Annotated in this window: 55 protein-coding genes, 1 other RNA gene and 1 other annotated feature (1 of these 57 cut by a window edge); of the genes, 20 read left to right on the top strand and 36 right to left on the bottom strand. The window is 50.8% G+C overall.

What is annotated here, in order from left to right:
* Nucleotides 1-422: the 3' portion of a YbaL family putative K(+) efflux transporter gene (gene ybaL / locus A6U95_RS23800; RefSeq protein ID WP_065686293.1), read on the top strand. The gene continues 1,270 nt to the left of window position 1, outside the view; 422 of the gene's 1,692 nt are visible here — the last part of the coding sequence; its start codon lies off the left edge, out of view; its stop codon occupies nt 420-422.
* A 53-nt stretch (nt 423-475) separates the two neighbouring features.
* On the opposite strand, the gene A6U95_RS23795 is transcribed toward ybaL, so the two are convergent.
* From A6U95_RS23795 to A6U95_RS23745, 11 genes are all read right to left on the bottom strand, one after another.
* Nucleotides 476-1,780 carry an inosine/guanosine kinase gene (locus A6U95_RS23795; RefSeq protein WP_024528411.1) on the bottom strand — a complete coding sequence of 435 codons (1,305 nt, stop codon included), beginning with the start codon at nt 1,778-1,780 and terminating at the stop codon, nt 476-478.
* Nucleotides 1,781-1,891: 111 nt separating this feature from the next.
* Nucleotides 1,892-2,854 (bottom strand): ferrochelatase, encoded by a 963-nt coding sequence (hemH, locus tag A6U95_RS23790; RefSeq protein WP_065686292.1) that lies wholly within the window; start codon nt 2,852-2,854, stop codon nt 1,892-1,894.
* Nucleotides 2,855-2,981: 127 nt separating this feature from the next.
* The gene (locus A6U95_RS23785) at nt 2,982-4,130 is read right to left on the bottom strand and encodes a glycerate kinase (protein ID WP_065686291.1); all 1,149 of its coding nucleotides are present in this window, start codon (nt 4,128-4,130) and stop codon (nt 2,982-2,984) included.
* Between the two features lie 135 nt (nt 4,131-4,265).
* Nucleotides 4,266-5,399, bottom strand: a complete 1,134-nt coding sequence (locus A6U95_RS23780) for a sugar diacid recognition domain-containing protein (RefSeq protein WP_065686290.1) — start codon at nt 5,397-5,399, stop codon at nt 4,266-4,268.
* Nucleotides 5,400-5,511: 112 nt separating this feature from the next.
* Nucleotides 5,512-6,156, bottom strand: coding sequence for an adenylate kinase (adk, locus tag A6U95_RS23775; RefSeq protein WP_024528407.1), 645 nt, complete (start codon nt 6,154-6,156; stop codon nt 5,512-5,514).
* 247 nt (nt 6,157-6,403) lie between these two features.
* Entirely contained in the window at nt 6,404-8,269 is a 1,866-nt protein-coding gene (gene htpG, locus A6U95_RS23770; protein ID WP_065686289.1) for a molecular chaperone HtpG, read from the bottom strand.
* A 143-nt stretch (nt 8,270-8,412) separates the two neighbouring features.
* Nucleotides 8,413-9,018 (bottom strand): recombination mediator RecR, encoded by a 606-nt coding sequence (gene recR, locus A6U95_RS23765; RefSeq protein ID WP_024484410.1) that lies wholly within the window; start codon nt 9,016-9,018, stop codon nt 8,413-8,415.
* Nucleotides 9,018-9,347: a YbaB/EbfC family nucleoid-associated protein gene (locus A6U95_RS23760; protein WP_021180123.1), complete on the bottom strand. Its 330-nt coding sequence runs from the start codon at nt 9,345-9,347 to the stop codon at nt 9,018-9,020. The genes recR and A6U95_RS23760 overlap by 1 nt, the downstream gene beginning before the upstream one ends.
* Before the next feature lie 40 nt (nt 9,348-9,387).
* Nucleotides 9,388-11,340, bottom strand: coding sequence for a DNA polymerase III subunit gamma/tau (dnaX, locus tag A6U95_RS23755; protein ID WP_065686288.1), 1,953 nt, complete (start codon nt 11,338-11,340; stop codon nt 9,388-9,390).
* Nucleotides 9,991-10,055 (bottom strand) — a sequence feature (DnaX frameshifting element). It overlaps the preceding gene by 65 nt.
* Nucleotides 11,341-11,693: 353 nt before the next feature.
* The gene (apt, locus tag A6U95_RS23750) at nt 11,694-12,245 is read right to left on the bottom strand and encodes an adenine phosphoribosyltransferase (protein WP_021180126.1); all 552 of its coding nucleotides are present in this window, start codon (nt 12,243-12,245) and stop codon (nt 11,694-11,696) included.
* A gap of 147 nt (nt 12,246-12,392) precedes the next feature.
* Nucleotides 12,393-12,773 carry a DUF454 family protein gene (locus A6U95_RS23745; RefSeq protein WP_021805456.1) on the bottom strand — a complete coding sequence of 127 codons (381 nt, stop codon included), beginning with the start codon at nt 12,771-12,773 and terminating at the stop codon, nt 12,393-12,395.
* A 147-nt stretch (nt 12,774-12,920) separates the two neighbouring features.
* On the opposite strand from A6U95_RS23745, the gene A6U95_RS23740 reads away from it, so the two are divergent.
* Together A6U95_RS23740 and rsmS are read left to right on the top strand one after the other, a co-directional pair.
* Nucleotides 12,921-13,457, top strand: a complete 537-nt coding sequence (locus A6U95_RS23740) for a primosomal replication protein (protein ID WP_024484404.1) — start codon at nt 12,921-12,923, stop codon at nt 13,455-13,457.
* Nucleotides 13,458-13,589: 132 nt separating this feature from the next.
* The gene (gene rsmS, locus A6U95_RS23735) at nt 13,590-13,769 is read left to right on the top strand and encodes a pleiotropic regulatory protein RsmS (protein ID WP_021180129.1); all 180 of its coding nucleotides are present in this window, start codon (nt 13,590-13,592) and stop codon (nt 13,767-13,769) included.
* A 30-nt stretch (nt 13,770-13,799) separates the two neighbouring features.
* On the opposite strand, the gene mscK is transcribed toward rsmS, so the two are convergent.
* From mscK to acrR, 3 genes are all read right to left on the bottom strand, one after another.
* On the bottom strand, nt 13,800-17,192 hold the full coding sequence (mscK, locus tag A6U95_RS23730; RefSeq protein WP_065686287.1) for a mechanosensitive channel MscK: 3,393 nt from the start codon (nt 17,190-17,192) through the stop codon (nt 13,800-13,802).
* Between the two features lie 221 nt (nt 17,193-17,413).
* On the bottom strand, nt 17,414-17,767 hold the full coding sequence (locus tag A6U95_RS23725; protein ID WP_024484402.1) for a DsrE/DsrF/TusD sulfur relay family protein: 354 nt from the start codon (nt 17,765-17,767) through the stop codon (nt 17,414-17,416).
* A gap of 21 nt (nt 17,768-17,788) precedes the next feature.
* Nucleotides 17,789-18,436, bottom strand: coding sequence for a multidrug efflux transporter transcriptional repressor AcrR (gene acrR, locus A6U95_RS23720; RefSeq protein WP_065686286.1), 648 nt, complete (start codon nt 18,434-18,436; stop codon nt 17,789-17,791).
* A gap of 142 nt (nt 18,437-18,578) precedes the next feature.
* Between acrR and sdeX the strand changes: the two genes are divergently transcribed.
* From sdeX to ykgO, 4 genes are all read left to right on the top strand, one after another.
* A complete protein-coding gene (gene sdeX / locus A6U95_RS23715; protein WP_065686285.1) occupies nt 18,579-19,760 on the top strand; it encodes a multidrug efflux RND transporter periplasmic adaptor subunit SdeX in 1,182 nt (393 codons plus the stop codon).
* Between the two features lie 17 nt (nt 19,761-19,777).
* Nucleotides 19,778-22,924, top strand: a complete 3,147-nt coding sequence (gene acrB / locus A6U95_RS23710; protein ID WP_065686284.1) for a multidrug efflux RND transporter permease subunit AcrB — start codon at nt 19,778-19,780, stop codon at nt 22,922-22,924.
* 158 nt (nt 22,925-23,082) lie between these two features.
* On the top strand, nt 23,083-23,340 hold the full coding sequence (locus tag A6U95_RS23705) for a type B 50S ribosomal protein L31 (RefSeq protein WP_065686283.1): 258 nt from the start codon (nt 23,083-23,085) through the stop codon (nt 23,338-23,340).
* Between the two features lie 12 nt (nt 23,341-23,352).
* Nucleotides 23,353-23,493, top strand: a complete 141-nt coding sequence (gene ykgO / locus A6U95_RS30185; protein ID WP_021805462.1) for a type B 50S ribosomal protein L36 — start codon at nt 23,353-23,355, stop codon at nt 23,491-23,493.
* Nucleotides 23,494-23,600: 107 nt separating this feature from the next.
* On the opposite strand, the gene A6U95_RS23700 is transcribed toward ykgO, so the two are convergent.
* From A6U95_RS23700 to A6U95_RS23690, 3 genes are read right to left on the bottom strand one after another with little or no spacing between them, the layout of a single operon-like run.
* Nucleotides 23,601-24,479, bottom strand: a complete 879-nt coding sequence (locus A6U95_RS23700) for a zinc ABC transporter substrate-binding protein (RefSeq protein ID WP_065686282.1) — start codon at nt 24,477-24,479, stop codon at nt 23,601-23,603.
* A gap of 24 nt (nt 24,480-24,503) precedes the next feature.
* On the bottom strand, nt 24,504-25,361 hold the full coding sequence (locus A6U95_RS23695; protein ID WP_065686281.1) for a metal ABC transporter permease: 858 nt from the start codon (nt 25,359-25,361) through the stop codon (nt 24,504-24,506).
* A complete protein-coding gene (locus A6U95_RS23690; protein ID WP_065686475.1) occupies nt 25,361-26,053 on the bottom strand; it encodes an ABC transporter ATP-binding protein in 693 nt (230 codons plus the stop codon). The genes A6U95_RS23695 and A6U95_RS23690 overlap by 1 nt, the downstream gene beginning before the upstream one ends.
* Before the next feature lie 379 nt (nt 26,054-26,432).
* On the opposite strand from A6U95_RS23690, the gene A6U95_RS23685 reads away from it, so the two are divergent.
* The 3 genes from A6U95_RS23685 to A6U95_RS23675 all read left to right on the top strand — a co-directional run bounded on the left by A6U95_RS23685 (nt 26,433) and on the right by A6U95_RS23675 (nt 27,566).
* Complete coding sequence (locus tag A6U95_RS23685; RefSeq protein ID WP_065686474.1) at nt 26,433-26,786, top strand: hypothetical protein; 354 nt, start codon at nt 26,433-26,435, stop codon at nt 26,784-26,786.
* 157 nt (nt 26,787-26,943) lie between these two features.
* Nucleotides 26,944-27,312 (top strand): Hha toxicity modulator TomB, encoded by a 369-nt coding sequence (gene tomB, locus A6U95_RS23680; protein ID WP_021180141.1) that lies wholly within the window; start codon nt 26,944-26,946, stop codon nt 27,310-27,312.
* Between the two features lie 50 nt (nt 27,313-27,362).
* Nucleotides 27,363-27,566: an HHA domain-containing protein gene (locus A6U95_RS23675; protein WP_021180142.1), complete on the top strand. Its 204-nt coding sequence runs from the start codon at nt 27,363-27,365 to the stop codon at nt 27,564-27,566.
* A gap of 82 nt (nt 27,567-27,648) precedes the next feature.
* Here the strand turns inward: A6U95_RS23675 and A6U95_RS23670 are convergent, their stop codons facing one another.
* Entirely contained in the window at nt 27,649-28,575 is a 927-nt protein-coding gene (locus A6U95_RS23670) for a LysR family transcriptional regulator (protein ID WP_024484393.1), read from the bottom strand.
* 136 nt (nt 28,576-28,711) lie between these two features.
* Between A6U95_RS23670 and A6U95_RS23665 the strand changes: the two genes are divergently transcribed.
* Nucleotides 28,712-30,499, top strand: coding sequence for an adenine deaminase C-terminal domain-containing protein (locus tag A6U95_RS23665; protein ID WP_065686280.1), 1,788 nt, complete (start codon nt 28,712-28,714; stop codon nt 30,497-30,499).
* A 360-nt stretch (nt 30,500-30,859) separates the two neighbouring features.
* Here A6U95_RS23665 and A6U95_RS23660 read toward each other — a convergent pair whose 3' ends face one another.
* The 3 genes from A6U95_RS23660 to A6U95_RS23650 form a co-directional block, all read right to left on the bottom strand.
* Nucleotides 30,860-31,312 (bottom strand): hypothetical protein, encoded by a 453-nt coding sequence (locus A6U95_RS23660; protein ID WP_241810721.1) that lies wholly within the window; start codon nt 31,310-31,312, stop codon nt 30,860-30,862.
* Between the two features lie 200 nt (nt 31,313-31,512).
* The gene (locus tag A6U95_RS23655; RefSeq protein WP_000513895.1) at nt 31,513-31,740 is read right to left on the bottom strand and encodes a DUF2188 domain-containing protein; all 228 of its coding nucleotides are present in this window, start codon (nt 31,738-31,740) and stop codon (nt 31,513-31,515) included.
* 217 nt (nt 31,741-31,957) lie between these two features.
* Nucleotides 31,958-32,578: a recombinase family protein gene (locus tag A6U95_RS23650; protein ID WP_083196460.1), complete on the bottom strand. Its 621-nt coding sequence runs from the start codon at nt 32,576-32,578 to the stop codon at nt 31,958-31,960.
* A gap of 575 nt (nt 32,579-33,153) precedes the next feature.
* Between A6U95_RS23650 and A6U95_RS23645 the strand changes: the two genes are divergently transcribed.
* Genes A6U95_RS23645 through A6U95_RS23635 form a run of 3 tightly spaced genes read left to right on the top strand, consistent with a single transcriptional unit; the run spans nt 33,154 to nt 36,114 of the window.
* Entirely contained in the window at nt 33,154-34,101 is a 948-nt protein-coding gene (locus A6U95_RS23645) for an ABC-three component system protein (protein ID WP_065686279.1), read from the top strand.
* Nucleotides 34,091-34,330, top strand: a complete 240-nt coding sequence (locus A6U95_RS23640; RefSeq protein WP_083196455.1) for an ABC-three component system middle component 8 — start codon at nt 34,091-34,093, stop codon at nt 34,328-34,330. Before A6U95_RS23645 ends, A6U95_RS23640 begins: the two co-directional genes overlap by 11 nt.
* Nucleotides 34,327-36,114, top strand: coding sequence for a DUF2326 domain-containing protein (locus A6U95_RS23635; protein ID WP_065686278.1), 1,788 nt, complete (start codon nt 34,327-34,329; stop codon nt 36,112-36,114). The genes A6U95_RS23640 and A6U95_RS23635 overlap by 4 nt, the downstream gene beginning before the upstream one ends.
* A 215-nt stretch (nt 36,115-36,329) precedes the next feature.
* Here the strand turns inward: A6U95_RS23635 and A6U95_RS23630 are convergent, their stop codons facing one another.
* The 4 genes from A6U95_RS23630 to A6U95_RS30180 form a co-directional block, all read right to left on the bottom strand.
* Nucleotides 36,330-36,986, bottom strand: coding sequence for an EAL domain-containing protein (locus tag A6U95_RS23630; protein ID WP_065686277.1), 657 nt, complete (start codon nt 36,984-36,986; stop codon nt 36,330-36,332).
* Nucleotides 36,987-37,449: 463 nt separating this feature from the next.
* Complete coding sequence (locus tag A6U95_RS23625; RefSeq protein ID WP_065686276.1) at nt 37,450-37,806, bottom strand: hypothetical protein; 357 nt, start codon at nt 37,804-37,806, stop codon at nt 37,450-37,452.
* A gap of 18 nt (nt 37,807-37,824) precedes the next feature.
* A complete protein-coding gene (locus tag A6U95_RS23620; RefSeq protein ID WP_065686275.1) occupies nt 37,825-38,520 on the bottom strand; it encodes a hypothetical protein in 696 nt (231 codons plus the stop codon).
* A gap of 244 nt (nt 38,521-38,764) precedes the next feature.
* Nucleotides 38,765-39,013, bottom strand: a complete 249-nt coding sequence (locus A6U95_RS30180; RefSeq protein WP_074423403.1) for a helix-turn-helix domain-containing protein — start codon at nt 39,011-39,013, stop codon at nt 38,765-38,767.
* A 102-nt stretch (nt 39,014-39,115) separates the two neighbouring features.
* Between A6U95_RS30180 and A6U95_RS23615 the strand changes: the two genes are divergently transcribed.
* Nucleotides 39,116-39,730 carry a S24 family peptidase gene (locus tag A6U95_RS23615; RefSeq protein ID WP_065686274.1) on the top strand — a complete coding sequence of 205 codons (615 nt, stop codon included), beginning with the start codon at nt 39,116-39,118 and terminating at the stop codon, nt 39,728-39,730.
* A gap of 584 nt (nt 39,731-40,314) precedes the next feature.
* Here A6U95_RS23615 and A6U95_RS23610 read toward each other — a convergent pair.
* The 4 genes from A6U95_RS23610 to ffs all read right to left on the bottom strand — a co-directional run bounded on the left by A6U95_RS23610 (nt 40,315) and on the right by ffs (nt 44,144).
* Entirely contained in the window at nt 40,315-41,754 is a 1,440-nt protein-coding gene (locus tag A6U95_RS23610; RefSeq protein ID WP_065686273.1) for a type III restriction endonuclease subunit R, read from the bottom strand.
* Between the two features lie 76 nt (nt 41,755-41,830).
* On the bottom strand, nt 41,831-42,205 hold the full coding sequence (locus A6U95_RS23605) for a hypothetical protein (protein ID WP_065686272.1): 375 nt from the start codon (nt 42,203-42,205) through the stop codon (nt 41,831-41,833).
* A gap of 662 nt (nt 42,206-42,867) precedes the next feature.
* Entirely contained in the window at nt 42,868-43,938 is a 1,071-nt protein-coding gene (locus A6U95_RS23600) for a site-specific integrase (protein WP_065686271.1), read from the bottom strand.
* A gap of 109 nt (nt 43,939-44,047) precedes the next feature.
* An RNA gene (gene ffs / locus A6U95_RS23595) (signal recognition particle sRNA small type) lies at nt 44,048-44,144 on the bottom strand.
* 207 nt (nt 44,145-44,351) lie between these two features.
* On the opposite strand from ffs, the gene A6U95_RS23590 reads away from it, so the two are divergent.
* Nucleotides 44,352-44,666 carry an MGMT family protein gene (locus A6U95_RS23590; protein WP_065686270.1) on the top strand — a complete coding sequence of 105 codons (315 nt, stop codon included), beginning with the start codon at nt 44,352-44,354 and terminating at the stop codon, nt 44,664-44,666.
* A 53-nt stretch (nt 44,667-44,719) separates the two neighbouring features.
* Here the strand turns inward: A6U95_RS23590 and A6U95_RS23585 are convergent, their stop codons facing one another.
* Entirely contained in the window at nt 44,720-45,208 is a 489-nt protein-coding gene (locus A6U95_RS23585) for a YbaY family lipoprotein (protein ID WP_024484390.1), read from the bottom strand.
* Between the two features lie 234 nt (nt 45,209-45,442).
* On the opposite strand from A6U95_RS23585, the gene tesB reads away from it, so the two are divergent.
* Nucleotides 45,443-46,306: an acyl-CoA thioesterase II gene (gene tesB / locus A6U95_RS23580; protein ID WP_024484389.1), complete on the top strand. Its 864-nt coding sequence runs from the start codon at nt 45,443-45,445 to the stop codon at nt 46,304-46,306.
* 53 nt (nt 46,307-46,359) lie between these two features.
* Here tesB and amtB read toward each other — a convergent pair whose 3' ends face one another.
* The 5 genes from amtB to A6U95_RS23555 form a co-directional block, all read right to left on the bottom strand.
* Nucleotides 46,360-47,646 carry an ammonium transporter AmtB gene (gene amtB / locus A6U95_RS23575; RefSeq protein WP_065686269.1) on the bottom strand — a complete coding sequence of 429 codons (1,287 nt, stop codon included), beginning with the start codon at nt 47,644-47,646 and terminating at the stop codon, nt 46,360-46,362.
* Nucleotides 47,647-47,683: 37 nt separating this feature from the next.
* Nucleotides 47,684-48,022, bottom strand: a complete 339-nt coding sequence (gene glnK / locus A6U95_RS23570) for a P-II family nitrogen regulator (protein WP_004949337.1) — start codon at nt 48,020-48,022, stop codon at nt 47,684-47,686.
* Between the two features lie 273 nt (nt 48,023-48,295).
* On the bottom strand, nt 48,296-50,074 hold the full coding sequence (locus A6U95_RS23565) for a SmdB family multidrug efflux ABC transporter permease/ATP-binding protein (protein ID WP_065686268.1): 1,779 nt from the start codon (nt 50,072-50,074) through the stop codon (nt 48,296-48,298).
* Nucleotides 50,067-51,842 (bottom strand): SmdA family multidrug ABC transporter permease/ATP-binding protein, encoded by a 1,776-nt coding sequence (locus tag A6U95_RS23560; protein ID WP_065686267.1) that lies wholly within the window; start codon nt 51,840-51,842, stop codon nt 50,067-50,069. The genes A6U95_RS23565 and A6U95_RS23560 overlap by 8 nt, the downstream gene beginning before the upstream one ends.
* 80 nt (nt 51,843-51,922) lie before the next feature.
* Complete coding sequence (locus A6U95_RS23555) at nt 51,923-52,384, bottom strand: Lrp/AsnC family transcriptional regulator (protein WP_021180156.1); 462 nt, start codon at nt 52,382-52,384, stop codon at nt 51,923-51,925.
* A gap of 122 nt (nt 52,385-52,506) precedes the next feature.
* Here A6U95_RS23555 and A6U95_RS23550 point away from each other — a divergent pair, with 122 nt between their 5' ends.
* Entirely contained in the window at nt 52,507-53,556 is a 1,050-nt protein-coding gene (locus A6U95_RS23550) for a PLP-dependent cysteine synthase family protein (protein WP_024528386.1), read from the top strand.
* An 87-nt stretch (nt 53,557-53,643) separates the two neighbouring features.
* Here the strand turns inward: A6U95_RS23550 and cof are convergent, their stop codons facing one another.
* Nucleotides 53,644-54,465 carry an HMP-PP phosphatase gene (gene cof, locus A6U95_RS23545; RefSeq protein WP_065686266.1) on the bottom strand — a complete coding sequence of 274 codons (822 nt, stop codon included), beginning with the start codon at nt 54,463-54,465 and terminating at the stop codon, nt 53,644-53,646.
* A gap of 132 nt (nt 54,466-54,597) precedes the next feature.
* Here cof and A6U95_RS23540 point away from each other — a divergent pair, with 132 nt between their 5' ends.
* Nucleotides 54,598-56,304 carry an SgrR family transcriptional regulator gene (locus tag A6U95_RS23540; protein ID WP_065686265.1) on the top strand — a complete coding sequence of 569 codons (1,707 nt, stop codon included), beginning with the start codon at nt 54,598-54,600 and terminating at the stop codon, nt 56,302-56,304.
* 164 nt (nt 56,305-56,468) lie between these two features.
* On the top strand, nt 56,469-57,167 hold the full coding sequence (queC, locus tag A6U95_RS23535; RefSeq protein WP_065686264.1) for a 7-cyano-7-deazaguanine synthase QueC: 699 nt from the start codon (nt 56,469-56,471) through the stop codon (nt 57,165-57,167).
* Nucleotides 57,168-57,346: the final 179 nt, after the last annotated feature.

Below are 57,346 nucleotides of genomic sequence, written 5' to 3'. Positions count from 1 at the left end.
GTTATGGTCGGGTTGGTAGCCTGCTTGGGGCCAAGCTGAGCGAAGAGGGCGTCTCGATGGTGGTGATAGAAAACTCCCGCCCCCGAGTAGAAGCGCTGCGCGCTCAAGGGATCAAAGCGGTGTTAGGCAATGCAGCCAATCCTGAGATCATGGAACTGGCGCGGCTCGACTGCGCACGCTGGTTGCTGCTGACCATTCCCAACGGTTATGAAGCCGGTGAGATCGTGGCCTCGGCCCGCACCAAGCGCCCTACTCTGGAGATTATCGCCCGCGCTCATTACGACGACGAGGTTTCGTATATTTCCGACCGGGGTGCCGATCAGGTGGTGATGGGTGAACGTGAGATCGCCAACAGCATGTTGAATATCCTCAAGCTGGATACGCTGTCGGACGAAGAAAAGCTGGCCGCCTGCCCAATCTGAAGCCATTAAGCCGGTAAGAGCGCTAAAACCGCGCTCTTACCGGTTGTTGTTGGTTACCGTTCCCAGTAAGACTCTTCCAGACTGTCTTCCCGCTCCGGCAGCCCACGGGTCAAACGTGGCGAGTGCTGGTTAAGCACCTGATAGCTAACGCGGTTGGCATATTTGCAAACCTGCGCCAATGAAGAATAGGTCAGGTAGCTACGTACATGCTTGCTGGAGTTTGGCACGTTGTTACGGTGATAGCCGTTAGCGGCGATATCATGCAGCAGCGCAGACAACGCACCGTCGCCCGCACCGTTGGTATTCATGATCTTTTCCGGGCCGCCCATATACGGGGCGATATGCGAATAGACCTTGAGCGCGTTTTCGCAGCTTGCACGGCGCATCGCACGGCTGAATTCGAAGCGGTTAAACTCGGCGATATGGCCCGGCAACAGCGGATGCTGAGTTTCACGCTTGTTGGCCTCTTCGGTGTAGCCTGCCATGTACAGACCGTTTGGCCCAGCGGTACACAGCACCAAATCTACCCAGTCCAATGCCATCTCTGAGGCCATCAGCGGATCGCTCAACCCAGTGAGTTCCAGCGCCTCATCTTCATTCATCGCCAGAATGGAAACATGTTCCCTGAGAAAATCACGCCACCACACCGGGTTATCCGCAATGACATACTTGGTGCCCAGCGTCAGCACCACCGGTACATCATGCTTTTTGGCAAACGCGATCGCCTGCATGGTGGCTTCCGGCATTGGCTCACCGGGTTTGCAACGCACCAGGTAGGAGGTCAGTACCAACGCGGCAGCCCCTGCGATCACTTCTTCAGGAATGCTTTCCGGGCGTAGCTGGTTCATCTGCCCCGGGCTGATGGCAAAGGTGCGCTCGCCGCTCTCGCTAATCAGCGTAAAGCAGCGGCCAATGGCCCCATCCACCGCTTGCAGGTAGTTGAGATCGGTACGGCTGGAGGTGTTGCACAGATAGCGATAGGCATAGCTGCCAATTTTGACGTTGCTGCACATCACGCCGAGCAGCACGGAACGATCGTCCGCCAGTACCGAGTAGTTGTGCAGGGTGTTACCGATGGTGCCACCGGCAAATTGATGAGTGATCAGGTTGTTGTCGCTCAGTTCCTGATACAGCGCCTCGGCAACGTCGTCTTCAATGACCAGCGAATGGCCCAGGCTAAGGCCGTAGCGTTCAACAAACGCATCATCCACTTTAGCTTCGATATCTACCAGCGTCTGATCGATACCGACGACATAAGAGGTACTGACTTCATTTTCAGGCTGTGTCTGCTGCAATAACGGATCGCGAGCGTTGACCGGAAAATAATGTTTGGATTTACGTTTACCAGGAAATTTCATGTGATTGGCGGTGAGTTGCGGTGAACAGGCAGGAATGTTAGCACATTCCCGCCTGATTGCTGCGCTTTCACGTGAGCATTTTGCTAGCCGAGCGGTGAAAAGCCGGCTTGATTACAGCCGTTGACCCACCAGCTGTTGCATCATATCGATATGGGCGGCGTCATCATTAAGTGCCGGGATGTATTCAAACTTCTCGCCCCCCGCCTCAAGGAAGATTTCGCGGTTCTGCTCTTTGATCTCCTCCAGCGTTTCCAGGCAATCTGCAGAAAAACCGGGGCAGATCAGTTGGATATGCTTCACCCCTTGCGCTGGCAGGCTCTTCAGGGTTTCGTCGGTGTACGGCGTCAGCCAAGGCTCCCGGCCAAAACGCGATTGATAGGTCATCATCACCCGATCTGGGGACAGAGGTATGGCCGCCGCCAACGCGCGGTAGGTATCTTCGCAACGTTGCGGGTAATCATCACCCAGAGTGGCGTAGCGTTTGGGAATACCGTGGAACGACATCACCAGGCGATCGGGCTTACCGTGTTCAGCGAACGACCGCTCAACGCTTTGCTGCAAAGCCAGGATATACGCTGGGTGCTCGGCATAGTCACGGATAAAGCCAATCGATGGCAGGCGGCGATAGCCTTTCAGCACCCGCGCCACACCATCCCAGACTGCGGCGCTGGTCGAACACGAGTATTGCGGATACAACGGCAACACCACCAGATTGGTCACGCCCTGCGCCAATAGGCTGTCGATCGCCTGTGCCAGGCTGGGTGAACCGTAGCTCATGCCCAGTTCTACCGGGGTATTTGGCATACGCGCCGCCAGCTCCCGCTGTTGGCGGCGGCTATAGACCAGCAACGGTGAGCCTTCTTCCATCCAGACGGATTGATAAAGCTTTGCCACACGCGGTGAACGGATCGGCAGAATGATGCCGTTAAGAATTGGCCACCAGATCAGCGGGGCAGTATCGACCACCCGGTTGTCACTGAGAAATTCTTTCAGATAGCGTTTTACCGCCTGCGGAGTAGGTGCCTCTGGCGTACCCAGATTCACCAGCAATACCCCGTGTTTCTCTTGTTTCATTCCGATCCCCTTGTCCTTCCCGGCAAATACCCTGTTATTTCTCAGCGTATTAACAGCCACTCATGCGGCCTATTGTAACGGAAAAGCGCCGGACCGGAACCTATATCAATAACAGGTAGAACGGGGGTTATTTTTGCGCCAGTTGCCAGACGGCGGCTACGTTACGCGCCGTGACTTCCAGGTTATGGGCCGCGTCCGCCAGCGCCTCTGGCAGCGTCACGATGCGGTCGATCACCGAGAAAGCGGCGTCGATGCCGTGTTGATGCACCACCTGATAGTCTTTTGACAGGCTACCGGCAATGGCAATCACCGGTAATTGGTGGCGCTTGGCTACCCGCGCAACGCCGATCGGGGTTTTGCCGTGGATCGACTGGCTGTCGAGCCGCCCTTCACCCGTGATCACCAGGTCAGCATTACGTACCGCATCTTCCAGATGCAGCGTTTCGATCACGATTTCGATGCCTGGCCGCAGCTCAGCGGCCAGAAAACCGATCAATGCCGCCCCCATGCCCCCTGCCGCGCCCGAGCCGGGCACCTGCAATACCTTGCGCCCGGTGCTCTGCTCCAGGAGCGTGCCGTAATGATGCAGCGCCTTGTCCAGTTGCTGCACCTTCTCCGGCGTAGCCCCTTTCTGTGGGCCGAAGATTGCTGAAGCCCCGTGATCGCCACACAGCGGGTTATCCACATCACAGGCTACCGTAATCTTCACCTGCTGCAGGCGGGGATCCAATTGTCTGAGATCGATATGCGCCAGTTGCGCCAACGCCGCGCCACCGGGCCTTAATTCTTGATTATGATGGTCGAGTAGCTTAGCGCCCAGCGCCTGCATCATGCCCGCCCCGCCATCGTTGGTTGCGCTGCCGCCGATCCCCAAAATGATCGAGTCTACACCTTGTTGCAGTGCCGCCAGGATCAGCTCACCGGTGCCAAAGCTGGTGGTCACTAATGGATCGCGTTCGTCACCCGCCACCAGATGCAGCCCGGACGCGGCCGCCATTTCGATAACTGCGGTTTTCCCTTCCCCCAACAGACCATAAAATGCAGCAGTAGGTTTGCCCTGCGGCCCGCTCACCTGCACATTGATGATTTCCCCACCGGTGGCGGCCACCATCGCATCGACGGTGCCCTCGCCTCCGTCCGCCATGGGCAGCAACACATAGTGCGCCTGCGGATAGATTTGCCGGAAACCACGCTCGATCGCTTCTGCGACACCCTGAGCACTCAGGCTCTCTTTAAAGGAGTCGGGGGCAATTACCACTTTCTGTAGGGTGTTCATCGACAGTGCCTTAATCTTCAGAGGATGCCACTGCATCGGTTAGTGAATACCATACCCTGCCGACAACGGAAATTCTTTAGCGATAGACACAAACAAAAGGGTAAAAAATAACGTTATTTTGTGCATTCACACAATTCAATCCTGCATCAACATACCGATATACAGTTGCAAGACGTCCGCCAATTGATTGATCTTCAGGCCAGTCGTTTTTTCTACGCGCTGTAGGCGGTAACGCAGGGTGTTAACGTGAATATGCAGCTGTGCCGCAGTCTTGGTTTGGTCACAATTCTGATTGAAATAGTGGCGCAGCGTGTTTCTCAGCATCCCTTTCTCATCCTGGACGCTCAATTGCTGCCAGGGCCGGGATAGCTCCTGCGCTCGCCAATCCTCCCCCAAATCACACAACAGAGAGGGCAGCGGGTAGTCATCATAAAATAGCGTATGCTGGGGCAACTTAAGGCGGTGCGCCATGGTTTGCACTGCACGCGCGGTCTGAATGGAGCGGTAGACGCCCTCATCACCACTGTAAAAGCCCCCGACGATCAACCGCAGGCCAAAGCGTTGCTGGATCTCATGCTGGAGTTGCTGGGCCAGCTTGCGCTCCTGCTGCACGTCCCACACGCCCTGTCTCATACAGGCTGGGCGCAAGAGCACCAGTTCATTAAAGCTGGTCATGGTGATAAGCGCCTCACGCTGGGTGATCTCCAGCTCTGCCAGCAAGCCTCTCAGTGCCTGCGGCTGCGGCTCATACAGCTCAAGCAGCCAGACAATGCGTGGCTGTTGCAGATCCAGTTCTAAATAGGCCGCCATCGCCTCGCGCGAACCGGGTTCACTGTGCCCTTGCAGCAGTTGATTGGCCAGCTCTTCCCGGTAACGCTTCTCCCACTGATGTTGATCGAGCATCGCGGCCTGTTCCACCATCAGCTCCGCCGCCATTTTCACCAGTTCACCATAGGCTCGCACCTGAGCCGGATCGCCGGAAACCCCTATCGCGCCGACCAGTTGATTGCGGAAACTGAATGGCAGATTGATGCCGGGTTGCACCCCCTTCAGATGCTGTGCCGTGGCCTCATCAATCTCCACCACCCGGTTTTCGGTCAGAGCCAATACCGCCCCTTCGTGGCGCTGATACAGACGCGAGGCGTTGCCGGAAGCAATAATGACGCCGTTGCTGTCCATCACGTTGACCGAATGGTGAATGATGCTCATCGCGCGTTGCACGATCTGACGCGCGGTCGCTTCTTGCAAAAAATTTGTCTGCCTGGGCATGCGGCTTTTCCTGTCGGGCGAAACGGTAGCACTGATAACCTAGCATGAAGCGGCAAAAAAAAACGCCGGGCAGCAACAGCAAGCCCAGCGTTTTCTACAGCCTTGACACCGATTAGCCCAGAATGGTCGCCAGCTCAGCGCTCACTTCCGTCACCTTACGGGTGCCATCGATCTTGTGGTAGGACGTATTACCCGCCTCGGCTTCTTTATGGTAGTAAGACACCAGCGGTGCGGTCATCTGATGGTATTCCACCAGGCGCTTACGCACGGTCTCTTCCTGATCGTCTTTACGGGTGGTCAGCTCTTCGCCAGTGGCGTCATCTTTCCCTTCCACCTTCGGCGGATTGAATTTGATGTGGTACACGCGGCCAGATGGCGCATGCACGCGGCGGCCAACGATACGATCGACGATCAGTTCGTCCGGTACGTCGAACTCCAGCACGTAATCCACTTTAATGCCGGCTTCTTTCATCGCATCGGCCTGTGGAATGGTGCGTGGGAAACCGTCCAGCAGGAAACCGTTACGGCAGTCTTCCTGGGTAATACGCTCTTTGACCAGCGCAATAACCAGCTCATCGGTCACCAGCTTGCCGGCGTCCATGATTTCTTTCGCCTTTTTGCCCAGCTCAGAACCGGCCTTAACGGCTGCGCGCAACATATCGCCCGTGGAGATTTGCGGAATGCCGTATTTCTCCATGATGAATTGAGCCTGAGTGCCTTTACCAGCGCCTGGAGCGCCCAGCAGAATGATACGCATTGCGTAAATCCCCTTGCTATGTATTTCCCTTCATTCTTCGGGCCGCGGCCGGAAGTCTATCGGGTTTGAGTTTTTATTAAATTTCGAAAACACTCAACCTTACCATTTCTGAGGGGGGTGGCTCAAGGTAGCGAGAGGAAATCGGTTGCGGAAAGATCGGGCTGAAACGAGGCAAGCAGCGAGAAAATTTAACCGGAATAGAAGAGATTACGCCCCAAACTCTAAGGTCTGGGGCGTATTTTGCTGATTAAGCGGACAACAGCTTATTCATGCGGCGGATAAACTGGTTTGGATCTTCCAGCGTCCCACGCTCGGCCAGCAGGGCCTGATCCAACAGCAGATCGATCCATTCGGCAAATTGTTCGTTATCGCCCACATCGGATGCGCGTTTGACCAACGCATGCTCTGGGTTCAGCTCGAAGATATACTTCACTTCCGGCGCAGCTTGCCCCGCAGCGGCAAACAGTTTGGCCATCTGGGTGCTCATCTCGTCGGCATCGGTGGTGACGATGGCCGGGGTATCAGTCAGACGATGCGTCAGACGCACGTCCTTCACTCGCTCACCCAACAGCGTCTTGACCCGCTCGATAAACGGCTCCAGCTGCTTCTCGGCTTCTTTCTGCTCTTCGGTTTCATCCGCCAGTTTATCCAGCGCTTCATCCGCTTTGCTGACCGACTGGAACACCTTACCGTCAAACTCGGTCAGGTAGCTCATCATCCACTCATCGATACGGTCAGACAGCAGCAGGACTTCGATGCCTTTCTTGCGGAACAGCTCCAGGTGCGGGCTGCTCTTGGCGGCGGCATAACTGTCGGCAGTGATGTAGTAAATCTTGTCCTGGCCTTCGGTCATGCGGCTGACGTACTCTTCCAGCGAGACGGTTTGCGCCGAGCTGTCATTGTGCGTAGAAGCAAAGCGCAGCAGTTTGGCGATGGCCTCTTTGTTGCCGCCGTCCTCCGCTGGCCCTTCTTTCAGTACCATACCGAACTGCTGCCAGAACTTCTGGTAGGCTTCCGCATCGTCTTTCGCCAGCTTGTCCAGCATCTGCAACACACGTTTGGTCAGCGCGCCACGCAGGTTCTGGGTAACACGGCTGTCCTGCAGGATTTCACGCGAAACGTTCAGCGGCAGATCGTTGGAATCGATCAGGCCACGCACAAAGCGCAGGTAGTTCGGCATGAACTGCTCGGCGTCATCCATGATAAACACGCGCTGAACGTACAGCTTCAGGCCGTGTTTGTGATCGCGATTCCACATATCCCACGGCGCCTGGGCCGGGATGTACAGCAGGCTGGTGTACTCCTGCTTACCTTCCACCCGGTTGTGGCTCCAGCTCAGCGGATCGGTAAAGTCATGGGCAATATGCTTGTAGAACTCTTTGTACTCTTCTTCGGTCACGTCGGCTTTGCTGCGAGTCCACAACGCTTGCGCCTTGTTGATTTTCTCCCAGGTGACGGTGCCGTCTTCTTCATTCTTGGTTTCGATCTCTACCGGCAGCGCAATGTGATCGGAATATTTGCCAATCACCGAGCGCAGACGCCAGCCGTCGAGGTATTCGTCTTCGCCTTCACGCAGGTGCAGGGTAATTTCGCTGCCGCGATCGGCCTTGTCGATATCGGCGATGGTGTAATCACCTTCACCGGCAGACTCCCAGTACACCCCTTGATCTTCCGCAGCACCAGCCGCGCGGGTACGTACGGTGACTTTGTCCGCCACGATGAACGCTGAGTAGAAGCCCACGCCGAACTGACCGATCAGTTGGCTGTCTTTAGCCTGGTCTGAGCCGATAGACTCCAGGAAGGCCTTGGTACCAGATTTGGCAATCGTCCCCAGGTTTTCGATCACTTCTTCGCGGCTCATACCGATGCCGTTATCGGCAATCGTCAGGGTGCGCTTCTCTTTGTCGAAAGACAGACGCACGCGTAGTTCACCATCACCTTCATACAGCTCAGGCTTGGAAAGCGCGCGGAAACGCAGCTTGTCTGCCGCATCGGAGGCGTTGGAGATCAGCTCACGCAGGAAGATTTCTTTATTGGAGTACAGCGAATGGATCATCAAATGAAGCAGTTGTTTGACTTCAGACTGGAACCCACGGGTTTCTTGACCTTTCATACTCATTGATTACCTCAAAGACAGTAGTGACCAAATCATGCAATGAGGATCAGATGGGGTTAACTCTGTGGTTTTTCAAGCGGCTGGCGGGGAATTTTTTGTCAACTGAATTACGGGGCAGAGGGCTGCCCCGTACAGAATCATCAGAATTTGATCGCGTGGCGTCCGGCCAGGGAGTGCGACAGCGTGGTGCCGTCCACCATTTCCAGTTCACCACCTACCGGAACTCCGTGGGCAATGCGGCTGGCAAGTACGCCATATTGGCCACACATCTCGGCGATGTAGTTGGCCGTAGCGTCCCCTTCCACCGTCGGGTTGGTGGCCAGGATCACTTCGGTGATGGTTTCCTTCTCCAGCCGTTGCTCCAACCGATCCAGGCCGATATCGCCAGGGCCAATGCCGTCTAACGGTGACAGATGGCCCATCAGCACAAAGTAGCGCCCGGCAAACTGGCCGGTCTGCTCGATGGCGTGAATATCCGCCGGGCTCTCCACTACGCAAATCTGGCCGTTTTGCTGGCGGCGCACATTATTGCAGATGGTGCAGGTATCCTGCTCGGTGAAGGTACGGCAATCGGCACAGTGGCCGATCTCCGACATGGCACGGGTCAGCGCCTGTGCCAGCCGCATCCCGCCGCTGCGATCGCGCTGCAGCAGTTGGAACGCCATACGCTGCGCCGACTTCGGGCCAACGCCCGGCAGGCAGCGCAGTGCCTCCATCAATGATTCAAGGAGCGGGCTGGTTTGCATCAGAACGGCATCTTAAAGCCTGGCGGCAACTGCATCCCGCTGGAAACCGACGCCATCTTCTCTTTCTGGGTTTCTTCGATGCGACGTGCTGCGTCATTGAAAGCAGCAGCGATCAGATCTTCCAGCATCTCTTTGTCGTCTTCCATCAGGCTTGGGTCGATTTCAACCCGGCGGCAGTTATGCGCCCCGTTGATGGTCACTTTCACCAGGCCTGCGCCGGATTCACCAGTCACTTCCAATTTGGCAATTTCTTCCTGCATCTGCTGCATCTTTTCCTGCATTTGCTGGGCTTGCTTCATCAGGTTACCCATACCGCCTTTACCAAACATAGTCGTCTCTCATTGCATTGGCCGCGCACTGTGCGCCGCGTTAAATAGGGCGAATACTCTCTTCATCCAGATCTGCATCGAAGAACCGACGCAGGGTCTGGATATTGGTATCCGCAACGATGGACTGGCGAGCCTGTGCCAGTTTTTCTTCATAAATGGCTTGCCGCCACTCCAGCGGAGTCCGCTCCGCCGGATTATCGTCTTCCACCACGCTGAGTTCAACCGTGCGGCCATGTAACTCACTGAGTGCCTGTGCAAGCGTCTTCTGCGCCGAAGGCGAATTCAGATGACGCTGCGAAGACCGCAGGTGGAGACAAATACTGTCTGGTGCCAGTTGCTGCTTAAAGGCATTTAGCGCCAGTTGCTGCACCAGTTTCGGTATTTTTAGCTGGTCGATCTCTGCCGCCCAAGGATCGCGTTCGATGGACTCAACCACCAGTTTAGCCGACAGCTCAGGCGTTTTTTCATGTTCGAGCGCCGTACGCAACGCTTTTGGCGTGGCCAGCGGTTCCGGCACGACTTCTGGTTCGGTAAGCGCGCGCCAGCGATAAGCCTCCGGCTTGGCCGGTTTCTCCGTCACGATCTTTTCGGCCTGACGCTTCTGGCTGCGTTCGGTTACCGAGGCTAAACGCTCTAGTGCCGAGTTAGCCGGCCGCGCTATTCCTGGCGCCGCCGGCTCATTCTTTTTTGCGGTGGATGCCCCCTGTTGCCGCAGCAACTGGGTTCGCGCTTTAAGTAGCTGCGCGGTAGCATCCGGTAAATTTGTTGGTTGAGTATTCTGCGGCGGCGCAGCCTGCCCTAAGGGGGGCGGGGCATCTGGATAGGCAGAAGGTGGCGCAACAGCCATATTCCCCTGCGGCTGCGCCGGCGCGATCTGCACCATGGCCACCGGCTCTGGGATCACCGCTTTTGGGTGAAACGCCAGCGCGCGTAGCAGGGTCATCTCAACGCCCATACGGCGATCCGGGGCATAGGCCAGCTCTTTGCGGCCAACCAGCAAGGTTTGGTAGTAAAGCTGTACGTCCGTTGGCGGCAGGGTGCGCGCAAGCTCGCGTAACCGCTGCTCAATCGCAGCATAGTGGTTATCCAGCACTGCGGGCAGCAGTTGCACCATCGCAATGCGGTGCAGCAGCGCCAGTGTTTCCACCAGCAGGTTTTCCCAATCCACACCGCGTGACGCTGCCTGGGCGACCTGCGCCATCACTTTTTCGCCGTCGGCACTCACCAGGGCTTCCAGGATGGCCAGCGGCTGCTCATCATCCAACGTCCCTAGCATCTGGCTGACGGTGTCGGTCGTCACCTGCCCTTGCCCCATGGCAATCGCCTGGTCGGTCAGGCTGAGGGCATCACGCATACTGCCATCGGCGGCGCGCGCCAACAGTTGCAACGCGCGGGCATCGCTGGTGATGTGCTCTGCCAGCAAGACGGTTTCCAACTGCGTGCGGATCTGTTCCACGTCCATCGCTTTAAGATGGAATTGCAGGCAGCGGGAAAGAATAGTGACCGGCAGCTTCTGCGGATCGGTGGTTGCCAATAGGAACTTGACGTGCGCAGGCGGCTCTTCCAGCGTTTTCAGCAACGCATTGAAGCTGTGGCGCGAGAGCATGTGGACTTCATCGATCAGGTAGACCTTGAAACGGCCACGCGCCGGGGCGTATTGCACGTTATCGAGCAGATCGCGAGTATCTTCCACTTTGGTTCTGGAGGCGGCATCGATCTCGATCAGATCAACAAAGCGCCCCTGCTCGATCTCACGGCAGTTATCACATTGGCCGCAGGGCGTCGCGGTGATGCCTGTTTCGCAGTTCAAACCTTTGGCCAGCAGCCGTGCAATGGTGGTTTTACCCACGCCGCGCGTGCCGGAGAACAGATAGGCGTGATGGATCCGCCCCAGAGAGAGGCCATTAGCCAGCGCCGTCAGGACATGCTCTTGTCCGACAACCTCTGCAAACGTTTGGGGGCGCCACTTACGGGCAAGAACCTGATAGCTCATTAAGACTTCATCACTGATTTATGGAGTAATTTCAACCCAAGTAGTACATCACAACGTCAAGGACATTGCCATGTGGGCGGCCTGCTGGGTACCGAGGTTGAACCGATACCCTTTATCGTCCGATGGCCACGCACACTTTAGTGTAACAGTACGCCCGCCGTCATTCCTATAACTTTGCATCATGCCTGTCAGGTGCAAACTTGTTAGCCCGTCAAGATAGGGAGCGCTTTGGCATTTTTAGCAAGGAACTGATGGGGGCGAAACAGAAAATGTCAGAATACAGCGGAGAATACGGGGAAGTCGTGGTTATACGTCAACCCCGCAGCGAACCACGGGGTTGTCTATCGAAGGTATCAATGCCCAGCGAAGTCGAGCAGGCAGTAGCAATTAATACCCAGATTATTCAGGCGCGTTTCGCCCCCGAGGTCCGGCAGGTTGATGATAAATGCCGCGTCTGTCACTTCACCACCCAAACGGCGGATCAGCGTGGCGGTGGCTTCAATCGTGCCACCGGTGGCCAGCAGATCGTCAACGACCAGCACTTTGTCGCCAGCAACGATGGCATCAGTGTGAATTTCCAACTTGTCGGTGCCGTATTCCAGCTCATAGCTTTCGCTCAGCGTCGCACGCGGCAATTTGCCCGGTTTGCGTACCGGCACAAAGCCAACGCCCAGCGCCAACGCCACCGGTGCGCCGAACAGGAAACCACGCGCTTCAGTACCCACCACCTTGGTGACGCCCGTATCGCGGTAACGTTCGACCAGCAGTTCAATACTGGAAGCATACGCCAGCGGGTTTTCCAACAGGCTGGTCACATCACGGAACAGAATACCCGGCTTCGGGTAGTCGGGAATGGTTTTGATACTGTCTCTAATATACTGAAGCTGTTGCGCAGTCGCGGTCATAGTTATTGCCTGATAAAACTACCTGATAACTTCCACACAGGCCTTCAACTACCACGCTTTGAACAAAAAAACGTCGGGAGGAAACCTGCGCACGAAAACGCCCAAATCTATGCAAAAAGGCGGATAAATGCAACTGACGCCGCACGATCAGCGCTGTTTTTGTTGCGGCAGGTCAATAACTGGCAGCCGGAGCATAAAGGTCAGCAAAATAACCAGGATCGCCAGCAGTACACCTCGCACCCACCAAAGGTTCACCAACCAGAGGGAAGCGGCAAACGTCACGACAATGACCAGCACCGCTTTCCACTTGGCTCCAGGCGGTAACGCCTTATGCTGTTGCCAATGACGCAAATAAGAACCGAACCAGGAGCGATACAGCAACCAATGATGAAAACGCGGTGAAGAACGTGCAAAGCACCAGGCAGCCAGTAACAGAAATGGGGTCGTTGGCAGCAGTGGCAGCACCACGCCCAACGTTGCCAGCACTACGGCTAACCAACCCAGTATAATCAACAACCAACGAGTCATGCCTGTCCTTACCTATCATGATGGCCCGTTAACTGTAGCATCCTTGGCCATAATGCTGCCAGTTGGCGGCTTTATCCATCCGAAGCTTGTCTCATCTCTCTTTCACGGGCAAGCTTAGACACTTACTGCCTTATCGAAGGATCTCACGTGACTACGCACCGCTTATTACAGGCGCTTGAACAACAGATCGCCGCCCTGGCCAGCGAAATCCAACCGCGAGGTGATACCCCTATCTCGCAGGCGCGGTTTGACGTTGCCCTGTTCTCCAACCACGGCACGCGGTTACGAGATTATCTGGCCGAGATACAAAAGAACTTTGCCCAGCTACAAACGGCGGTAAAAGACAACCGTACCGCTCATGTCGCCTTTCTGGCGGAAAAGCTGGTTGCACAGCTCACCGCGTTACAGCGCGAAATGGCGACCCAGACAATACGGCGTAAAAATCAGCCGAAGGAAGTGGCTGTGGTCGATTTGTACCATAAGCTCGCCGAACATCAGGATTATGAACGCCGCTTGATCGCCATGATCCAGGACCGCGAAAGTCTGTTAGGGCAACAAACCACCTTCGCCGCGCAGAAGAAATTACAACAGGAACTGGCCGCATTTGAGGGCAGATTAGTGCGTTGTCGGCAAGCGCTGGCGCGCATAGAGCGCAGTATCGAGCGAAAAGAAAACGGTTTTTGAATATTTGTCACATTATTTTAATGATTATTCCCCTCCCCGCGCCAGGTTCACTATACTCAGCCCAAGCACAATCTCGTCTCTCCTGCGTTTAAAACACGGGAAGATCCCTTTACTAACACAAACGTTGGACTTATGTCGCTAGAGAATGCCTCCCCAGAATTACAACTGGCGGTAGACTTGATTTACCTGCTGGAATGCAACGAGATCGATCCGGCAACGGCGTTGGCCGCGCTGGACATTGTCAGAAAAGACTATCAGGAAAAGATGCAGCGTGCGGGCATTACCTCACCGTATTTGCCCGCGGGCCAATGATCATGGCCCGCTAGCGTTATCGTCAGGTTCCTACACCGCAGGTTGATCACCGATGCCTGGAACCTGAGTCCGCTTGACCTCCTGCACTTCGTTGCCCTGCTGGTTATGCAGGTACACTTCCAACTGGTTGAAGGCGATATTAATGTCGTTCTCACGGCATAGGCGGTCAATCGCCCGATTCAATTCATCCACGGTATAGCTGCGATCACGCAGCTCACGCACGTACAACCGCAGCTCATGATCCAGCGTGCTGGCGCCAAAGTTGAGGAAAAAGACCATCGGCTCAGGATCCGTCATCACGCGCGGGTTTTCATGCGCAGCTTGCAACAGCAACGCCTTGACCTTGTCCAGATCAGAGCCATAGGCCACCCCCACTTTAATCAGCACGCGGGTAATGGTGTCAGACAGTGACCAGTTAATCAGCCGTTCAGTGACAAACGCTTTGTTAGGAATGATCACTTCTTTACGGTCAAAGTCCGTAATGGTGGTAGCGCGAATACGGATCTTGCTGACCGTCCCGGAGTATGTGCCGATGGTGATGGTATCGCCGATCCGCACCGGGCGTTCAAACAGGATGATCAGGCCGGAAACGAAGTTGGCAAAGATTTCCTGCAAACCGAAGCCCAAACCTACCGACAGCGCCGCCACCAGCCACTGAAGTTTGTCCCAAGAGACGCCCAGCGATCCTAACGCAGTGATGGTCCCCACCGCCGTGATCAGATAGGTCAGAATGGTGGTGATGGCGTAAGAAGCCCCCTGCCGCAGCTGCAGGCGGGATAACACCAGCACTTCCAGCAAACCCGGCAGGTTACGCGTCATGACGTAAGCGACGATCACCGCCAGGACGGCCACCATCATATTGCCCAGCGTTACCGCCTGCGGTATCACACTGCCCGCCACGCTGCTGGAGTAATGCCATAGGGTAACGCTGTCGAGGTAGGAGATCACCGTTACCAGATCCGACCATATCGCATAAAACGCACTGGCGAAGATCAGAAACAGCACCATGGTGGTCAAACGCAGCGACTGCTGGTTGATTTGATCCAGCGCCAGTGGGGGTTCCTCTACCGGCTCGTTGCCTTCGGCCCCCTCTTTCTCTTTGGCCTGGTTTTGGCGGCGCGCCAGGGCACGGCGATAGGCCAACCGACGAGCAGCGACGCTCAGGCCACGGATCGCTGCCAGGTAAACGATATTCCACAGGAAGTACAGATACAGGCTATCGATCCAACGACCAGCCAAACGTAACGTGGTATAGAAATAACCGGCAAACATCAGCCCTAACAGGATCACCGGTGTGGCAGCCAGCGCGGTGACCATCAGCAACCGCACTTTATGGGAGTCTTTTTCTCGCCAATGGTCGCGGCAGATGGGAAACACCAGTACCGCTAATAGCGCCAACGTCAGGATCACCACCACCTGGCCAATAACATCTTCGACCAATCTCAGCGGAGCTTTTTCACCCAGTACTGACCAGAAGATCAGCGGTAACAGGGCCAGCCCCAATCTGAGGGTCTGGCGGCGATAGTGCGCACAACGATCGGCCGGGATAGTAAAATGCCGCTGCGAAATACCACCAGGGGCCAGCATGCGGAAAGTGAAGCCAAATACCAACCAGAACAGCGCCAGCTGTTGTGACAAGGCCCAGATAAAGTCGCTGATGCTGAAATCGGCCCGATAGAACCAGAACCCGGCACCGAGCAGCAGTAAAGAACCCGGTAACACCTTTAATAAGGTGAGCAGAATGGCTTTCGGCGTATGCAGCTGGCTATCGCGCTTTAGCTGGCCGACATCATTGGCAAGCTTTTGCAAATGCCTGTCAATCAGGCGGTAGCGCCAGCGAAGTAGGCCAATCACTACCAGCAATGGGATCAGGAACACCAGGGCATGCAGCCCGCCCAACAGCAACTGCCCGGGTTCGAATTTAAAATCCAGCCCGGCCAGCTGCTCTTTCACCGCGCCAGGCAACCCCTTGAGCCAAGCGAAATCGATCGGTTTGTTGCTGTTAACCCAGAAAATCTGCTGGGTCAGCGTGTCCTGTACCGAGCTATAGACGCTGGTCAGTTGCTGCTGATTAATCTGCAGGTTGATAGCCAACGACAGTTGGTTATTGAGCTGTTTATTCAGTTGATCGAGCAGCTCACGGCGCATATCGACAATTTCATTCAACGCATCAAGCACGTCACCGCTGGCCTTTTCCTTACTGTCCGCCACCAGTTTGTTGATGAAGTCATCACCTTTGAACAACTCATCGCGCTGCTGGTTGATCTCAAACTGCTCCAGCCGTAAGTCCGCAATATGGGTACTCATATCCGCTACCAGCGTACCCGGCGGCAGGTTTTGCTGCTGCTGATAAAGAATGCGCGACAGCACCAGACTCCCCTTCAGCACCTGGATCTGCTCTTTCAGGTTTTGTTCTGATTGCAGGCCGCGATCGAGCCAGTTTTTCACCTGAATATTTTGCTGGAACAGGGTATTACTCTCTTGCGTGGCGGTGATCAGCCGCTGGCTGATTTGCCGGTTGATGTTCAGCTCTTTGCTCACCAGTTTGTCGCTCTGGATATCGCTGGCATCCTCCGGGTTCTGCGCCTCTTTCGCCGTTTTTTCCGACAGCGTCAGCCGTTTGCTGTTTACCACATCCTGTAATACCTGCACCCGACGATCCAGGGCGTCGATGTTCATAGTGGTGTAATCGCGCTGTTTCTGGAGTAGATCTTGTAGCGTGGTATTGGCCTCTAGCCTTCTGCGCTGCAGGTCTATCTCGTCATTCAGCAACACCTGCTCCGTATTGAGCATGACCTGTTGGGTGTTGCGTAACACCTCTTGCCCAGGCGCACGATCGCTAAGGAGGTTACGGATTTCCTGCAGGCGCTGGGATGCAGTGTACATACTGCTTTGCACACGTTCGGGCTGGGTCTGTAGTGAGATGAGCTGGCTGTTGTAGGTCGAGAGGCTTTCCTGGGTGTCCTGCAGTTCGTCCAACGTTTGGTACAGGCGGCTTTCCAACTGACGCAGGGAAAGCGGCAACAATTCGGCTCGCGTTACCGCTTCATCAGCCGGGTTCTTCAGCGATTCCAGATCTCGCGTGACCTGCTGTAATTTGGCCGGTGCCTGCTGAACCTGCTGTTTAAGCTGATTGAGCTCTTGCTTGGTGCGATCGAGGCCGTCAAGCAACTCCATCGTGCGGGTTAAATCCTGCAGGGATTGTTTTTCGACCGGCGTCAGGTTTTTTTGCTTGTTCAGCGCCTCTATCTGGCTCTGAATGTCGCTGCGCGCAGGAAGATCGCTGCTCTGTGCCGCGAACGCGCCCAAAGGCAGAACCAGCGCCGCCAACAACAAAAACCATAGCGTAATAATGCGGAATTGGCCCGCAGCGTAAGACAGGGAAACAGTTTGGACTACGGGGAGAATACGCCTGCGACTCATGATTTAGCGTCGGTTTAACAATGAAGCGTCAAGGTTATCACGATCGCAGGTTGGCGATGAATAATAAAAGCGTTGCAGATGATGAACCGCAAATCCCCGTCGTCTTTTAAGCTACAGCGTTGTTACCTGTGAGCGTTAACCCCAGCCACTTACAATAGTAACGCCTAGCTGTAGCTCGAAATCCATAGGGCATATGTAGATATGTAGCGTACCGTTGTGAATTAGAAAGTCAGCACCTTCTCCGCCGCCAGCGTCCACTGGGCCAATTCCACCAGTGTGCCAATTTCTACGCCATCGGCCAGCTTCAGTTGGCTGACGCCACGGGCATCGGCACAGGTTTTACACAGTTTGACCGGCACCTGCTGCGCCGTCAGAATTTCCAGCATCTGCTGCAAATGATAGCCTTCACGCGGCTGCTGCCCGGCAATGCCCGCCACGACAGCATCGGACATCAAAAACAGTTTCAACTGCAGCTCGGGCTGCTGTTCTTTCAGGGTGATCGCCAGACGTAGCGCATTGAACAACGATTCCTGGCCATAAGCCGCACCGTTGGCAATCAGTAACAGAGATGACATTGGGATTCTCCTTATCGAGGTCTAGCGGGCTGGCGCGTTCACGCGTAAAGAAGGGCTAAGCTGCGCCATTTCGAGGAAGCTGTCGACCAAGATACTCGCCTCGGCTTTGAGATCAAAGCTTTCCGGCATAAACAGCCAGTTCTCCATCAGGCCGGTGATGTAAGCACGCAGGATGATTGCGGCCCGGCGAGTATGCAGATCGGCAGGGAGTTGCCCCTGCTCCATACTATTGCGTAAAACGCGTTCGATACGATCATAGCCTTCAAGATAAAGCACCTTGCGAGCGTCATGTAACGGCATCATTTCACCGATAAATTCGCATTTATGGAACACGATCTCCATCAATGCCCGGCGCCGACAGTCATCGACCGTAGCGGTCAGAATATAAATCAGAATTTCTCTTAAAATACGCAGTGGATTATCGGGATACTTTGCCTGATACTCTATCTCCAGGTCGCCTATTTTCGACTCTGATAGCTCCCAAACTTCATTAAACAGGTCTACCTTGTTCTTGAAGTGCCAGTAAATTGCACCACGTGTCACCCCTGCAGCGGTGGCGATATCTGTCAGTGAGGTTGCTGATACGCCACGTTCAGAGAATTCCCTCACCGCAGCGTCAAGGATCTGCTGTCGTGTTTCTTGCGCCTGCTGTTTGGTTTTTCGTGCCATGCTGTTGTTTTTTACAGGGAGTGTGATTTACATACATTCGCGAATGTATGTACCATAGCACGCAGATAAAATTAACGCAGCAATGGGTTTTAAAGCTTGTGATCCATTGATCAATTTGAAATCGGACACTTGAGGTTTTTCTATGAACAAAAACAGAGGGTTAACGCCTCTGGCGGCAGTTCTGATGCTTTCAGGCAGCTTAGTGCTTACAGGATGTAATGATAAAGAAACCCAGCAACAGGCCCAACACCAGGCTCCTGCCGTGGGTGTGGTGACGCTGAAGGCTGAACCTCTCAATATTACTACCGATCTTCCTGGTCGTACCGCAGCATACCGCATCGCCGAAGTTCGCCCTCAGGTTAGTGGCATCATCCTGAAACGCAACTTTACTGAAGGCAGCGACATCAAGGCGGGTGTTTCACTGTATCAAATCGATCCAGCGACCTATCAAGCCGCTTATGACAGTGCCAAAGGCGATCTGGCCAAAGCCCAGGCCGCGGCAGAAATCGCGCGTCTGACGGTCAATCGTTACAAGCCTTTACTGGGTACCAGCTACATCAGTAAGCAAGATTTCGATAACGCCAACTCCACTCTGCTGCAAGCTAACGCGTCCGTGATCGCTGCCAAGGCCGCAGTGGAAACCGCACGTATTAACCTGGCTTACACCAAAGTGACTTCCCCAATCTCTGGTCGTATCGGCCTTTCATCGGTAACCGAAGGAGCACTGGTGACTTCCGGTCAGGCCAATGCGCTGGCTACCGTGCAACAACTGGATCCGATGTATGTCGACGTGACCCAGTCAAGCAACGACTATCTGCGCCTGAAGCAGGAATTGGCTAATGGCACCCTGAAACAGGAAAACGGCAAGGCTAAAGTGAAGCTGCTGCTGGAAAACGGCCAGGAATATGCGCAAGAAGGTTCGTTGGAATTCTCCGACGTGACCGTTGATGAAACCACCGGTTCCATCACTATTCGTGCCATTTTCCCTAACCCGAACGATGCCTTGCTGCCAGGTATGTTCGTGCGCGCCCGTCTGGACGAAGGCGTGCGTACCGATGCCTTGCTGGTTCCGCAACAGGGCGTCACCCGTAACCCGCGTGGCGAAGCTACCGCGATGGTTGTAGGTGCGGACGATAAAGTGGAAGTGCGTACGCTGACCGCCGCGCAGGCAATTGGCGACAAGTGGTTGGTGACGGCTGGTTTGAAACCGGGCGATCGCGTCATTGTTTCTGGCCTGCAGAAAATCAGACCTGGCGTTCAGGTGAAAGCGCAAGAAGTTGATAGCAAGCCACAGACTGCGTCTGAACCCGAGAAGAAGTCATAAAAAGGAGCCGGTAATACATGGCTAAGTTCTTTATAGATCGCCCCATATTTGCATGGGTAATCGCCATCATCATTATGTTGGCGGGCATCTTGTCGATCATGAAGCTGCCTATCGCGCAATATCCGACCATTGCGCCACCAGCAGTCACGATCTCCGCCAACTACCCGGGCGCTGACGCCAAAACGGTGCAGGATACCGTGACGCAGGTTATCGAACAGAATATGAACGGTATCGATAACCTGCTGTACATGTCCTCCAACAGTGACTCGTCCGGTAACGTCCAGATTACGTTGACCTTCAACTCTGGTACTGACCCTGATATCGCTCAGGTACAGGTACAGAACAAGCTGCAGCTGGCAATGCCGCTGCTGCCACAAGAAGTACAGCAACAAGGCGTCAGCGTTGAGAAATCAAGCAGCAGCTTCCTGATGGTCGCGGGCTTTATTTCCGAAGACGGTAGCATGACGCAAGAGGATATCGCGGACTATGTAGGTTCCAACATCAAGGATCCTATCAGCCGTACCTCTGGTGTGGGTGACGTTCAACTGTTCGGTGCCCAGTACGCGATGCGTATCTGGCTTGATCCCAACAAACTGAACAACTACCAACTGACCCCGGGCGATGTTATCGCAGCGATCAAGGTTCAGAACAACCAGGTTGCTGCAGGCCAGCTCGGTGGGACTCCACCGGTGAAAGGCCAACAGCTGAACGCCTCGATCATCGCGCAAACCCGCCTGACCTCGCCGGAAGAATTCAGCAAGATCCAGCTGAAAGTCAACCCGGACGGCTCGCAGGTACGCCTGAGTGATGTGGCCAAGGTTGAACTGGGCGGTGAGAGCTACAACGTTATTGCCCGTTATAACGGTAAGCCTGCTGCCGGTATCGGTATCAAGCTGGCAACCGGTGCCAACGCCCTGAACACGGCGGCAGAAGTCAAGGCAGAGCTGGCCAAACTGGAACCGTTCTTCCCTGCAAGTCTGAAAGTTGTTTACCCTTATGACACCACGCCGTTCGTTAAGATTTCCATTAACGAAGTGGTAAAAACCCTGATTGAAGCGATCATCCTGGTGTTCCTGGTGATGTATCTGTTCCTGCAGAACTTCCGCGCTACGCTGATCCCAACGATCGCCGTGCCGGTAGTATTGCTGGGGACATTTGCCATCCTGGCAATGTTTGGCTTCTCGATAAACACCCTGACGATGTTCGGCATGGTGCTGGCGATAGGCCTGCTGGTGGATGACGCCATCGTGGTGGTAGAAAACGTTGAGCGTGTCATGGCTGAAGAAGGCCTGCCGCCAAAAGAAGCCACCAAGAAATCGATGGAACAGATCCAGGGCGCATTGGTGGGTATCGCCATGGTGCTGTCAGCGGTATTTATCCCGATGGCCTTCTTCGGTGGGTCAACCGGGGCAATCTATCGCCAGTTCTCGATTACCATCGTTTCCGCCATGGTGCTGTCGGTATTGGTGGCGTTGATCCTGACGCCTGCGCTGTGTGCCACCATGCTCAAACCGATCCCGAAAGGCGATCACGGCATCAAGACCGGCTTCTTCGGCTGGTTCAACCGCCTGTTTGAGAAGAGCACCCACCACTATACCGATAGCGTAGCGAACATTCTTCGTAGCACTGGGCGTTATCTGGTGATCTACCTGCTGATCGTGGTTGGTATGGCGGTGCTGTTCATGCGCTTGCCTTCCTCGTTCCTGCCGGACGAAGACCAGGGCATCCTGCTGACCATGGTACAAATGCCAGCGGGTGCCACTCAGGAACGCACCCAGAAAGTCCTGGACGAAGTTAACCGCTACTACCACGAGAAGGAAGGCGACAACATTAACTCGGTGTTCACCGTTAATGGTTTCGGCTTCAGCGGCCAGGGTCAGAACACCGGTTTGGCGTTTGTCAGCCTGAAAGACTGGTCTGAGCGTAAAGGTGAAGAGAACAAGGTGCCGGCAATTGCTGCCCGTGCAATGGGAGCTTTCTCGCAGATTAAAGACGGCTTGGTATTTGCCTTTAACCTGCCAGCGATTGTGGAACTGGGGACGGCGACCGGCTTCGACTTCCAGTTGATCGATCAGGCTAACCTGGGTCATGAAAAGCTGACAGCAGCACGTAACCAACTGTTAGGCATGGCGGCAGAACATCCTGATTTGCTGGTCGGCGTACGCCCGAACGGCTTGGAAGACACGCCTCAGTTCAAACTGATTGTCGATCAGGAGAAAGCACAGACGCTGGGCGTTTCCCTGAGCGATATTAATACCACTCTCGGCACGGCACTGGGCGGCTCGTATGTGAACGACTTTATCGACCGCGGTCGTGTGAAGAAAGTTTACGTGCAGGCTGACGCTCCGTTCCGTATGCTGCCTGATGATATTAATAACTGGTATGTGCGGGGTAGCACCGGGCAGATGGTTCCGTTCGCCGCCTTCGCCACGGCAAAATGGGAGTACGGTTCACCGCGTCTGGAACGTTACAACGGTCTGCCATCAATGGAAATCCTTGGCCAGGCTGCACCGGGTAAGAGTACCGGTGAAGCGATGGACATGATGGAAGAGTTGGCGGCGAAACTGCCAAACGGCGTCGGCTATGATTGGACCGGTATGTCCTATCAGGAACGTCTGTCCGGTAACCAGGCTCCGTCACTGTACGCCATCTCACTGATCGTGGTGTTCCTGTGTCTGGCTGCCCTGTATGAGAGTTGGTCGATTCCGTTCTCCGTTATGTTGGTTGTGCCACTGGGCGTCATCGGTGCCCTGTTGGCCGCGACCATGCGCGGGCTGGAAAATGACGTTTACTTCCAGGTAGGCCTGTTGACAACCATTGGGTTGTCGGCGAAGAACGCGATATTAATCGTGGAATTCGCCAAGGACCTGATGGATAAAGAAGGTAAAGGGCTGATCGAATCAACGTTGGAAGCGGTGCGTATGCGTCTGCGTCCAATCCTGATGACATCACTGGCCTTTATCCTCGGGGTTATGCCGCTGGTTATCAGCAGTGGCGCAGGCTCCGGCGCTCAGAACGCGGTAGGTACTGGCGTAATGGGCGGGATGGTGACAGCTACCGTCTTGGCTATCTTCTTTGTACCGGTGTTCTTCGTGGTGGTTCGCCGCCGCTTCAGCAAAAAGACTGATGATCTGGAACACACCCATCCGGTTAAGCATCACTGATGCTTTCCTGCTGACAATCAAGGCCGCGCAAGCGGCCTTTTTTATGTCTGTCAGTTAGCCAATAGTCCCAACGCTGATTAACGTTATTTTGGGGTTGATCCCGCTCCCAGAGAGGTGCATAATTATTGTTATAGTATAACATAACAATTGAGAGCATCATGAAAACAGGCATCCATCCAGACTACCGCACCGTGGTATTTCACGATCTCAGCGCCGATACCTTCTTCAAGGTGGGATCGACCATCAAAACCGATCGCACTATCGAGCTTGAGGGTAAAAGCTGGCCCTACGTCACCATAGATGTCTCTTCCGCTTCGCATCCGTACTACACCGGCAAGCAGAAAGAGTTCTCAAAAGAAGGCAGCACCGCGCGCTTCCAGCAGCGGTTTGGCCATTTGGTTAACAGCAGAAAATAATCGGGGTTGATGATGCAAGTATTGAGTTCACTGCGTTCGGCGAAGGGTCGCCATCCGGATTGCAAAGTTGTGCGCCGTCATGGCCGCGTCTTTGTGATTTGTAAGTCCAACCCGCGTTATAAAGCGGTACAGGGACGTAAGAAGAAGCGTTAAGCCAAAGTGTCATTGGTAGCCAAAGCCCCGTTGCTGCTCAACGGGGCTTTTTTATTGCCGAATGCCACTGCAAAGAGAAAACCCACCGTACGCGGTGGGGATAAAACTTACTTCATGCTGCCAACAATGGCCTCAACGTTGTGTTTAAACGCCTGCACATAGCTGGCTGCCGGGCCTTGCGGTTTGGATAGTGCTTCAGGATACAACTCCCCCCCCGCTTTCGCCCCCGTTGCTGCCGCGATCTGCTGCACCAAGCGCGGATCCGTTTGGTTCTCAATAAAATAGGCTTGGACTTTTTCCTGCCTGATCTGCTTGATCAACCCGGCGACATCGCTGGCGCTGGCTTCTGCCTCGGTAGAAAAACCGACCGGGGCAAGGAAGGTGACGCCGTATTCTTGGCCAAAATAACCGAAAGCATCATGGCTGGTCAGCACCTTGCGTTTTTGCTGTGGCACCGCTGCGAACTGTGCTTTGGTCCAATTATCGAGCTGCTGAAGCTGTTGAATATATTCACCACCACGTTGTCGGAAATAGGCGGCATCTTCAGGATCCGCAGCAATCAGCGCATTCATCACGTTGGTCGCATACTGCACGCCATTATTCATGCTATTCCAGGCGTGTGGATCGGTGACCTGTTTGCCCTCTTCTTCCATGCTGCGCGACTCGATCCCTTTGGATGCGGTGATCACCGGCCCCTGATAACCAGAAGCCTTCACCAACCGACCGATCCAACCTTCGAGCCCCAATCCGCTGACAAACACTACATCGGCCTGTGCCAGCTGCTTGCTGTCTTGCGGCGATGGCTCAAAACTGTGCGGATCGCCATCAGGGCCAACCAACGTGCTGACCTTCACATGTTCACCTCCCACCTGTTTGACGATATCGCCAAGAATAGAAAAGCTGGCCACGGCCTCAACGGTTTTCGCCTGCGCTAACGGGCTGGCGAGCAGAGCAGCTGCCACCAGCGTTATGGGTAAAGATTTCATATTTTCTCCTTGCAGATGCACTTCTCAATGACGCGCACGGCGCAACATCCCGCCACGCGTCCCAAACAAAATCGACATTAAAAACATCGCGCTGGCGCTGAGGACAATCGCCGGGCCTGCGGGCAATGAAGCGTAGTAGGACCACTCCAGACCAACCAGGCTGGCGAGCAGCCCAATTCCAATAGCCACGGCTAATGTCTGCGGCAAATCTCGTGCCCAGAACCGGGCGCAGGTCGCCGGTAGCATCATCAGCCCCACCGACATCAGGGTGCCAAGGATTTGAAAACCGGCCACCAGATTAATCACCACCAAGGCGAGAAAAAGCCCGTGGATCCACGCCAGTGAGCCTGGCGCACTGACGCGTAAAAAAGTGCTGTCAAAGGATTCAATCACCAGAGCCCGATACAGCACTGCCAGCATCATCAGCGAAATACTGGCGATAATGCCAACCATAACCAGCGCCTGCGCATCCACCGCCAGGATCGAGCCAAACAGTACGTGCAGCAGATCAACGCTCGAGCCGCGTAAAGAGACCAGCGTGACACCCAACGCCAGCGAACCCAGATAGAAACCCGCAAAGCTGGCGTCCTCTTTTAACGGGGTTTTACGGCTCACCAGCCCGGACAGCATGGCTACAGCCAACCCGGCAATAAATCCCCCTACGCCCATGGCTACCAGCGACATGCCTGAAATCAGATAGCCAATTGCTGCTCCAGGTAATACCGCATGGGAAAGCGCATCCCCCACTAGGCTCATACGGCGCAGCAATAAAAACACCCCTAGTGGTGCAGCGCTCAGCGATATTGCCAAGCAGGCAACCAATGCCCGGCGCATAAAACCGAAAGAGACAAAAGGATCGAGCAGCAGATGGAGTAGCGTCATTACGCGGCCCCCCTCTGATTAGCCGCCGTCGAATAATGCGCCAACACTAGTTCGGCGTTATCCCAATGGCAGCGTTCGGGGGTGAGCAACAGCGCTTCGGGGAAATGGTTGGCTACGGTAGACATATCGTGCAATACGGCAATCACCGTTCTTCCCTGCCGGTGTAACTGCGCAATGACCTGCAGCAAAAGTTGAGTGGTTGCCGCATCGATGCCGGTGAAGGGCTCATCCAGTAAAATCAGTGGCGCTTGCTGGACCAGTAAACGGGCAAGTAATACACGTTGTAACTGCCCACCGGATAGCTCCCCCACCGCCTCACGCGCCATTGAACTCATGCCTACGGTGTCTAACGCATCTGCAATTTGCCGCATAGAGCGTTTATTCACACCGCCAAACAGGCCGCTTTGCGGCCAGCAGCCCATAGCGACCAAATCCTGAACCAGAATAGGAAATTGACGATCCAACTCCGCCAGTTGTGGCAAATAGGCCATCGTCGTAGCCTTCCCTCCCGCAAAATGTAGCTTGCCGCCCAGCAGCGGATGCAAACCGGCCAACGACTTCAATAGCGTAGATTTACCGGCACCGTTAACGCCAATCACCGCCGTTAATGAACCGGCGGCAAAGCGGCCGCATAACGGTGGGAACAGAGGGGTGTGGTCATAACCCACGATGGCATTTTGCAGCGTTATCATGGCAGCACAACCGCCCACGCAATGGCTAGCCATAGTAAGGTCAGCAATACGCTAACGGCTCCGCAGCGCAAAACTGCGGCTGAGGAAAACAGGGTAACGGGAAGGAAAGACAGCATGGTTATCGCCAAAAAGAGTACATGAATGTAATAATATAACATCACACAAACTAGAGATCCTCAAGTCGTTCAAGTGCGAATAATGCAACGGAACGTAACATTTCCAGGCTATCGAGCCGATGCTGCTGGGTGAGTGGCAGAACTATCGAACGGTAAAAATCTCAAAGCTGGGTAAAAAAGCGTTATTGAGTGAAAAGTTTGCCCATCAAGGCTGGAAAAGGAGTAAGATAGAGGCATAGAATGTGATACAACCAGATATCCAAATGCTAGTGACGCTAAGCCGTTGTTCCGAAGTAGACACACTTTCTGTGAAACAATTAAGAAAAGTGGTCGGTAATCAATTATCTGACTTGGTACCAGCGCTCACTAGTGGGCTGAGCTTTTACTCCGAGAATGCACGCTATGTGGAAGGCTCATTAGAAATCATTGAGATTAACTGCATAAGTAATAGCGAGTATTCAATGAGTTACCGCTATCAGTGGTCGATTTTTAACGCATGCCTGGATATCCGTGGTGACGAATACATAAATGATTCTGTCACTTTTACCGTGGCGGAAAAGGGTTTGGTGTTTGAGATTATCGACAACTCACGGCCATCAACCGCTGACGAATTGTAAGTTTCGGTAATAGTAACAAGCTAGATGGCAAAAAATGATTTATATTTAATATGCTGAAAGTTTATTAAGCCTGAGCTAAGCTTTACAGCATATGATGTTAAGTCAATGTACTCACAGAGTGTTATCAACACCGAAATTAAGACTGACGGGGGATGATATGGATGAGTATTCGCCTAAAAGGCACGATATTGCTCAACTCAAATTCTTATGTGAAAATTTGTACGACGAAGGCATCGCTACCTTGGGTGACAGCCACCACGGCTGGGTTAACGATCCAACGTCCGCCGTCAATCTGCAGCTTAATGAGCTGATCGAACATATTGCTTCGTTTGTAATGAGTTTTAAAATTAAATACATGGACGAAGGTGATTTATCGGAACTGGTCGAAGAGTACCTCGACGATACCTACACCCTGTTTAGCAGCTACGGTATTAATGACTCCGATTTGCGTCGCTGGCAAAAAACCAAGGCGCGCACATTCAGATTGTTCTCAGGAGAGGGCGTCTGTACCACGATGAAAACTTAGGGGATAATTATCCTCAAATAATTTTATGGTTAATAAGACTAAAGGTTATCATGACAAAAATTGACTATCTGATGCGTTTGCGTAAATGCACCACGATTGAAACCCTTGAGCGCGTGATTGAGAAAAATAAGTACGAACTCTCTGACGATGAGCTAGAGCTGTTCTACTCTGCTGCCGATCATCGCCTGGCCGAACTGACCATGAACAAGCTGTACGATAAAATTCCGGTCGCCGTTTGGAAATTTGTAAGATAATCAAAAGTAGCCTTGCGTTGGGCCGATAATATTATCGGCTTCAATGGTCGCTCAGATTAAGCATTATCTTAAAAACTCAAGTTTACTTGCCTCTGAGCTGGAAATCGTGCAGTAGCAACTGGAAACAGTTTTCAATTAAAGGCGAGTGATTTTGTTTTGCGCTGCGCATAAGTGCCACAGTGCGGCTAAGTAATGGCTGTTGTAATTGAATAACGGTTAATTCTTCATCGTTTAAATGCGTCGTATAAAGCTGAGGCAAAATAGCCACCGCTAATTGTGACCGCACCAAACCATACAACGTTTCCAGAAAATCAACCTGATAACGCGCCGTTAAGTTCAGACGATGGCTTTCCGCCAGTGCCGACACCAATCGACTGCTATTCCCTTTCGAAAATACCGCAATATCTCTGTTAGCCAATTGCCGCCAGGGCAGATGATGTGGATCCGCCAAGGGATCGTCCCGGCGCATCACCGCCACAAACGGATCTTCCTGCAACGGATAAATCTCAAGCCGATCTGGCACCGAGCTGTCCAAAGCCCCAATGCCGAAATCTATCTGCCCATTTTCCAACTGAAGTAGCAGGGAATCATTGGTTTGATCGTGGAATTCTACGCGTAAACGCGGGAAATGTTGCGCCAGCAATCGCGGTACCGCAGGAAACAGCAGGTTGCTCACCGAAGGCACCAGACCGATACGTAACGTGCCATCCCCTCCGGCCAACATGACGCGCTGCATATCATCAAAGGTAGCGTGAGCCACATTCAGCAACCGTTGCGCATGCGGCAGGATCGCCGTGCCTAGTTCCGTCAGGGTCACCGCAGAGGCGGTTCGATTGACTAACTTCCCGCCAAGCACAGTTTCGACTTGCCGCAGGGCACTGCTTAACGCGGGCTGGCTGATGGCCAGACGGCTGGCGGTATCGGTGAAATGTCGTAGCTGCGCCAGGGTCACAAAGTACTGAATTTGCTTGAGGGAAAGCGCGGGTAACCGTCGCCATGGCTCGGACATAGCCTAACCTGCCAGGAAAAGAGGTAAACGTTTGCCACAGCATAAACGTTTCTTATCACACAATAAATTAAATCATCTGTGCAAAGCTTACGCCCCCGCCTACAGTAACTCCCTTACTCTTATTCCGGGGATTATCATGACCACCATTTCTGTCAGTAACGGTGAACGCCAACGTGCCGTACAGGCTGCGCTGGGTAATACGCCATTTGATCTCTTGCTGACCAATGCCAACCTGATCGACATGGTTACCGGGGAAATCCGCCTGGTTGATATTGGCATTGTCGGCCCACTGATCGCCAGCGTTCATCCTTGTGGCTCCTTGCCAACGGCACATCGGACACAAGACCTGGCGGGAGCCTACCTCAGCCCAGGTCTGATCGATACCCATGTGCACGTTGAGAGCTCCCATCTGCTGCCAGAACGCTATGCCGAGATCGTCGTCGCACAGGGCACCACCACCATTTTCTGGGATCCTCATGAACTAGCGAACGTGCTTGGCGTTGCGGGAGTGCGATACGCGGTAGATGCCAGCCGCAATCTGCCTCTACGGGTGATCTGCGCTGCACCTTCCAGCGTGCCTTCGACCCCTGGGCTGGAAATGTCCGGTGCCGACTTTGGCGGTAATGAGATGGATACCATGCTAGCCTGGCCCGAAGTAGGCGGCGTGGCGGAAGTGATGGATATGCACGGCGTGCTGCACGGCAGCGAACGGATGCAGGAGATCCTCAACGCCGGGCTTAACAGCGGAAAATTGATTGAAGGCCATGCGCGCGGTTTGAGCGGCCCGCAGCTGCAAGCCTATCTGGCTGCAGGCGTGACCTCCGATCATGAGCTGACCTCTGCTGCCGATGCTCTGGAGAAACTACGCTCTGGACTGACGCTGGAGATCCGGGGCTCTCATCCTTATCTATTGCCTGAAATTGTTGCGGCATTAAAATCTCTGCCGCACTTCTCCTCCCAAATCACCCTCTGCACTGATGATGTGCCACCCGATATGCTGCTGGAGAAAGGCGGCGTTATCGCCCTGCTCAATCTGCTGATTGAACATGGATTACCGGCCACCGATGCACTACGGATGGCTACGCTCAATGCCGCCATACGCTTGCAACGTAACGATCTGGGCCTGATTGCCGCAGGAAGGATCGCCGATCTGGTCGTCTTTGACTCCCTGGAACACCTTCAGGCACGGCGGGTTTACGTTGCTGGCCAGTGTCTGGCAGAGCAGGGCAAAATGCTGGCCCCAGTACAAGCCACACCAGGCGTATCCGCACCGCGTGACACACTCCATCTTTCACCATTGGTCGCAGATGACTTCATCATGCGGGTTGCGGCCATTCGTCACGGCCAGGCCACGTTGCGCCATATCAAAGGGGCACGTTTCACCCAATGGAATGAAACCACGGTAGAAGTCCGCGATGGCCAGGTACAGCTCCCGCCGGGGTTCAGTCTGATTTGGGTACAGCATCGCCACGCGCGGCACCCAGCCAAGCCTCAGTTGGCATTGCTGGAAGGTTGGGGCGAATTACGGGGGGCGATTGCCACCAGCTACTCTCATGATTCACATAACCTGGTGGTGCTAGGCCGCGATCCTCATGACATGGCGCTGGCCGCCAACGCGCTGATCGCCACCGGCGGCGGCATGGCTCTCAGCCAGAACGGTGAAATATTGGCGCAGGTAGCCATGCCGATCGCAGGAATGCTTTCCGATCTTCCCGCCGCACAGCTGGCGCAGCAGTTTAAAAACCTGCGCGATCTGAGTGCCAAGGTTGCAGACTGGGAACCACCCTACCGGGTGTTCAAGGCGATTGAGGGCACCTGCCTGGCATGCAATGCCGGACCGCACCTGACGGATTTGGGCCTGACCGACGGCACAACGCGCCAGATCGTCGATCCGCTGGTTGCCTGCTGGGAAACCCAGGCATAAACATCATATAGGTAAGGCATCGGCGGATTGTCGGTGCTTTTATTTGGGGAGGGGAGAGCTAGAAATTGGTGGAGGCCCTGCCATCAGCCATTAGTACTAAATTGTGTTGGTTAATCAATTGGTTATCATGTTAGTACTACAACAGTACTGTACCACTCTCGATAGTACCGTCCAGCACAAAATCTTGCAAGTTAACGTGTCGGGGGAAGTAGGATGAGAGCCATAAGATTTACATTGAGCACCAGCATGACGGTAGCCTATGTAAAGCAATGGGAGTCCACATTTATCTGATATGCGTTAAGTGAATGCTAAATCTTGAATTGGATGAAAGCGTACGAAAAGGATGGCTCAAAGACATCTTTAACAGGCTATGCCGCCATATGCTTTGCTTACTTCATGATGACTTTCCCCGCAAGCTCTTAAAATAATAAGTGCATTCCGCATTAGTGCCTCACTGCGTTCAGGTTCAAACCATTCACCGTTGAATTTACCGCCATGAAAGAGGTTGTTCCTTACACGACGTATCAGGATTAAAATTTTTTTTGCGATGATTTTTTCTTCAATGGGAGTCTGATCCCATGCAAGCACACCATCATTAACAACCTGTTTTTTGGGAGGGAAATTTAAAAAATATTCGATTGCAGCATTAAGCTCAGGATCTTCTGGTGACTCAAAGACATGAGTAACCGCCATAGCGTACATATCCCAGTTTGCTTTAGCATCTCTGGTATTGAATCGAAAACCAGTGGCTTTTAGACAGTACTCATAGCGTGCAAACTCTCGGAAAAACTCATAACACAGATTGTCTATCATCGAGATTTCCTAGTTGGTTAATATCCGCTCAAACATACAATAACCTAACGGTATAGATAGCAAGATAACATATTAAATAAATTTCACTTTAGTAATCGCGTCGAATGAAATATTAGTCAACACACGAAACTAAGCATTGTTGCACTCTCATAACTCTTGTTCGGTAAAAATTTAAAAGGGGCGATTAAGCCCCTTTTGGGCTACTTCTTGTCTTTTGGCGGACAAGGATCGTTGCCATGAGAATCTTTTTTCGCGATCTTGCCATCCTTGTTATGGATCACAAGCTCACTTTTTTGATTTGTAGCAATCCCTCTTGCAGCGTCCACCGCAGATTGCTTTGTTGAGTGAACGGAGGTCGCTTTACTGTTTCCTGCCCCCTTGACGGCCCAACCTCCATCATGAGGAACAACATGCTGATCTTTACCCATTATCGAACCCTCTATTTCCATGGAAGAATCAGCATATAGTGGAATTGCCGATTATTCAATACTACATATTGTGCTTAAGTTGATTTTCATCACAAAACATGGATAGATATCGAAAGGATTCTTTTACTACAAAACTGTAAGTACCCTTCCTTAACCCTATACCGCTATATCTGTTCATAATCTGGCAGTGCTGGCATACTCTGCCCTTTATTACCCACTATTCTTCTGTAAGAGACGAGTTTTTAGCCACCTTTGCGATAGTAGCTCTTGAACAACCGATCAAAGCCTGGATTTTGCTCCAGCTTTTACCGTCAGACAGCAGTTCTTGTACTTTATGATGCAAGCTCTCATCGACTGGACGACCACGATACTTTTTCTCTTTCTTGGCCTTTTCAATACCCTGCTTTTGTCGTCTGCGGCGATCATCATAGTCCTTGCGACTGATTGCCGCCAACATATCGAGCATCATAGAATTCATTGCTTCAAACATACGTGCGGTGAACTCATCCTGAACATGCAAAAGCTGATGGCTCGTAGGCAAATCTAACGATACAACTCTGATCCCTTTAGACTCAATGAGTCCTCGTAAGGTTTTCCAGTCCTCTGCGGTAAGTCTGCTTATACGATCTATTTGCTCACAGAGAAGAATATCGCCACGTTCCGCGATATCTAAGAGTAAAAATAATTGAGGACGCTGTAGGCTTGCACCTGATTCATTTTCTTTAAAGTACTTGGATATTTTTAGATCATGTGAATGAGCAAATGCCTCCAACTCTTTCAATGCCCGACCCGCATCTTGCTCTTTCGTCGATGCTCTTAGATATGCCCATACACGCATGATAGCCACCATCAGTCTGTTTTATATGGTTCATTATATATAGTCTGTTTTATGTTGTAAAATCCATTTAATGAACCAGTTTGAATGAAGATCTGTGCAGGTCTGCTTGAGGTATACATAAAAAGCACCATAGCTTAGAGGATGCTTATGACCTGACCCTAAGATTAAATATAACTGCCAGTTAGTAATTCGGATTGCTCAGTACCCAATTTTCCGATTCATCATTCTGCTTAAAATTCATATATTTGCTTGTAATTTGGCGATTAATGTGTCCGCTAAAGCTCTCAGATAGAAGCTTCGGCTTCCCGGAGAATACTGATAGTCTGCGGGTCGGAAAAACGCTTCTTCATAGGGATGTTCTTATGTGACTTATGAAGACATTACTAACATCGGGTTGTACTTATCAATGTGAAGCAGGACACCTGTCGACGATCCCTCTTAACTGTAAATTTCAAGTACACTCTCTGACCTAAAACAGCTTTTTATTTGTGCGAACCTCTTGTTGATTGAAGTTTTTCTTGATATAGATATCAGACAATAGGAGAATAAATTCATGATGATACGGACATTCAAAAATGAACTATAACTATTCAGACCTTTCTCCCACACAGTTTGAACACCTTGTCATTCTTCTATGCTATGAAATTTTTGGTATGGGAGCCGAAACATTTGCAGATGGTCCTGATGGTGGTCGTGATTCAAGATTTGAAGGTTTAGCTCAACTGTATCCATCTACAAATCGGCCTTGGGACGGGCTTACTGTTATCCAAGCAAAACATACGATTAGCTATAATAATAAGTTCAATGACCCTGATTTTTTTAACCCCACATCTGAATCGGCAACGATTACAGCCGAAGCAAAAAAGATCAAGAAGCTAATTGATAGTGATGGCATTAACAATTACATCATTTTCTCTAATCGTAAGCTGCCTGCAAATGCCAACGAAAAAATCAAAAATTATCTGTGTGACGAAACTGGACTAGCTAAAGAAAGCATTGGTTTGATGGGTATAGAGGCGATGGGGAATTACTTCAAGCGATTTCCACATATTGCTGATGCCGTTGATTTAAACCCATATGATGTTCCGTTGAACATTCAACCAGACGATCTAGCTGATATTATTATTTCTATCAAAGATGCACTGCCTGATATCAAGAAGAAAAATATTGAACCGAATCTTGAACGCACTGATTTTATAGAGAAAAACAAACTCAATAACCTCACGAATAGCTATGCACAGGCTATACTCAAAAAGATGGGGGATTTTTATGAAATCGAGGATTTTCTGTCAATGCCAGAAAATGAGGAGTACCAACAAAAGTACGCTGAAACAGCAGAAGAATTACACGCAAAAATTTGCATATATAAACATGACAATCATTTATTTGATCAGGTCATTGAAAATACAATAGATTTAATAATTAATAGAGACAATGACTGTAAAAGAAATAAAATACTTACGAGAACAATGATTTATTACATGTATTACAAATGTGATATTGGTGAAAACAATGTTGCTTAAGCCAAACAAAAATGCTGACCCAGATCTGACTATTATGGCTACATCAGCACTCTTACTCAAGGAACTAAAGAAGAACCAATTTGAGAAGATTACTGACCTGAGATTAGTGTTGATGGAACACAACAAAAATACGGTTGCCCTACTAGAACCATCCCTAGAATTTTTATTTATTCTTGGATTAGTTGAATATCATCCTAAAAATGACCTAATAGAGTACACTGGCTCATGAAAATCTCAAAAATTTACTCTAATATTCCTAAAGTTTTTGAGCCAATTAAATTCAATGACGGCTTTAATGTTATCATAGGAGAAATCCAACTCCATAATGATAAAGATAAAGATTCTCATAACTTAGGTAAAAGTAAGTTAGCTGACCTTATCGACTTCGGTTTTTTAAAAAAGCGAAATAAAGAAATGTTTTTGTTCAAACATTTTGATCGTTTTTCTGAATTTGTTTTCTATTTTGAATTCAAACTCAATGATGGAAAGTATATAACGATACGTCGCTCAGTTTCAGATAACTCTAAGATACACATAAAACGTCATGATTATGATAATCAAAATTTCACTACATTATCTGATGCTGAATGGGATTACAAAAAACTCACTTTCGACAAAGCAAAACTATTACTCGATAGCTTACTGAATCTTACGTCTATTTCCCCATGGGATTATCGCATGGCAATTAGCTATGCACTAAGACGCCAAGATGATTTTAATGATATTTTTCAATTAAAAAAATTCGGCCCAAAGCATATTTCCTGGAAGCCATACATTGGTCATTTACTTGGATTTGATGCTGAAAATCTTATAAAAAACTATGAGCTAAAAAATAGCATTGATAAAATCGCCGAAAAATTAGATGAGTTACAAAAAGAAATTGGTTTATATCAAGGTGATGAGGAAGAGATGCTTAAAGATGCTTTAGCTCTCAAACTTCAAGATGCACAAGTAATACAAGAACAACTCGATTCATTTAATTTCGATGAGTCAGATACAAAGACCGTAGAAGAGCTGTCAGAGAACATTGATAGTGAGATAGAAGAACTTAATCGTATTCGCTACTATCTAACCACCAATTTAAAAAAACTACGCAGAGCAGAATCAAAACAACCAACAACTTTTAACATAAGTAAAACCGAACAACTTTTCAAAGAAGCTGGAGTAATGTTCGGAGAGCAAATTAAGAAATCCTATGAGCAACTTTTAGAGTTTAATAGAAAAATAACAGTCGAGCGAACTGGCTTTGTTAAACAGCAAACTCTTGATTTAGAACATCAATTAATTGATATTTCTTCACGCCTGACGGAGCTAAATACGCAAAAATCACAACGTGTTTCATTCCTAACGAGCACGAATACATTCGAAAAGTACAAAGAGGTATCAACCCGCTTGGTAATTATTAACTCTGAAATTCATTCTATTCGTAGAAAGCTTGAAATCAGTGAGCAAATCAAAATTAAGAGGAGCGAGTCTAGGGCATTGAGCAATCAAAAGAACGAAGTTATTGAAAAGATAAGACTAAATCGTGAATCCGTAATGCATTCAGAAACCTCGATTTACAAGACTATCAAGGAGAACTTTGCTAATTTTGTTAAACTTGTTCTTGATAAAGATGGTCGTATATCGACAGAGCAAAATGGTGAGGGTAATCTTGTATTTCATGCTGGTTTTGTTAATGGAGACTTCAACTTTACTAGCGAATCTGATGGTTGTAGTTACAAAAAAATTCTTTGTATGGGATATGATTTAGCAGTTAACCTTGCTTATGCTAATAAAAATTTCATCCGTTTTATCTACCATGACGGTGGCTTAGAGACACTCGATAGTCGTAAAAAACTTGAGTTCTTAAAATATGTACGTTTAATACCAGGGCTATATGGAACCCAGTACATTCTTACTGTAATTGATTCAGATCTACCTGAAGGTTTTTCATTTAATAACGAGGAAATAGTTCTGAAACTACATGATAATGGTGATAATGGTTTACTGTTCAAAATGCCATCTTGGTGATTAATAGGGAGCATGCTCTCTATTAATTGTCATTGAAAATTATTTTCTGATCAAACTTGCACCGACAAATCGTATCAATATAGTCCATTCAAAAATATTCTTTTTGATAGCCGTATCCTTGTCAATATACTACCTGATACTCTTTCCACGGAGATATTTTTCTGAATGTCTAGATAAATTCGATAATAGATGTTAGAAATAGGATATCAAGCAACCTAAATAAAAAAACTCACATCTTGTAGCGGTACAGATTCGTATAACTCACCTTGCACTCCCCAAACACCCCATTCCTTTAAGTACTGCAATAATTTAGTATCAAATACGCATGATACGATAATCCTCGGACAATACTTCATTATATCCTTTAGTAGTACTGGAAAGCTGTTTCTGTAGAGTTGAGTACCGAAAAAAGTTTCATCAATCTTAACTACTTCAAACATGGTACTAACTCCAGTTTGTATATTCACATTTCCAACGCCAAGATAGTTAAGGAAAAGAGCATTGTTACTATTTGAAAGTGATTTCAGTACTGGATTACTTAACCTCTCATTGATCAGCAGCTTTAGATATGGCATTGATTGTGTAAGTATCTTAATGTAGGCGTCATGTTTCAAAATCAATGCAGTACTGGAATCGATACTAAGAGAACAAAATAGCTTATTCACTATGAAAAACGCTTCGCTATTGATAATAAAATGTATTACATCAACAAGATAAGCTCGTTTTTCGTGGATGGTCCAACCCAGAATTATTTCAGTAGGTGTCGGTCTGAGCAGGTTCTGACCATCTTTCTGGAATCTAGTCAATATTTCTACCCCTAACAACTTCTGATCTTTGCTCATTACAGGTTGAGCAAAGTATTGAGTAATCATCTCTGGCTATCCTGACTTTTAATGTACTGATATTTTATTATATCAGTACGTCAGCTACAAACTAACGCGACTAAAAAACACCCTATTTTTACTTTGCATAGGAATCCCGCCAACTTTCTAGTTCGGAGCTGACTGATCTGGGCAGTGAACTTATGGCAACCTTAAGAGGGCTTTGTTGAATAATAGGGAATCATGCTGTTTTTACATACCTGTTTTGGTCAAAGATGCTTGCCACTATTGCGAGTATTTCCCAACTCTGACTTTAACCTACTGATTTTACGTTGGGGAAGACCGCCATTTTTGTAGGCCCGCAGCATAATATCTATTTATTCAACAACGCCCCTTAAGAGTAGTAACTTAGCGTAGGTAGCAATAATAGAATAACAAGCTGCTATCCTCGCGGGATTTTAATCAAATTTTATGGAAAAGGCCGCTTTCGCGACCTTATTGCAAGTACAAACACTCATTGAGAACGATCAAGTACCATATACGCTGGCTGGCACATGCTACCGCGTTCCTGTAGCCAGTAGTAATCCATATCAGCTGCTCGGACGTTAAGCCCTGAGTCCACACGATTTACCTGCAAGCGTAGACCGACCGTTTCTTTGTAGGATAAGCCTGATTTCACAATGTATTTGTACTGAACGCCGCTTTCCTCTTCAAATTGCTTGAGGAAGGGGGCCATACGCTGTTGGATCTCTTTTAGGCAAACAACTTCATTATCATTAGTGAACGGCTTTTGAACTTTGCCATCAGGCACGGTTGCCGCTAATGTACTGAATGATAGCGTGATTAGTGAAGCAACTAAGTATTTTTTCATTTTGATAAATTCCCTGTACTAGTTACTAACGGGTCGCTGTCTTGTTAAATGATTTTTCATAGATTGTGCAGTATTGTATTCACATACTTCGAACCTATCTTTCAGTACTTTCTGGGTAGCCATATTTTCCTTATTGAATCGCTCTCTATAGTCAATTTCTGCTTGGAGTATGGAACCGTTGCCAATATCTCTTTTAAAGTCATTTAAAGATTGCCAACTTCTTGTTTCATTTGAATAAACTGAGTGGGCTCTCTGCATACCATTTTTAAAATCCATAAAACAAGAGGTGGTTTTTAAAATAGATTCGTATTCATTCATTCCTACTCCATACTTGATATAAGTGAGTTCTGCGACAGTCCTTTCGACAGAATCCTTCGTATATAAGGATATCTCTTTGAGTATTTTTCGTGTCAGTGCAGGGTTTTCTTTTAAATCTTTATCGATTAATGTATGTACTTGTTCCATGTTTTGAGAAGTTATCCACTTAATCATTGGAACTTTAGGTACATCTACAGTATTCGAGTTTTTATCTCTGGGGAAGAAATTAGCAACACCTATACCCATTGTGATAATGAATAGAAAGACACTCGATATCGATGCGGTAAAAAAAGTTCGAACACTACCATACCCTTTGTTACGGCTACTACTAGCGATCTTCTTATAGCAAAATACTGAAATAAAAATACAGATAACAATGATAACTAAACCAATCATGTAGATACCTTTTAAGTCATATCATTTCTGAATTAATACACGTAATTGAATATTCATCAACTAACTTTTATCACGTTACCTTTACCGTCAACGGTTATTTTTATGTTCTTTGAACAATTCCGGCATTGACCAACTCCAGTACCACTTTTAGATACTCCTGTCTGAACGGTTGTAGTACTGCCGCAATGTGGGCATGTAATCGTAAAATAGTTCGCCACTATATATCCTCTTTTATCGTCAAAATTTAATAACGTTCAGGCCAGATTGTGCTCACGGGTACACCGATAAAATCAGAAATGATCTTTTCACCTTTCGGCCAATGCCGATCCAATGTGTTGTACAACGTTCTTTCGTGTAACCCGCTATCCCTTGAAAGTTGTGCCAGTGTTCTCCCTCGTTTCTTGATAGCAGCCAAGATATCCGCTCTATGCCAGTTCTCAGTACTGGCATTTTGCTCCTTTATCTGAGATTCTAACTCGTTGTGAATACTCATAATGACCACTCGTTACTAACATTAAGAACATGATTGATCATTAAAAGGAATTCGTCAAATAAAAATGAGGAACAAAGTTCCTTTTAATGTGGTGGGTTGTACATGGCTGGCAAAAAAGAAAGCGTTGAACAGTTCAGCGAAAGGCTAAAATCGATAGTACCTTCTGGTTCAGGGCGAGATTTCGCCAAAAAAGCAGGCATTGGGTACAGTACTGTCCACAACTATCTACAAGCCGTATCAAGCCCTACGCTTGAGAATCTTGTACTTCTTGCTAAAGCTGGTGACGTCTCAGTTGAATGGTTAGCTACTGGCAAGGAACTAACAAAAGCAATAAGTACAGACCAAACCGAAAAACTGTTGAAAATACCTTTTATTGATAGCGATAATTTCCTTTTACTGGATTCAAGTACTTTCCCCGATTTGTTGGATAAAAGGGCAAACCTCTCAGCCCTTCGCGTTAAGACTGACGTAATGGAGCCAACATTCATGGTTGGTAGCGTCTTGCTTTTAAACCATAGGCAGAAACAGCTAAAAGACGGAAAAGTGGTAGTACTCCACAAAGAAGGCAACTACCTGTACAAGCGAGTTCAGGTAATCCCTGAAGGATATAATTTGAGCAGCGATAACACCAAATACAGTGCCATGATCGTCAATCAGGATTCACTATCTTCCTTTGACGTCCTAGGGGAAGTACTGGTAGTACTGAATCATCTGTAATTTAACGCTCTCGTGCATTTCTGAGGCGTTTTCTGACTGGTTCGATGCCTGAGTGCTGTTTTGAGCTACTTCCCCTTCAGGGGCTTCCTGTGCGTCTTGTCGGAAACACCATCATGGAGCGGAATTGATCGGGTCGGGTTCGCTCTGGAGAGTACTGATAGTGCTTTTACAGTAACTGAAACAGCAGATACCCCGCTAAGTATACAAAGGCACTATTGGTATAATAAGTAATTAAATAACAATCAGTTATGTAATTACTGACAGAACAAAAAACGCGATTGGTTCGCTCCGCCAGTGACCGAAGGGAACGCAGCAGTAGAACCGAATCCAGCGAACAGTACTCGCTTGCGGGTACTGTTTAATCGTTTATATAATTATAACAATGGGATAGCTATCAAGTACTCACTGCGTGAGCACTCTCACTAACTGCCCGAATCAGTTCGCTTACTTCGCCGCTCCTGACTTCAGACAGTTAACTCGCTTTCGCTCTTTGCCATGTCGGGAATTTATCACCTAAAGATACTTTAAGGTGTTATTTTTCCGACACATACTCCTATGATAGTGTTTCTGACAAGTCCATGTGGTTACTTTTTCTTCTTTTGCACTGCTTTTACGTACTTCTCGTGCATGGCTGCCCTTTCCTCAGTACTGAGATCTGCGTTAGTAGTACTGGCAAGAAACGCCCTGAACGCATCAAAATCAAGCTCCGGGTTGGACTTAGCCCAGCGTCTGAAACGTGCCGCTTTGGTATCATCAAGTGTGAAACGCTTTTCCTTGTTCATTGAGCCTTGCGGCCTGCCTCTCTGCCCTTGTTCATCATCATCAATACCGAGGTCTATGTACTCAATGTTATCCGTAAGTGATCTGGCCTGCCATTCATCAAAAACATAAACGGTCTGCATTTCAGTACTGTCAAAATTCCTCGAAATCCCTCGTAGTACGAATTGGTGTAAACTTTCGTACTCCCTGGCTATATGTATCGCCTCACCATCAATTTCAAAGAACAATTCACACTGTTTTGCCTCTGTTTCGGAGGGACGCATACAAGCCAGCCAGACGCATGTATCAAGATGTCTGTACTGGTTAAATCCTCGGGCATCAGGGCTTATCTCTATGCCGTTTTTGAGGTGCTGAGAATCACTTTTGTTTTTCGTCCAGTAAAAATCCTGCTCCTCAAGTTCTTTATCAAGAAAGGTGTATATTTTTTGTACTTTTTCAGGGTTGTTATTTTTCCACGTTCTTGATAATTTGAGATTCTTAGAGAAGTAATAAACTTTTAATCTGTCTTTAAGTTCTGTTTTTCGTGTCTGTAATCCTTCAAGCTCAGTACTTTCAAATAACTTCTGATTTCCTTTGTAGATCAACGAATTTTCGAAATTTGCACCAAGAAAAATAATTGGCAACTCTTTGTACTTACTGAGATCTTTCCATGCGGTGATATTAAGCTGTACTTTTTCAGGATCAGTAAAGTACTCATTGTTCATTATAAAAATATCATTCTCATTCAACACAGAGAGTTGATTTAAAATATTTCTTACCACATCACCTTGTACCTCTGGACTTCTCTCTGCGGCAATGTAAATATTTTGTTCATCTAATGATTGTACTTTGTGAATTAATGAGTTTCGAATTACATTTTTTATATTGGTATCACCCTCATTTATATTCTGGAAAGAGTGAAAATTAGTTACATCGTCAATATAGACATTCCAGCCAGATAACAGGTTGATTGGAATTTTGAAAAAAGTTTTATCTGTTATAAGTAAAGTAGATTTATATGGTGTAGTCAGAAAGTCGACAACTGAATTAATAACACTTTCATCTTTTGAAACTGAATCAGTGATGATATATTTGCAATTTTTAATTTGAGTCGCTGTTTGTTTGATTAGCTCTTGTGTGTTCTGGACTAATATATACTTTTCAGTACTGTTATTGATTATGTTGCATATAGCTGTTGTTTTCCCTGAACCGCAAGGAGCAGAAACATACTTTAGGCTGGTATAAATAGGTGCAAGATTAGTCATTAATTACTCCGTCCATAATGATTAATTTAGAAAGGTCATTTCATTCCTGTGAACCGACCTTTTGTCATTTTTGTTATTAATATTTAGGTGTTGCGAGTACTTCGAGGTTGTGCAAATCTACAATAGACAGAACCTGCTTCATTGCTTCGTATGCTAAGGGAAGCTTCATTACCAATGTTGAGTACATAATGAACTTCACTTCGTTATCTTCTATATCCACTTCTGTTATGTTGCCATGATCAATATTTAGGCCACGATAACAAACCTCGTCGTCCTTCAGATAGATGGTGTGAATCCTCTCATCACCCTGATATCGGTCAAAAACCTGAATGCAGGCTTTAGCTTCGGTTTTCTTACGTTGTATGGTAACATTGAATCCTGCTAAATCAGTTAATAACCACTTGATTTTACTAATAATTTCTTCTGATGTCTTGCTATTTTTCTTTGACATTTCATTACTCCTCTAAATTAAAAGTCATCTCATGGTTAACCTCCTATGGCTGCTATTTTTGTTCGAATGACTATATGTTAACGGGCAAAATTGACTCAATCAAGGAATACTTGAAATTTTTCTTGACAATCTCATAACCATTCGGATTTGAAAATCATATATTATTTTGGCACTATCTCTGTACTTTCTAACTGATACATTCTTCGATTAATTCGTGAGTATCTTTGTACTTCTTGACTGATACATTCATTAATGTATTTCAAATGTACTTTTGTACATTCCAAGTGGTGCATAAATTTATGCAACCGTACGATCCAATGGAATATTGGACTGTAAAAGATAAAAAGTAATAATAAATCGATACAAACACGTTAACTTGCAAGATTTTGTGCTGGACGGTACTATCGAGAGTGGTACAGTACTGTTGTAGTACTAACATGATAACCAATTGATTAACCAACACAATTTAGTACTAATGGCTGATGGCAGGGCCTCCACCAATTTGTATCTAAGTACTTAATAAGTAATGATTAAAGTACTGAAATCCCGCCTCCATAGCCTTAGTGGTACAAAAACTGTGTATCACCAGTAGGCTTCGTGATGTCTCTTATGCTCTCCCGTCAATAAGCAGACTCTTAGCAAAGAAGCTGCTTAGTACGAAATCAAATATGTTCCAATAGATCATATAGTCGCGACACAGTCACTGATTTTCCATACCTTCTGTATGTTATTGAATTATCTGCATGTCCTAAGAATGCAGCAGCATAATGCTCCACTACACCAGCATTTTTCAACTTAGTTGCAATGTGATGCCTCAGTGAATGAAACTCAGGAACCCCTAATTTTTTACGATAACCGCTAAACCAACGGGTGAAGTAATGGCTATATGACCCTTTGTAGTAGGTTAACAGGGGAAATAATCTTCCCTTTTGCTTTTGTACATATTCTAAAAAGCCGATATCTATCAATCTGTTATGTATGGGTACGGTTCGTTTACTGTTCTCTGTTTTAACCACCTGTCCTTCATAACGATCATCTATTCTGATGCACCACCTCCCATCATTTTTGAATATATCGTTATGATATAGTTGGCAAATTTCGTTTGCCCTCATCCCTGTAAAACGACCAAGTAAAACAATCCACCTCTTCCATTCAGGCAAAGTAGTGATCCCATTCTCAAGATGTTTAATCTGAAAATCTGTATATGCCTCTCGCTTTTGGGATACTGGCTCACGATCCTTCTGGAGCAATCCTTCAAAAGGATTTTGAAAATCATAGTCAGTACGATGTTTCAACCATCGGAAAAATCCGCTGATTTTCTTAACATATTTGTTCTTCGTAGGAATAGCGACATCTAGCCCGCTAATGAATTCAGCAGCCCTACTACGCTTAAGAACTTGATCAGTAAAGTTAAAGTACTTGCCAATACAGCGTTTGATAGAAGCGGCTTCCCTCTCGCAAACTTCAAGGCTTTTAAACTCAACATACTGTACAGCCTGTAATTTTAGCTCTTGGAATGACAATTCTGATTGAGGGGTTTGGCTCATACCGAGTGTAGGAGTGACAGTTTCAGTAATCAGCCAAGGTCGATCTGCAAAGCGTAAAGATCGCTTTGTCGCTTCAGTCTTTGAACGAGTACCTAACGAACGGCGAAACTCACGGCGTTTACCACAGGGTAAAACGTTAACTTTACGGTAGTACCAGATCCCATGACGGGAGAGCATAAGAGACATCACGAAGCCTACTGGTGATACACAGTTTTTGTACCACTAAGGCTATGGAGGCGGGATTTCAGTACTTTAATCATTACTTATTAAGTACTTAGATACAAATTGGTGGAGGCCCTGCCAGCTACATCCCGGCACACACGTCACTCGCTACGGCTGCTTCCTTCCGGATCTGACCGAGTTCACCAGTTAGTGTTGCGGGAGAACCAACAGGGCCCCCATTGACGGCTTCTTGAATTGCGAAGCGGTGGGCATTATCGGTGATGGCCAAGCAAATAGCAAGCCAACCGGGAGCAACCGCTGTTTTCTTACCCATCTCCCCTATCGCACACTCGTTTAGATTGGTTACCGAGTAGCAATGTTGCTAAATTGTCAGGAACAAATATTCGCCGCCCAACCCATCACGCAGGAAGAGAGTCATGCAACCAGAAGACGCTACCTTCAGCCAACGCGTATTCCATATCGTGGCCGCCATTCCTCCTGGCAAGGTCACTACCTACGGTGAAGTTGCGCGGCTGGCAGGCTCACCCCGTGCGGCACGCCAGGTTGGCGGCGTATTACGGCGTTTACCAGAGGGCAGCGCCCTGCCCTGGCACCGGGTCATTAACCGCCACGGGCAGATCTCACAGCAGGGTGAAGATTTTCAGCGCCAACGGCAGGCGTTACTGGCAGAAGGGATTATTTTTGGCCCGCAAAGCACGGTTGATTTTGAACGGTATGGCTGGCACTGGTAAAAAAACAGCCCTTGGCCAAAGGCACAAAGGCTGTCAGAAGCAGGCATTGCTGCTTACGGAGCTGGGGTCGGTGCGACCTGAACCGGAACGTTTTGTACCGGTACCAACAGCAGATCGGCCTGAGTCCCGTTACGGTTGATCACTTCCTGAATGGTGTCGGTGATAAACATCAACTGGCCATTCACCGTAATCGCCGCGCTCAGGATGATACGCGCATTAGGCTGAATGTCCGCTGGATTGTACGGTAGCGTAAAGCGGAACGGGCTCTGCAGACCTTCGGTACGCATCGCCTGCTGTGAAATCACTCGTGAAGGGGCATCAGCAAGTGATGCATCGGACAGGGTCACTGTCAGTACCGCATCCGGTGGCAGCGCGATACGCTGGCGAATATTAACTGAGCCCTGCACCACCGGGCCTTGGATCTGCGTTTGCGAGGCCGCAGCGTTAGCCGTCTGCGTTGGCACATCCGCATTCTTGTGGGCACAGCCTGCCAGTGTGATCGTCAATGCGGCTGCTCCCCCTACCATTTGCCAGAGTTTCATGGGTCGGTCTCCTTTATTATTAGTCACATGTTGGTGGCTTAAACCACTACACTGATTAAACCTAGCACAAAATACTAACAACTGCCTATCGGACTAGGCCTAAATAGCCCTAAGGCCTCATGACGCAGCCCCTGGCTGCGGCAGCTTCCCCCGCAGAAATAACGCAATATATTGACGTCCTGCCATCATATTCAGCACACTGCGCAACATGATGACTAAAAGGATCGCCACTTTATGAGCCAGGCACTGCACAACCTCCTCGAACTGCTGGATTTGGAAAAAATTGAAGAAGGTTTATTTCGTGGCCAAAGCGAAGATCTGGGGCTACGCCAGGTCTTTGGCGGTCAGGTGGTCGGCCAGGCGCTGTATGCCGCCAAGCAAACCGTTCCTGCGGAGCGTATCGTTCACTCCTTCCACAGCTATTTCCTGCGCCCTGGGGATAGCAGTAAACCGATCGTTTATGACGTAGAAACCCTGCGCGACGGCAATAGCTTCAGCGCGCGCCGCGTTAGCGCCATTCAAAATGGCAAACCCATTTTCTACATGACGGCCTCTTTCCAAAGCCCCGAGCAAGGTTTTGAACATCAAAACACCATGCCGGATGTCCCGCCGCCGGAAGGATTGATGTCGGAGTCAGAAATAGCACAAAAGCTGTCGCATATGCTGCCGGAAAAAGTGCGCGACAAGTTCATTGGCCCAAAGCCAATCGAAATGCGCCCGGTGAAATTCCACAACCCGTTGAAGGGCAGCGTGGAAGAGCCTTATCGCCATGTCTGGTTCCGCGCCAATGGCACCATGCCTGACGACCTGCGGATCCATCAGTATCTGCTTGGCTACGCCTCTGACTTCCACTTCCTGCTGACGGCACTACAGCCACATGGCGTCGGTTTCCTCGAGCCGGGCATGCAGGTTGCTACCATTGACCACTCAATGTGGTTCCACCGTCCGTTCCGAATGGACGACTGGCTGCTGTATGCGGTAGAAAGCACCTCAGCCTCCGGTGCCCGTGGCTTTGTGCGCGGCCAGTTCTACACCCGCGACGGTGTGCTGGTAGCCACGACGGTGCAAGAAGGCGTGATCCGCAAGCGCGATGTTTAAATGAAAAAGGGGCGATGTATCCATCGCCCCCTCGGTGTTTAATTCAACGTATTTTACTGGTTGTAAGCATTCTCGCCGTGGCTGTTCACATCCAGGCCTTCGCGTTCCTGCTCTTCCGGTACGCGCAGCCCCACCACGGCCCCGGCTACCTTAAAGGCGATAAACGCGGCCACGCTTGACCACACCAGCGTCACAATAACGCTCAGCAACTGGACCCACACCTGATGCCCCATGGTGACGCCAGCGGCGTAGCCCGTTCCGCCCAGTGATGAGGCGGTGAAGACGCCGGTCAACAGACAGCCAACGATACCGCACACCCCGTGCACACCAAACACATCGCAGGTGTCGTCCACTTTCAGCCATTTCTTCAGCGTTACCACGCCCCACAAGCCAGCGACACCGCCTATCAGGCCAATAATCAGCGCACCACCTACCCCCACGGTACCCGCTGCTGGCGTAATCGCAACCAGACCCGCGATACAGCCCGAGCAGGCTCCCAGCAGAGATGGTTTACCGCGTAGGACCCACTCGGCGAAGGTCCAGGAGAGGATTGCACCGGCAGTGGCTATTACCGTGTTGAGGAACGCCAGCGCCGCAATACCGTTGGCCGCACTGGCCGAACCGGCGTTGAAGCCAAACCAGCCGATATACAGGATCGAGGCTCCGGTAAATACCATCGGCAGGTTGTGTGGCTTAAAGGCCTCTTTGCCATAACCAGCACGTTTACCCAACAGATAGGCCCCTACCAGACCAGCACTGGCGGCGTTGATATGCACCACAGTACCGCCCGCAAAGTCCAACGCGCCGTCGGCTGCCAGGAAGCCCCCACCCCAAACCATATGCGCAATCGGCAAGTAGGAAATCGTGAACCAGATGGCGGCAAAAATAACCACCGCAGAGAAGCGGATGCGTTCGGCAAAGCCGCCCACCACCAACGCCACGGTAATACAGGCGAAGGAGCACTGGAACGCCACGTGGATCATCTGGCTAAAGGTGCCGGTCAGGCTATCGATCCCGATCCCTTTAAGCATCACGGTCTGGAAGCCACCAAAGAAGGCGTTACCTTCGCTGAACGCCAGGCTGTAGCCGTAAATGACCCACAGCACGCACACCAGGGCAAAGGTGACGGTCACCTGAGTCAACATGGAAAGGACGTTCTTCGAGCGCAGCAGGCCGCCGTAAAACAGCGCCACGCCCGGTAAGGTCATAAACAGCACCAGCGCGGTGCAAATCATCATAAAGGCGTTGTCCGCCTTGTCTGCCACCGCCGGAGCGGCCAGAGCCAAAGAAGGAACCAGGGTTACCAAACTCAGGCCCAACGTGGATAACAGTCTTTTCATTATCAATCCATCCCCATTCAGTTGACTGAGCCTGCGATCACAGAGCCGCTTCGTCGGTTTCGCCGGTACGAATTCGAATCACACGTTGCAATTCGGCAACGAAAATTTTGCCGTCACCGATCTTGCCGGTGTAGGCCGCCTTGCTAATCACATCAACCACTTCATCCAGCTGGTCATCGGCAATAGCGATATCAATTTTGACCTTAGGTAAGAAATTGACGCTGTACTCTGCCCCGCGATAGAGCTCGGCATGACCCTTCTGGCGGCCAAAGCCTTTGACTTCCGTTACGGTCAGTCCCTGAATACCTACAGAGGATAAGGCTTCACGCACGTCCTCTAACTTGAATGGTTTGATCACCACGGTAACCAGCTTCATATTGCCTCTCCACGATTAAGCCCAAAAACTTACCCCCGGTACGAGTCATATAAAGCAAAGGCTGTGCCACAAATTATTTTGTATTTAAATTCAATTAATTATATAGAAGCACCCGCATTCAGAGGTCAGCTCTGGACGAAAGCAGAGATCGCCACCTGGAGATTTCGCACCTTTTTGGTGCATTACGCGTTGGGAAAGTGCAGTAGGGGGGAGTTGAAGAGTGCTTTTGCCTGTTGGTGGTGCGGGCTCCTGGAGCGGAGCCCTTGCTTAAAGTTATGCAGGCTGAGTTTCGTCGCGAGCTGTGGCAGCCAACTCTTCGCCCACCAGTTGTAACTGATACATCTGGTAGTAGCGGCCCTGCTGTGCCAACAACTGCTGATGGTTCCCCTGCTCCACGGCATGACCGCGATGCAGTACCAGAATAGAGTCGGCATCCACAATGGTTGAAAGGCGATGGGCGATCACCACCAGCGTCGTCTGCTCGCGGATCAACCGTAAGGCACGCTGGATCGCCTGCTCGGTGCCAGAGTCGATGTTTGCGGTCGCTTCATCCAGGATCAGGATCTGCGGTGCCTGGACCAGCACGCGCGCCAAGGCCAACAACTGCTTCTGTCCTACGGACAGGTTATTCCCCTGCTCCCCCAGGCGCGTATGGATGCCCTGTGGGAAGCTACGTACCAGTTCCCCCAGTTGCACCGTTTCCAGCGCCTGCCAGACCGCCTCTTCACCGATAGAGCGACCAAGCGTGACGTTCGCCAGCACCGATTCCGCCATTACCACCGGATCTTGCTGCACCATAGCAATACCTTGGCGCAGGGTACGATGTGAAAGGCTGGACAACGGACGACCATCCAGACGAATTTCCCCTTCGCTCAGCGGGTAATAGCCCATCAACAGGTTAGCCAGGGTGCTCTTTCCGCTGCCGGTATGACCCACCAGGGCAACAAAACCCCGTGACGGCACCTGCAAAGAGATATGTTGCAGCACTTTTTTGTCGCTGCGGTAGGCAAAGCTCAGGTCGCTGATATCGATACGGCCACTCGCCAGCGGGCGATCGTCACTGCCATAGCTCTGCTGGCTGCGATCCATCAGTTCGAAAATACGCTCACCGGCCACCACGGCCTGCTGCAATATCGATTGCTGGGCGGTCAGCTCAATCAACGGTTCGTTCAAACGGCCAAGATAGTTGATGAAGGCATACAGCACCCCCACGCCAATCGCGCCTTCGCCGCTGAAGCCAAACAGCATCAACAGGCCGCATAGCACCAGAGCAGAGAACAGGCTAAGCAGCGGCCGCAACAGGAACCCATCCAGCCGCAGGGTCTGCATCCGGGCGGTATAATGCGAGCGGCTGGCCGCGCTCATGCGCTCACCAAAGCGGATCTGCTGGCGGAACTGCTGGATCACCCCCATGCCGCTGATCACTTCGTTGAAGCCGTCGTTGATATCCGCCAGGTAGCTACGCATCCGCCGCACGATCGGCGTGCTGTAGTATTGATAGATCCCCATCACCACCAGCACCGCCGGGAAGATGCAGATCGCCACCAGCGCCATGCGCCAGTCCAGGCTGAACATTGCCACCAGCATTGCCCCGATCAGCGCCGCACTTTTCAGTACCGTGGACACTACCATCACATACAGATCTTTGATCACTTCGGTATCGTTGGTTACCCGCGAGATCAATTGCCCGACAGGCTGGGTATCAAAGGCGCTCAGCGGTTGGCGCAGGGCTGCGTCCATCACGTCGGTGCGCAACCGTTGTACCACCCCAACCGCCACCCGATTAAACAGGATGGCCTGGAAATAGTGTAACGCCGCAGCGAGCAGCTCCAGCAGGATATAAGCCACCGCCAGGGAGCTGACGATCACCAGCGGCAGTTGCCCTTTGGCAACATAGTTATCAATAAAGTAGCCAATCAGGATCGGTCCGGCGACTTCCGCCGCCGCAGCTACCCATAACATCAATACCGCCAACCCCAGGGGTTTACGATAAGGCGAGCCATAGGCCAGCAAACGTTTCAGCGTTGGCCATATAGTTTGGATTTTACTCATCGGCCAAAACCTCCTCGGTGCTATCAGGAGCCTCATCCAACGCCGCTTCCAATTGCTGATAACGATACATGTCGCGATACCAGCCAGGCTCGCTAGCCAATTGCCCATGCTGCCCGCGCTGTACCACCGTGCCGTGTTGCATCACCAGGATTTCGCTGGCTTCCGTCAGGGCCGAAAGGCGGTGCGCACTGATGATCACCGTGCGGTTTTGCCCCCAACTGCGCAGGTTATGCAGGATCTGGTGTTCGGTGCGCCCATCCACCGCCGAGAGAGCATCGTCGAGGATCAGAATTTCCGCCTCCAGCAGTAGCGCCCGCGCGATGGAAATACGCTGCTTCTGGCCACCAGAAAGCATCACGCCGCGTTCACCCACCTCGGTCTCGTAACCTTGAGGCAAACGCAAAATATCTTCATGCACGCTGGCCAGGCGCGCTGCCTGTTCAATCTGTTCCTGAGTGGCCGCCGGGTTGCCCAAGGCAATATTATTGGCCACGCTATCGGAGAACAGGAACGGCGTCTGGCTAACGACCGACAAGCGTGAACGCCACTCGTCGAGCTTGATCTGGGTAAGTGGCAAGCCGTGATAGCTGATATGGCCGTCATCAATATCGAATTGGCGCTGGATCAACGAAAGCAACGTCGATTTACCCGAGCCGGTAGGCCCACACAACCCCAACATTTGCCCCGGCTGCAGCTGCAACGCCACGTCATGCAGCGCTGGTTTGTTGGTTTTCGGATAATGGAAGGCGTTGATTTCGACACTCAGGTTGCCGCGCCCGGCGGGCAAATCGAGTTCACCATCTTTCACGGCCGGAGCCTCTTCCAGCAGGCTGCGGATACGGCTATAGGCGGCACTGCCGCGCTCAACGATGTTGAACATCCAGGCCAGTGCCAACATCGGCCAAATCATCAGGCCAAGGTACATGACGAAGCTGGTCAGTTGACCCAGCGTGAGGGAACCGTTAACCACCATCCAGCTACCACCACCGATCGCCAGCAGGTTGGCCGCACCGATAGCGATGTAAATCGTTGGATCAAAGCGCGCATCAACTCGCGCCACGTGCATATTCTTCGCGCCGGTTTGCGCTGCCACTTCGGCAAACTGGTTAGACTGATGATCCTCCAGGCCAAAAGCCTTGATCATACGGATGCTGGTCATGCTCTCCTGTGCCTGATCGTTAAGGCTGGAGAACGCGGCCTGCGCCGACTTGAAACGCTGATGCAGCTGATCGCCATAGTATTTGATGACGATCGCCATGATCGGCATCGGGATCAGGGAAAGCAGGGTCAATTGCCAGCTGATCTGGGTGCTCATCACGATCAACACCGCCAGCCCCATGACCAGAGAGTCCACCAGCGTCAGCACGCCTTCACCGGCGGCAAACACCACACGGTCCACGTCATTGGTCGCTCTGGCCATCAAATCGCCGGTACGGTGGCGCAGATAGAAGGCCGGGTTCTGACGGCTGAGTTGGCGATAGAAGTTTTCCCGCAGTTCGACGGCCAACTGGTAGGAAGCCCCAAACAGCAGCACTCGCCACACGTAGCGCAGCAGATAAACCACAATGGCGGTACCAATCATCAACCCCAGCCAGGCCATCAGTACCTTGTTGGACATCTGATCCTTGGTGACGCCATCAACAATGATACCAACCAGCTTAGGCGGCAGTAGTTGCAATATGGCAATGGCAATCAGTAGCACCACGGCCCCGAGGTAGCGGCGCCACTCGCGGCGGAAATACCAGCCGATTTGAGCAAAGAGTCTCACGCAGTTTTATTCCAGACAGTATCCGACAAATTACCGGCTGCAGCCCTGCAACCTTAACATTCAACAGTAGAGTGACGATTTCACTCTGGCACGGGTAGCGCCGTGGTGTATTTGATTTTTTCCATCGCGAAGCTGGAAGTAACATCAATCAGCCCCGGCACGCCGGTCACCAGGCGCTTATAGAAATTGTCATAGCTTTTCATGTCCGCCACCTCGACCTGCATCAGGTAATCATACTCCCCCGCCATACGGTAAAACGCCAACACTTCCGGCATCTGCGCGGTGAGATCGACAAATTTCTGATACCACTCGCTGCTGTGTTGCTGGGTTTTTATCAGCACAAACGCCGTCAGGCCAAGCCCAAGCTTTTCATTATCCAGCAGCGCGACGCGCGCGCGAATGTAACCTTCATCTTCCAGCCTTTTTAGCCGTTTCCAGCAGGGCGTTGAGGTCAGATTCACCGCTTCGGCCAGCACTTGCAGCGATTGCGTACAGTCCTGTTGCAGCATGCACAGCAGTTTTCGGTCAGTTTTATCCAACATAAGGTGATTTCATAGAAAATATTTCTCCTATTAGGCGATTAAACAGGAAAAATGGCAATCCTTTTTTCTCGCTGAACCGCTATGCTACTGCATAAATTAAGACCCTATTTTGAGGCCAGATCATGACAAACGCTTGGGTAAAATATGCTATTGGTGAAATAGAAGCGGATTTCCAACGCTCCGCCGATACGCACTTGATCCGCTTGAACCTGCCGGAATTTCCCGGCATCTATCTTTACCTGAAAGATGAAAGCACCCACCCCACCGGCAGTCTTAAACACCGCCTGGCGCGTTCGCTGTTCCTTTACGGGCTCTGTAACGGTTGGATCAACCAGAACACGCCGATTATTGAAGCCTCTTCGGGCAGCACGGCGGTATCGGAAGCCTATTTTGCCCGCCTGCTCGGCCTGCCGTTTATCGCGGTGATGCCTTCCTGCACCGCTAAACGTAAGGTGGAGCAAATCGCCTTTTACGGTGGCCGCAGCCATTTTGTCGATCATGCGGCCCAGATTTATGCGGTGTCAGAGGAGTTGGCCAAAGAGCTGAACGGCCATTATATGGATCAGTTCACCTTTGCCGAACGCGCCACCGACTGGCGTGGTAACAACAACATCGCCGACAGCATTTTCCGCCAGATGGAGCGCGAACCGCACCCGGTTCCGAAACACATCGTGATGAGTGCTGGCACTGGCGGCACTTCAGCAACGCTGGGGCGCTATATTCGCTATCAAGGTCATGACACTCAACTCACCGTGGTCGATCCAGAAAACTCGGTGTTCTACGACTGCTTCCATCATGGCGATCGCACCATCATCGGCAGCTGTGGCAGCCGCATCGAAGGGATTGGCCGCCCACGCGCCGAACCGTCGTTTATCCCTTCGGTGATCGACAACATGCTGCGCGTGCCAGATGCCGCCAGTATTGCCACCATTTATTGGCTGGAAAATATTCTTGGTCGCAAGGTTGGCGCTTCAACCGGCACCAACGTATGGGGAGCACTGCAACTGGCCAAGCAGATGCGGGATAAAGGCGAGCAAGGTGCCATCGTCACCCTGCTATGCGACAGCGGCGAGCGCTATCTGGATACCTATTACAACAGCGACTGGGTCAGCAACCATATCGGCGATTTGACACCATATAGCGCTCAGTTGGCTAACTTGTCAGGTAAATAACTTATTAGGTTGCCAACTCATTAAAGCGAAGTTCAGGGGATAAAAAAAGCCGGGTAGTCATACCCGGCCGGCTGTAATGCTAATACCTCAGAATTCGGGGGAATAGGTGAGGTGTGGTGAACGCAGCCAATGTTGTAAATAGTGAGCCACCGCCTGCTGTTCGCAGTGGCCAATAACCTGTAGTTGGGGCAGTAACGATTTCAACTGTGGCAGGGCATTGCCCATCACCACGCCGTGCCCTACTCCCGCGAGCATTTCCTTATCATTCATCGCATCGCCAAAGGCCATACAATCAGCCAACGTCAGCCCCAGATGGCGGCTCAGCCTATCCAATGCTGCCCCCTTGTTGCAGCCCGTTGGCAGCACTTCGAGGCAATCATAGGCCGAGAAGCACAGATCGGCACGGGTGCCAAAATGCTCACTCAACTGTGCCTGCAGTTTGACCAGTTCTTCATGGGGGGCACAGAAACAGACCTTGCTGTTGCCAAACGCGGGCAGACGGCGCAAGTCGGTGAGTTGGAAATGAAAGCCACTGAGATGATGTGCAGCCAGCATTTCCGGCACCGCGGTTTCGGTCAACCAACCTTCATCACGAAACACGTGCATGCTGGCAGAGGTACGCCAGTGGGTGTGCAACACCTCTTCGGCAATCTCCGCCGGTAAGTCGGTAGCATGCAGTTGCTGCCCTTGCTGGTCATAGACGCGAGTGCCGTTACCGGTGATCAGATAACCTTGTAAACCCAGTTGCGCCATGATCGGCTGGGCATCGAGGTAATGCCGCCCGGTGGCAAAGGTCACCACCATCTCCCTGTCGATAAGCTGCCTTAACGCACTTAGCGTTTCCGGCCCGACACGGTGATCGGGAGTCAGCAGGGTGCCGTCCATATCGAAAGCGGCCAGGCGATACATAGGAACCTCGTAAATGTGAGCACAATGGCAATCACCGCAGTATGGGGTGGTATTTGCGGAAGTAATAGTGAACAATTTGCCTAAACACTTCCTGATTTATCTTTCATCGCTTGCAACATTTAGGATACCGCTATGCGCCTGGTTCATCGCCTCGGTCAGTATCAACGTTTGTACCACCAGCTCGGCAGCGCGCCGGTGGCAATCACGATCGGTGAATTAGCTGCGATCTTCTATTGCAGCGAGCGGCATGCACGCACTCTGGTGCAGCAGTTGCAGCAACAAGGTTGGTTAAGTTGGCAATCACAGGCCGGGAGGGGGAAACGCGCGCAGTTGCAGTGCCTGAAAACCCCCGATGAACTGCGGACTGCGCATCTCCAACGTTTACTGCAACTGGGCGATCATCAGGGAGCCTTGGAAATGGCGCAGTTGGCGCCACAGCATCTGCAAGAATTGCTGAGCCCACACCTCGGTGGCCAATGGCAGGAAGGCAGCCCTACGCTGCGTATCCCTTATTATCGCACGTTGGAAAAGCTAGATCCGTTGACGCTAAGCGGCCGTGCGGAACAGCATCTGGTCGCGACCGTTTATGCCGGTTTGACGCGCTTCAATACCGGTTGCCCCGAGCCGCAGCCCGATCTGGCCCATCACTGGCAGATTAGCGAAGACGGCCTGCGCTGGCAGTTCTTTCTGCGCAGCCAGCTGCGATGGCATAACGGCGAGGCCTTGACGGGCCAACAGCTATTGCAAACCCTCAACGCCCTGCAACACCATCCGCGCAGTCAGCCATTATTGAGCAGCGTGGCAGCAATCAGCCTACCGCATGCGCTCTGCGTCCAGTTCGATCTGCAAATGCCCGATTATTGGCTGGCGCACCGGCTGGCAGAACTGCCCTGCCTGATGACGCATCCAGAGTTACCGACCCTCGGCGCAGGTCCCTTTAAGCTGGCACTAAACGAGCCGCATATGGTGCGGCTGGAACAGCATCCTTACTACCATCTGCAACATCCTTATCTGGAAAGCATCGAATATTGGATCACGCCCGAGTTACCAACCCGCAGTACCGATACCAGCTGCCAGCACCCGGTACGTATCACCATCGGCCAGCAGGAAGAACTGGCACAGGCGCGGCCGGTACAACGCAGTATGAGCCAAGGGTGGTGCTATCTGGCGATTAACCAGCGCCGTGGCCTATTGAGTGAGGCCCAAGGGCAAAAGCTGCTGATGCTGATCCAGCGTTCCGGCCTGCTGGCCAGTTTACCCATCCAGCAGGGCGTGATCATGCCAAGCCATGAAATGCTGCCGGGCTGGGCGATCCCTGAGCATGACGTACTGCAGGACGTTGAACTGCCACCTCAGTTGACGCTGTTGTACCATCCACCGATCGAACTAGAGAGCGTAACTCAGGCTTTGCAACAATTGCTGGCGGAACATGGCTGCCAATTAGAGATCCGCTATTATTCCGGCAAACGTTGGCAAAGTACCGAGCAGATAGCCCAAGCCGATCTGTTGCTGGCCGATAACCTGATTGGTGAAGCTCCTGAAGCGACGTTGGAAAGCTGGCTACGTCGCGATTTGCTGTGGCAAGGAATTTTGCGAGAAGAGGATTGGCAGCACCAACAGCGGACCCTGCAACAGATCCAGCAATGCCCTGCACCGCAGCAGCGCTTCAGCCAGCTAAAAGCGTATTATCAACAGTTGATGGGGGCCGCGATCCTCACCCCCCTATTCAACTATCAGTATCAGGTCAGTGCCCCTCCCCGCATACATGGTGTGATGCTCACCGCCTACGGCTGGTTTGATTTTTGCCAGGCTTGGCTGCCACCGCCGCTGGATGATTAGGTTACCCTACGCTGTGGCGAACATTTCTGATAGCATCCCCGCATGTGTGTTATGAAGCCCAATAGCGCCAGGCTCTGGCCAGTCAAGCTGTAGCCTGGCAGCAAAGGGCATAAACCGGCCGCCCGAATGTGCATCGGGAATGGCCCTAGCCAGAAGGTAGATTTATGAAACGCGCAGTCGTCGTTTTTAGCGGTGGACAAGACTCCACGACCTGCTTGATCCAGGCATTGCAGCAGTATGATGAAGTTCACTGCATCACGTTCGATTACGGCCAGCGTCATCGCGCCGAAATCGAGGTGGCCCAGGCCTTATGCCAAACTCTGGGAGCCAAGGCGCACAAGGTTTTGGACGTTGGATTGCTCAATGAGCTGGCCATCAGCAGCCTGACTCGCGATAACATTCCAGTCCCCGCCTACGACAGCTCACAGACCGATGCCTTGCCAAGCACCTTTGTGCCGGGGCGCAACATCCTGCTCCTCACCCTGGCGGCGATTTATGCCTACCAGGTGGAAGCCGAAGCCGTGATCACCGGCGTGTGCGAGACCGATTTCTCGGGCTATCCGGATTGCCGCGACGAGTTTGTCAAGGCCTTGAATCAGGCCATCGTACTGGGGATTGCCCGTGATATTCGCTTTGAAACCCCGCTGATGTGGCTCAACAAGGCAGAAACCTGGGCGCTGGCGGACTATTACCAGCAGTTGGAACGCATCCGCCATGAGACGCTCACCTGTTATAACGGCGTTCAAGGCGACGGCTGTGGTGAATGTGTGGCCTGCCACCTGCGCGCCAACGGGTTGCAGCAGTATCAACAGGACAAGGTCGGCGTGATGGCCAGCCTAAAGCAGAAAACCGGCTTGGTTTAAGCCAATTCATGGGCGGCTGCAATGCCGCTCAATAAGTCAGATTAAGCCATCGTTGGGTCCCCTCACCCCAACCCTCTCCCTGTACAGACCGGGGACATGGTAGACAGGTGTTCAAGGACATGGTGAACACTTTTTAACATCCTTTACCCATGATGATCGACCTATTTCTCAGGTCGATC

This window comes from Serratia sp. 14-2641 (assembly GCF_001692375.1).
Lineage (GTDB): Bacteria > Pseudomonadota > Gammaproteobacteria > Enterobacterales > Enterobacteriaceae > Chania > Chania fonticola_C.
The sequence above is the reverse complement of the archived record's forward strand: the minus strand, read 5'-3'. Positions and strand labels throughout refer to the sequence as shown.

Excerpts from the sequence above, each read along its gene's own strand:
- ykgO (WP_021805462.1), top strand. The coding sequence starts at position 23,353 with ATGCAAGTATTGAGTTCACTGCGTTCGGCGAAGGGTCGCCATCCGGAT.
- A6U95_RS23635 (WP_065686278.1), top strand. The coding sequence starts at position 34,327 with ATGAAAATCTCAAAAATTTACTCTAATATTCCTAAAGTTTTTGAGCCA.
- tesB (WP_024484389.1), top strand. The coding sequence starts at position 45,443 with ATGAGCCAGGCACTGCACAACCTCCTCGAACTGCTGGATTTGGAAAAA.
- A6U95_RS23605 (WP_065686272.1), bottom strand. The coding sequence starts at position 42,205 with ATGTCAAAGAAAAATAGCAAGACATCAGAAGAAATTATTAGTAAAATC.
- A6U95_RS23685 (WP_065686474.1), top strand. The coding sequence starts at position 26,433 with ATGCTAGTGACGCTAAGCCGTTGTTCCGAAGTAGACACACTTTCTGTG.
- hemH (WP_065686292.1), bottom strand. The coding sequence starts at position 2,854 with ATGAAACAAGAGAAACACGGGGTATTGCTGGTGAATCTGGGTACGCCA.
- cof (WP_065686266.1), bottom strand. The coding sequence starts at position 54,465 with ATGTATCGCCTGGCCGCTTTCGATATGGACGGCACCCTGCTGACTCCC.
- queC (WP_065686264.1), top strand. The coding sequence starts at position 56,469 with ATGAAACGCGCAGTCGTCGTTTTTAGCGGTGGACAAGACTCCACGACC.
- A6U95_RS23620 (WP_065686275.1), bottom strand. The coding sequence starts at position 38,520 with ATGATTGGTTTAGTTATCATTGTTATCTGTATTTTTATTTCAGTATTT.
- A6U95_RS23695 (WP_065686281.1), bottom strand. The coding sequence starts at position 25,361 with ATGACGCTACTCCATCTGCTGCTCGATCCTTTTGTCTCTTTCGGTTTT.
- tomB (WP_021180141.1), top strand. The coding sequence starts at position 26,944 with ATGGATGAGTATTCGCCTAAAAGGCACGATATTGCTCAACTCAAATTC.
- A6U95_RS23550 (WP_024528386.1), top strand. The coding sequence starts at position 52,507 with ATGACAAACGCTTGGGTAAAATATGCTATTGGTGAAATAGAAGCGGAT.
- sdeX (WP_065686285.1), top strand. The coding sequence starts at position 18,579 with ATGAACAAAAACAGAGGGTTAACGCCTCTGGCGGCAGTTCTGATGCTT.
- A6U95_RS23625 (WP_065686276.1), bottom strand. The coding sequence starts at position 37,806 with ATGAAAAAATACTTAGTTGCTTCACTAATCACGCTATCATTCAGTACA.
- A6U95_RS23655 (WP_000513895.1), bottom strand. The coding sequence starts at position 31,740 with ATGGGTAAAGATCAGCATGTTGTTCCTCATGATGGAGGTTGGGCCGTC.
- A6U95_RS23630 (WP_065686277.1), bottom strand. The coding sequence starts at position 36,986 with ATGATTACTCAATACTTTGCTCAACCTGTAATGAGCAAAGATCAGAAG.
- A6U95_RS23565 (WP_065686268.1), bottom strand. The coding sequence starts at position 50,074 with ATGAGTAAAATCCAAACTATATGGCCAACGCTGAAACGTTTGCTGGCC.
- A6U95_RS23675 (WP_021180142.1), top strand. The coding sequence starts at position 27,363 with ATGACAAAAATTGACTATCTGATGCGTTTGCGTAAATGCACCACGATT.
- A6U95_RS30180 (WP_074423403.1), bottom strand. The coding sequence starts at position 39,013 with ATGAGTATTCACAACGAGTTAGAATCTCAGATAAAGGAGCAAAATGCC.
- amtB (WP_065686269.1), bottom strand. The coding sequence starts at position 47,646 with ATGAAAAGACTGTTATCCACGTTGGGCCTGAGTTTGGTAACCCTGGTT.
- recR (WP_024484410.1), bottom strand. The coding sequence starts at position 9,018 with ATGCAAACCAGCCCGCTCCTTGAATCATTGATGGAGGCACTGCGCTGC.
- A6U95_RS23590 (WP_065686270.1), top strand. The coding sequence starts at position 44,352 with ATGCAACCAGAAGACGCTACCTTCAGCCAACGCGTATTCCATATCGTG.
- A6U95_RS23585 (WP_024484390.1), bottom strand. The coding sequence starts at position 45,208 with ATGAAACTCTGGCAAATGGTAGGGGGAGCAGCCGCATTGACGATCACA.
- htpG (WP_065686289.1), bottom strand. The coding sequence starts at position 8,269 with ATGAAAGGTCAAGAAACCCGTGGGTTCCAGTCTGAAGTCAAACAACTG.
- acrB (WP_065686284.1), top strand. The coding sequence starts at position 19,778 with ATGGCTAAGTTCTTTATAGATCGCCCCATATTTGCATGGGTAATCGCC.
- glnK (WP_004949337.1), bottom strand. The coding sequence starts at position 48,022 with ATGAAGCTGGTTACCGTGGTGATCAAACCATTCAAGTTAGAGGACGTG.
- A6U95_RS23640 (WP_083196455.1), top strand. The coding sequence starts at position 34,091 with ATGTTGCTTAAGCCAAACAAAAATGCTGACCCAGATCTGACTATTATG.
- A6U95_RS23600 (WP_065686271.1), bottom strand. The coding sequence starts at position 43,938 with ATGTCTCTTATGCTCTCCCGTCATGGGATCTGGTACTACCGTAAAGTT.
- A6U95_RS23785 (WP_065686291.1), bottom strand. The coding sequence starts at position 4,130 with ATGAACACCCTACAGAAAGTGGTAATTGCCCCCGACTCCTTTAAAGAG.
- A6U95_RS23615 (WP_065686274.1), top strand. The coding sequence starts at position 39,116 with ATGGCTGGCAAAAAAGAAAGCGTTGAACAGTTCAGCGAAAGGCTAAAA.
- dnaX (WP_065686288.1), bottom strand. The coding sequence starts at position 11,340 with ATGAGCTATCAGGTTCTTGCCCGTAAGTGGCGCCCCCAAACGTTTGCA.
- A6U95_RS23760 (WP_021180123.1), bottom strand. The coding sequence starts at position 9,347 with ATGTTTGGTAAAGGCGGTATGGGTAACCTGATGAAGCAAGCCCAGCAA.
- A6U95_RS23705 (WP_065686283.1), top strand. The coding sequence starts at position 23,083 with ATGAAAACAGGCATCCATCCAGACTACCGCACCGTGGTATTTCACGAT.
- A6U95_RS23795 (WP_024528411.1), bottom strand. The coding sequence starts at position 1,780 with ATGAAATTTCCTGGTAAACGTAAATCCAAACATTATTTTCCGGTCAAC.
- mscK (WP_065686287.1), bottom strand. The coding sequence starts at position 17,192 with ATGAGTCGCAGGCGTATTCTCCCCGTAGTCCAAACTGTTTCCCTGTCT.
- acrR (WP_065686286.1), bottom strand. The coding sequence starts at position 18,436 with ATGGCACGAAAAACCAAACAGCAGGCGCAAGAAACACGACAGCAGATC.
- A6U95_RS23610 (WP_065686273.1), bottom strand. The coding sequence starts at position 41,754 with ATGACTAATCTTGCACCTATTTATACCAGCCTAAAGTATGTTTCTGCT.
- A6U95_RS23725 (WP_024484402.1), bottom strand. The coding sequence starts at position 17,767 with ATGTCATCTCTGTTACTGATTGCCAACGGTGCGGCTTATGGCCAGGAA.
- A6U95_RS23645 (WP_065686279.1), top strand. The coding sequence starts at position 33,154 with ATGAACTATAACTATTCAGACCTTTCTCCCACACAGTTTGAACACCTT.
- A6U95_RS23540 (WP_065686265.1), top strand. The coding sequence starts at position 54,598 with ATGCGCCTGGTTCATCGCCTCGGTCAGTATCAACGTTTGTACCACCAG.
- adk (WP_024528407.1), bottom strand. The coding sequence starts at position 6,156 with ATGCGTATCATTCTGCTGGGCGCTCCAGGCGCTGGTAAAGGCACTCAG.
- A6U95_RS23660 (WP_241810721.1), bottom strand. The coding sequence starts at position 31,312 with ATGATAGACAATCTGTGTTATGAGTTTTTCCGAGAGTTTGCACGCTAT.
- apt (WP_021180126.1), bottom strand. The coding sequence starts at position 12,245 with ATGACCGCGACTGCGCAACAGCTTCAGTATATTAGAGACAGTATCAAA.
- A6U95_RS23745 (WP_021805456.1), bottom strand. The coding sequence starts at position 12,773 with ATGACTCGTTGGTTGTTGATTATACTGGGTTGGTTAGCCGTAGTGCTG.
- A6U95_RS23670 (WP_024484393.1), bottom strand. The coding sequence starts at position 28,575 with ATGTCCGAGCCATGGCGACGGTTACCCGCGCTTTCCCTCAAGCAAATT.
- A6U95_RS23690 (WP_065686475.1), bottom strand. The coding sequence starts at position 26,053 with ATGATAACGCTGCAAAATGCCATCGTGGGTTATGACCACACCCCTCTG.
- A6U95_RS23700 (WP_065686282.1), bottom strand. The coding sequence starts at position 24,479 with ATGAAATCTTTACCCATAACGCTGGTGGCAGCTGCTCTGCTCGCCAGC.
- A6U95_RS23665 (WP_065686280.1), top strand. The coding sequence starts at position 28,712 with ATGACCACCATTTCTGTCAGTAACGGTGAACGCCAACGTGCCGTACAG.
- A6U95_RS23780 (WP_065686290.1), bottom strand. The coding sequence starts at position 5,399 with ATGCCCAGGCAGACAAATTTTTTGCAAGAAGCGACCGCGCGTCAGATC.
- A6U95_RS23555 (WP_021180156.1), bottom strand. The coding sequence starts at position 52,384 with ATGTTGGATAAAACTGACCGAAAACTGCTGTGCATGCTGCAACAGGAC.
- rsmS (WP_021180129.1), top strand. The coding sequence starts at position 13,590 with ATGTCGCTAGAGAATGCCTCCCCAGAATTACAACTGGCGGTAGACTTG.
- A6U95_RS23650 (WP_083196460.1), bottom strand. The coding sequence starts at position 32,578 with ATGCGTGTATGGGCATATCTAAGAGCATCGACGAAAGAGCAAGATGCG.